The sequence below is a fragment of the Brevibacterium sp. SMBL_HHYL_HB1 genome (assembly GCF_018208375.1).
Classification (GTDB): Bacteria; Actinomycetota; Actinomycetes; order Actinomycetales; family Brevibacteriaceae; genus Brevibacterium; species Brevibacterium intestinavium.
Window position 1 is genome coordinate 1,323,336 of sequence record NZ_CP062936.1, and the last position, 57,671, is coordinate 1,381,006.

46 protein-coding genes and 1 tRNA gene (2 of these 47 cut by a window edge) are annotated in these 57,671 nt (G+C 67.3%); 43 read left to right on the plus strand and 4 right to left on the minus strand.

Annotated features, from left to right (window positions below; all coding sequences use genetic code 11):
- The 30 genes from carB to IG171_RS06240 form a co-directional block, all read left to right on the plus strand.
- Positions 1 to 1,180, plus strand: the final stretch of a protein-coding gene (gene carB / locus IG171_RS06095) for a carbamoyl-phosphate synthase large subunit (protein WP_212130606.1). The gene continues 2,096 nt to the left of window position 1, outside the view; 1,180 of the gene's 3,276 nt are visible here — the last part of the coding sequence; its start codon lies beyond the left edge, outside the window; it ends in the stop codon at positions 1,178 to 1,180.
- Entirely contained in the window at positions 1,180 to 2,037 is an 858-nt protein-coding gene (gene pyrF, locus IG171_RS06100) for an orotidine-5'-phosphate decarboxylase (RefSeq protein ID WP_212131561.1), read from the plus strand. The genes carB and pyrF overlap by 1 nt, the downstream gene beginning before the upstream one ends.
- A 189-nt stretch (positions 2,038 to 2,226) precedes the next feature.
- Complete coding sequence (gene mihF / locus IG171_RS06105; RefSeq protein ID WP_212130608.1) at positions 2,227 to 2,538, plus strand: integration host factor, actinobacterial type; 312 nt, start codon at positions 2,227 to 2,229, stop codon at positions 2,536 to 2,538.
- 19 nt (positions 2,539 to 2,557) lie between these two features.
- Positions 2,558 to 3,121, plus strand: coding sequence for a guanylate kinase (gene gmk / locus IG171_RS06110; protein WP_212130609.1), 564 nt, complete (start codon positions 2,558 to 2,560; stop codon positions 3,119 to 3,121).
- Positions 3,122 to 3,133: 12 nt separating this feature from the next.
- Positions 3,134 to 3,469, plus strand: a complete 336-nt coding sequence (gene rpoZ / locus IG171_RS06115; protein WP_249204121.1) for a DNA-directed RNA polymerase subunit omega — start codon at positions 3,134 to 3,136, stop codon at positions 3,467 to 3,469.
- Positions 3,466 to 4,740, plus strand: coding sequence for a bifunctional phosphopantothenoylcysteine decarboxylase/phosphopantothenate--cysteine ligase CoaBC (gene coaBC, locus IG171_RS06120; RefSeq protein WP_212130613.1), 1,275 nt, complete (start codon positions 3,466 to 3,468; stop codon positions 4,738 to 4,740). Before rpoZ ends, coaBC begins: the two co-directional genes overlap by 4 nt.
- Positions 4,737 to 5,942, plus strand: a complete 1,206-nt coding sequence (gene metK / locus IG171_RS06125; RefSeq protein ID WP_212130615.1) for a methionine adenosyltransferase — start codon at positions 4,737 to 4,739, stop codon at positions 5,940 to 5,942. Before coaBC ends, metK begins: the two co-directional genes overlap by 4 nt.
- Positions 5,943 to 5,956: 14 nt before the next feature.
- On the plus strand, positions 5,957 to 8,038 hold the full coding sequence (locus IG171_RS06130) for a primosomal protein N' (RefSeq protein ID WP_212130617.1): 2,082 nt from the start codon (positions 5,957 to 5,959) through the stop codon (positions 8,036 to 8,038).
- Positions 8,039 to 8,067: 29 nt separating this feature from the next.
- Entirely contained in the window at positions 8,068 to 9,000 is a 933-nt protein-coding gene (locus IG171_RS06135) for a methionyl-tRNA formyltransferase (RefSeq protein ID WP_212130619.1), read from the plus strand.
- A gap of 5 nt (positions 9,001 to 9,005) precedes the next feature.
- A complete protein-coding gene (locus tag IG171_RS06140) occupies positions 9,006 to 10,472 on the plus strand; it encodes a transcription antitermination factor NusB (RefSeq protein WP_212130621.1) in 1,467 nt (488 codons plus the stop codon).
- Between the two features lie 3 nt (positions 10,473 to 10,475).
- A complete protein-coding gene (gene rpe / locus IG171_RS06145) occupies positions 10,476 to 11,138 on the plus strand; it encodes a ribulose-phosphate 3-epimerase (protein WP_212130623.1) in 663 nt (220 codons plus the stop codon).
- Between the two features lie 43 nt (positions 11,139 to 11,181).
- Positions 11,182 to 11,847 carry a nicotinamide mononucleotide transporter family protein gene (locus IG171_RS06150; RefSeq protein ID WP_212130625.1) on the plus strand — a complete coding sequence of 222 codons (666 nt, stop codon included), beginning with the start codon at positions 11,182 to 11,184 and terminating at the stop codon, positions 11,845 to 11,847.
- Between the two features lie 82 nt (positions 11,848 to 11,929).
- Complete coding sequence (locus tag IG171_RS06155; protein ID WP_212130627.1) at positions 11,930 to 12,193, plus strand: phosphoribosyl-ATP diphosphatase; 264 nt, start codon at positions 11,930 to 11,932, stop codon at positions 12,191 to 12,193.
- Positions 12,194 to 12,246: 53 nt separating this feature from the next.
- Positions 12,247 to 13,086: an ATP phosphoribosyltransferase gene (hisG, locus tag IG171_RS06160; RefSeq protein ID WP_212130629.1), complete on the plus strand. Its 840-nt coding sequence runs from the start codon at positions 12,247 to 12,249 to the stop codon at positions 13,084 to 13,086.
- Positions 13,087 to 13,111: 25 nt separating this feature from the next.
- Complete coding sequence (locus IG171_RS06165; RefSeq protein ID WP_249204123.1) at positions 13,112 to 13,528, plus strand: PH domain-containing protein; 417 nt, start codon at positions 13,112 to 13,114, stop codon at positions 13,526 to 13,528.
- Positions 13,529 to 13,530: 2 nt separating this feature from the next.
- Complete coding sequence (locus tag IG171_RS06170) at positions 13,531 to 14,727, plus strand: CaiB/BaiF CoA-transferase family protein (RefSeq protein WP_212130632.1); 1,197 nt, start codon at positions 13,531 to 13,533, stop codon at positions 14,725 to 14,727.
- A gap of 10 nt (positions 14,728 to 14,737) precedes the next feature.
- Positions 14,738 to 16,240: a carboxyl transferase domain-containing protein gene (locus IG171_RS06175; RefSeq protein ID WP_212130633.1), complete on the plus strand. Its 1,503-nt coding sequence runs from the start codon at positions 14,738 to 14,740 to the stop codon at positions 16,238 to 16,240.
- Positions 16,241 to 16,249: 9 nt separating this feature from the next.
- Positions 16,250 to 17,014 (plus strand): imidazole glycerol phosphate synthase subunit HisF, encoded by a 765-nt coding sequence (gene hisF, locus IG171_RS06180; RefSeq protein WP_212130635.1) that lies wholly within the window; start codon positions 16,250 to 16,252, stop codon positions 17,012 to 17,014.
- Positions 17,011 to 17,373 carry a phosphoribosyl-AMP cyclohydrolase gene (gene hisI / locus IG171_RS06185; RefSeq protein ID WP_212130637.1) on the plus strand — a complete coding sequence of 121 codons (363 nt, stop codon included), beginning with the start codon at positions 17,011 to 17,013 and terminating at the stop codon, positions 17,371 to 17,373. The genes hisF and hisI overlap by 4 nt, the downstream gene beginning before the upstream one ends.
- Positions 17,363 to 18,922 (plus strand): anthranilate synthase component I, encoded by a 1,560-nt coding sequence (gene trpE, locus IG171_RS06190; RefSeq protein WP_249204125.1) that lies wholly within the window; start codon positions 17,363 to 17,365, stop codon positions 18,920 to 18,922. Before hisI ends, trpE begins: the two co-directional genes overlap by 11 nt.
- 6 nt (positions 18,923 to 18,928) lie before the next feature.
- Positions 18,929 to 19,540, plus strand: coding sequence for a Trp biosynthesis-associated membrane protein (locus tag IG171_RS06195; RefSeq protein WP_212130639.1), 612 nt, complete (start codon positions 18,929 to 18,931; stop codon positions 19,538 to 19,540).
- A 97-nt stretch (positions 19,541 to 19,637) separates the two neighbouring features.
- A complete protein-coding gene (locus IG171_RS06200; protein ID WP_212130641.1) occupies positions 19,638 to 19,907 on the plus strand; it encodes an HGxxPAAW family protein in 270 nt (89 codons plus the stop codon).
- Positions 19,904 to 20,698, plus strand: a complete 795-nt coding sequence (trpC, locus tag IG171_RS06205) for an indole-3-glycerol phosphate synthase TrpC (protein WP_212130643.1) — start codon at positions 19,904 to 19,906, stop codon at positions 20,696 to 20,698. Before IG171_RS06200 ends, trpC begins: the two co-directional genes overlap by 4 nt.
- Positions 20,699 to 20,824: 126 nt before the next feature.
- Positions 20,825 to 22,039 (plus strand): tryptophan synthase subunit beta, encoded by a 1,215-nt coding sequence (trpB, locus tag IG171_RS06210; protein WP_212130645.1) that lies wholly within the window; start codon positions 20,825 to 20,827, stop codon positions 22,037 to 22,039.
- Positions 22,036 to 22,827 (plus strand): tryptophan synthase subunit alpha, encoded by a 792-nt coding sequence (trpA, locus tag IG171_RS06215; RefSeq protein WP_212130647.1) that lies wholly within the window; start codon positions 22,036 to 22,038, stop codon positions 22,825 to 22,827. Before trpB ends, trpA begins: the two co-directional genes overlap by 4 nt.
- Positions 22,824 to 23,855, plus strand: coding sequence for a prolipoprotein diacylglyceryl transferase family protein (locus IG171_RS06220; RefSeq protein ID WP_212130649.1), 1,032 nt, complete (start codon positions 22,824 to 22,826; stop codon positions 23,853 to 23,855). The genes trpA and IG171_RS06220 overlap by 4 nt, the downstream gene beginning before the upstream one ends.
- A 189-nt stretch (positions 23,856 to 24,044) precedes the next feature.
- Entirely contained in the window at positions 24,045 to 28,739 is a 4,695-nt protein-coding gene (gltB, locus tag IG171_RS06225; protein WP_212130651.1) for a glutamate synthase large subunit, read from the plus strand.
- A complete protein-coding gene (locus IG171_RS06230) occupies positions 28,732 to 30,177 on the plus strand; it encodes a glutamate synthase subunit beta (protein ID WP_212130653.1) in 1,446 nt (481 codons plus the stop codon). Before gltB ends, IG171_RS06230 begins: the two co-directional genes overlap by 8 nt.
- A gap of 115 nt (positions 30,178 to 30,292) precedes the next feature.
- Complete coding sequence (gene pyk / locus IG171_RS06235) at positions 30,293 to 31,840, plus strand: pyruvate kinase (protein WP_212130654.1); 1,548 nt, start codon at positions 30,293 to 30,295, stop codon at positions 31,838 to 31,840.
- A 183-nt stretch (positions 31,841 to 32,023) separates the two neighbouring features.
- Positions 32,024 to 33,502, plus strand: a complete 1,479-nt coding sequence (locus tag IG171_RS06240; RefSeq protein WP_212130656.1) for a dicarboxylate/amino acid:cation symporter — start codon at positions 32,024 to 32,026, stop codon at positions 33,500 to 33,502.
- Positions 33,503 to 33,995: 493 nt separating this feature from the next.
- Here IG171_RS06240 and IG171_RS06245 read toward each other — a convergent pair.
- Positions 33,996 to 34,077, minus strand: a tRNA-Leu gene (locus tag IG171_RS06245).
- A 232-nt stretch (positions 34,078 to 34,309) separates the two neighbouring features.
- Between IG171_RS06245 and IG171_RS06250 the strand changes: the two genes are divergently transcribed.
- Complete coding sequence (locus tag IG171_RS06250) at positions 34,310 to 34,891, plus strand: response regulator (RefSeq protein ID WP_212131563.1); 582 nt, start codon at positions 34,310 to 34,312, stop codon at positions 34,889 to 34,891.
- A 168-nt stretch (positions 34,892 to 35,059) separates the two neighbouring features.
- On the opposite strand, the gene IG171_RS06255 is transcribed toward IG171_RS06250, so the two are convergent.
- Positions 35,060 to 35,518 (minus strand): PaaI family thioesterase, encoded by a 459-nt coding sequence (locus IG171_RS06255; RefSeq protein WP_212130658.1) that lies wholly within the window; start codon positions 35,516 to 35,518, stop codon positions 35,060 to 35,062.
- A 42-nt stretch (positions 35,519 to 35,560) separates the two neighbouring features.
- Between IG171_RS06255 and polA the strand changes: the two genes are divergently transcribed.
- Positions 35,561 to 38,221, plus strand: coding sequence for a DNA polymerase I (polA, locus tag IG171_RS06260; RefSeq protein ID WP_212130660.1), 2,661 nt, complete (start codon positions 35,561 to 35,563; stop codon positions 38,219 to 38,221).
- Between the two features lie 108 nt (positions 38,222 to 38,329).
- Here polA and IG171_RS06265 read toward each other — a convergent pair whose 3' ends face one another.
- Positions 38,330 to 39,169 carry a class I SAM-dependent methyltransferase gene (locus IG171_RS06265; RefSeq protein ID WP_212130661.1) on the minus strand — a complete coding sequence of 280 codons (840 nt, stop codon included), beginning with the start codon at positions 39,167 to 39,169 and terminating at the stop codon, positions 38,330 to 38,332.
- A 207-nt stretch (positions 39,170 to 39,376) separates the two neighbouring features.
- Here IG171_RS06265 and rpsA point away from each other — a divergent pair, with 207 nt between their 5' ends.
- From rpsA to IG171_RS06290, 5 genes are all read left to right on the plus strand, one after another.
- Positions 39,377 to 40,861, plus strand: coding sequence for a 30S ribosomal protein S1 (gene rpsA / locus IG171_RS06270; RefSeq protein WP_212130663.1), 1,485 nt, complete (start codon positions 39,377 to 39,379; stop codon positions 40,859 to 40,861).
- Positions 40,862 to 40,907: 46 nt separating this feature from the next.
- Positions 40,908 to 42,800: a hypothetical protein gene (locus IG171_RS06275; protein WP_249204127.1), complete on the plus strand. Its 1,893-nt coding sequence runs from the start codon at positions 40,908 to 40,910 to the stop codon at positions 42,798 to 42,800.
- Between the two features lie 9 nt (positions 42,801 to 42,809).
- Positions 42,810 to 44,000 carry a dephospho-CoA kinase gene (gene coaE / locus IG171_RS06280; RefSeq protein ID WP_212130665.1) on the plus strand — a complete coding sequence of 397 codons (1,191 nt, stop codon included), beginning with the start codon at positions 42,810 to 42,812 and terminating at the stop codon, positions 43,998 to 44,000.
- Positions 44,001 to 44,063: 63 nt separating this feature from the next.
- Positions 44,064 to 46,196, plus strand: coding sequence for an excinuclease ABC subunit UvrB (uvrB, locus tag IG171_RS06285; protein ID WP_249204129.1), 2,133 nt, complete (start codon positions 44,064 to 44,066; stop codon positions 46,194 to 46,196).
- Positions 46,197 to 46,419: 223 nt separating this feature from the next.
- Complete coding sequence (locus IG171_RS06290) at positions 46,420 to 47,478, plus strand: TerC family protein (protein WP_212130667.1); 1,059 nt, start codon at positions 46,420 to 46,422, stop codon at positions 47,476 to 47,478.
- A gap of 64 nt (positions 47,479 to 47,542) precedes the next feature.
- Here the strand turns inward: IG171_RS06290 and IG171_RS06295 are convergent, their stop codons facing one another.
- Positions 47,543 to 47,833: a YciI family protein gene (locus tag IG171_RS06295; protein WP_212130669.1), complete on the minus strand. Its 291-nt coding sequence runs from the start codon at positions 47,831 to 47,833 to the stop codon at positions 47,543 to 47,545.
- A gap of 65 nt (positions 47,834 to 47,898) precedes the next feature.
- Here IG171_RS06295 and IG171_RS06300 point away from each other — a divergent pair, with 65 nt between their 5' ends.
- From IG171_RS06300 to whiA, 6 genes are all read left to right on the plus strand, one after another.
- Positions 47,899 to 50,403, plus strand: coding sequence for a DEAD/DEAH box helicase (locus IG171_RS06300; RefSeq protein ID WP_212130671.1), 2,505 nt, complete (start codon positions 47,899 to 47,901; stop codon positions 50,401 to 50,403).
- Between the two features lie 73 nt (positions 50,404 to 50,476).
- Positions 50,477 to 53,347, plus strand: a complete 2,871-nt coding sequence (gene uvrA / locus IG171_RS06305) for an excinuclease ABC subunit UvrA (protein ID WP_212131566.1) — start codon at positions 50,477 to 50,479, stop codon at positions 53,345 to 53,347.
- Positions 53,348 to 53,352: 5 nt separating this feature from the next.
- Positions 53,353 to 55,212 carry an excinuclease ABC subunit UvrC gene (gene uvrC / locus IG171_RS06310; protein WP_212130673.1) on the plus strand — a complete coding sequence of 620 codons (1,860 nt, stop codon included), beginning with the start codon at positions 53,353 to 53,355 and terminating at the stop codon, positions 55,210 to 55,212.
- 140 nt (positions 55,213 to 55,352) lie between these two features.
- Positions 55,353 to 56,186 carry an RNase adapter RapZ gene (gene rapZ / locus IG171_RS06315; protein WP_212131567.1) on the plus strand — a complete coding sequence of 278 codons (834 nt, stop codon included), beginning with the start codon at positions 55,353 to 55,355 and terminating at the stop codon, positions 56,184 to 56,186.
- Position 56,187: 1 nt separating this feature from the next.
- Positions 56,188 to 57,183 (plus strand): uridine diphosphate-N-acetylglucosamine-binding protein YvcK, encoded by a 996-nt coding sequence (gene yvcK, locus IG171_RS06320; RefSeq protein WP_212130675.1) that lies wholly within the window; start codon positions 56,188 to 56,190, stop codon positions 57,181 to 57,183.
- Positions 57,184 to 57,208: 25 nt separating this feature from the next.
- Positions 57,209 to 57,671, plus strand: the 5' end (the start) of a protein-coding gene (whiA, locus tag IG171_RS06325; protein WP_212130677.1) for a DNA-binding protein WhiA. The gene runs 521 nt beyond the window's last position; 463 of the gene's 984 nt are visible here — the first part of the coding sequence; its start codon is at positions 57,209 to 57,211; its stop codon lies off the right edge, out of view.

Consider the following 57,671-nt stretch of genomic DNA (forward strand, 5'->3'; position numbering starts at 1 on the left):
CTATAAGGAAGCCGCGGACATCGCCGAGGAGATCGGGTACCCGGTGCTCGTGCGTCCCTCCTACGTCCTCGGCGGCCGCGGGATGCAGATCGTCTACGACCGCACCCAGCTGCTCGACTACATGGCCACGGCCACGGAGGTCTCCGTCGACCGTCCCGTGCTCGTCGACCGCTTCCTCGAAGACGCCATCGAGATCGACGTCGATGCGCTCTACGACGGTGAGGAGGTCTTCATCGGCGGCATCATGGAGCACATCGAGGAGGCCGGCATCCACTCCGGCGACTCGGCCTGCGTCCTGCCCTCGCTGACCCTGGGCGAGGACGTGCTCGAACGCGTCCGTCAGGCGACGCTGGCGATCGCCGAGGGAGTCAGCGTGCGCGGCCTGCTCAACATCCAGTTCGCCATGGCCGCCGACGTCCTCCACGTCATCGAGGCCAATCCGCGAGCCTCCCGCACGGTGCCCTTCGTGTCGAAGGCCACCTCGACCCAGCTGGCCAAGGCCGCGGCGCTGATCGCCGTGGGCCGGACCATCGGTCAGCTGCGCGGGGACCTGCTGCCTGCCACCGGCGACGGATCGACCCTGGCGCTGGACCACCCGATCGCCGTCAAGGAGGCGGTCCTGCCCTTCCGCCGGTTCCGCACCGTCGAGGGCAAGGTCGTCGATTCGGTCCTCGGCCCCGAGATGCGCTCGACCGGTGAGGTCATGGGCATCGACCGCGACTTCCCGACCGCCTTCGCCAAGGGACTGCTCGGCGCCTCGGTGAAGCTGCCGAGAACGGGGACCGTGTTCGTGTCCGTGGCCGATCGGGACAAGCGGGCCATGGTGCTGCCGGTCAAGGAGCTCGTCGACATGGGCTTCGACGTCGTGGCCACCACGGGCACCGCTGCGGTGCTCTCCCGCTACGGGATCCCGACCTCGCAGGTGCACAAGCACTTCGAAGCCGATGCCGAGGACCGCACGGTGCTCGATTACCTGGCTGCCGGCACCATCGACATGGTCATCAACGTGCCCTCCGGCCGCCAGGAACGCGCCGACGGCTACGAGATCCGGGCCGCGGCGACGGCGAACTCCGTGCCGCTGATCACCACCCTGGCCGAGTTCGCGGCCGCTGTGACCTCCCTCGAGGTCGTCCGCGACTCGACCTTCGACGTCCGCAGCCTGCAGGACTGGAGCGCGTGATGTTCGGCACCCGGCTGGCCGAGGCCATGGCCGAGCACGGACCGCTGTGCGTGGGCATCGACCCGCACGAACACCTCCTGCGCTCCTGGGGCCTGCCATGCAGCGCCGAGGGCGTGCGCGAGTTCGCCCTCCGCACGGTCGCCGAGCTCAAGGGTTCGGTGGCCGCGGTCAAACCCCAGTCGGCCTTCTTCGAGCAGCACGGTTCGGCCGGAGTCGCCGCGCTCGAGGAGACGCTGGCCGCGGCCCGGGACGCCGGGATCCTCAGCGTCCTGGACGTCAAACGCGGAGACATCGGCTCGACCATGGGCGCCTATGCCACGGCCTACCTCGACCCCGCCTCGGCGCTGACCGCCGATTCGATCACGGTCTCGCCCTACCTCGGGTTCGGGGCGCTGGAACCGGCGTTCGAACTCGCCGCCGCCCACGGCAAGGGCGTGTTCGTCCTCGCCCTGACCTCGAACCCCGAGGGCGCCGAGGTCCAGCATGCCCGCGGCAGCCACGGTTCGGTGGCCGGATCCATCGTCGACCGGGTCGCCGACCGCAACCGACAGGCCCTGACCGAGGCGGGTGGGGTGCAGGAGGGCCTCGGACCCTTCGGCCTCGTCGTCGGCGCCACCATCGGCACCGCCGCGAAGGACCTGGGAATCGATCCCAGCGACTGCCGCGGGCCGATCCTGGCCCCCGGGGTGGGAGCCCAGGGCGCGGGAGCGGCCGAACTGCGCGAGGTCTTCGGAGCCCGGTCGCTGGCCTCGCAGCAGGTGCTGGCCACCGCCTCCCGCACTGTGCTCGAAGCAGGCCCCGACGGGCTGGCTCAAGCCGCCCGCGACCTCAACCGCTCACTGGACGGGCTGAGCTGAGCGGATGCGTCCGAATCGCACCGCCCGAGGCCGACGGGTGGGTTCAGGCGGTGCGTCCGCCTCGACGAGTTGTCCGGGTTTCGGACTCGACACGACTTTTGTTGGGCTGATTGACCCCCTCCGCAGGGATTTTGTCTTAGACTGAGACAACTTCCCTACCTGCCCGTTCATGGTGACAGAGGAGATAATGTGGCACTCGAACCGTTGACCCCGCAACAGCGTTCCGCTGCTCTGGACAAGGCGTTCAAGGCACGTCAGGCGCGAGCCGAGATCAAATCGGCGCTGAAGAACGGTCAAACCGATCTCGCCGCCGTGCTCAAGCAGGCCGCAGACGACGAGGCACTGGCGAAGATGCGTGTGCTCGATCTGCTGCGGGCACTGCCTGGCGTCGGAGATCGGCGCGCCGAAGCCGCGATGGAAGAGGTCGGCATCGCCACCTCACGGCGGATCAAAGGGCTGGGCGTGCACCAGAAGTCCGCCCTGTTGGAGAAATACTCCTGAGTGTGACAACCTCGGACCTGTGAACAATCGACTCACCGTTCTCGCGGGACCGACCGCTGTCGGAAAAGGCACCATCAGCACGTACATCCGACAGAATCACCCCGAGGTCTGGTTCTCCGTGTCCGCCACCACGCGACCCAGGCGGCCCGGCGAGATCGATGGTGTCCATTATCACTTCCTGTCCGATGACGACTTCGATGCGCTCATCGCCGACGGTCAGCTGCTCGAATACGCCGTGGTCCACGGCCGTCACCGCTACGGCACCCCGGCCGGGCCGGTGCGCGAGCGACTCGAGCAGGGGATCCCGGCGCTGCTCGAGATCGACCTGCAGGGAGCCCGCCAGGTCAAGGAGAAGATGCCCGACGCCCGGTTCGTCTTCCTCGCCCCGCCCAGCTGGGACGAACTCGTCTCCCGACTGACCGGGCGCGGCACCGAATCGGCCGAGGAGCAGGAGCGGCGACTGGCCACCGCGAAGGCCGAACTGGCCGCTGAATCCGAGTTCGACGTGACCATCGTCAACGACCACGTTCGCACTGCGGCCGAAGAACTCCTATCATTGATGGGTATATCCACCTCCGAGTAGATGGGAATCTCCTTGCCCGCACAGCCAGAAGGCATCACCAATCCTCCGATCGACGATCTGCTGACCGTGACCGGTTCGAAGTACGAACTGGTCTCGATCGCTGCCAAACGCGCCCGCCAGATCAACTCCTACTACGCCCAGCTGCAGGAGGGACTGCTCGAGAACGTCGGTCCTCTGGTGACACCCGGGACGAACGAGAAGCCGCTGTCGATCGCTCTGCGCGAGGTCAACGAGTCGAAGATCGTCGCCCGTGAGGTCTCCGAGGCCGACTTCCTCCAGGCCACGACCGAACCGGAGCAGCCGATGCCGGTGAGCAACGACGGCGCGATCGACTTCAGCGACCAGTGAGAACCGTACTCGGCGTCGCCGGTGGGATCGCCGCTTACAAAGCGGGACACATCATCCGGCGACTCCGGGAACTCGACCACAGCGTCAAGGTCGTGCCCACGGCCAATGCGCTCAGCTTCGTCGGTGCGCCCACATTCGAGGCCCTGTCCGGCCAGTCCGTGACCACCGACGTCTTCGACGAGGTCGAGACGGTCAACCATGTCCGCATCGGACAGGAGGCCGAACTCGTCATCATCGCCCCGGCCACGGCGAATCTGATCGCGAAGATCGCCGCCGGAATGGCCGACGACCTGCTCACAGCCACCGTGCTCACCACGACCGCCGAGGTCGTCGTGGCCCCGGCCATGCACACGGAGATGTGGCACAATCCGGCCACCGTGGCCAATATCGCCACGCTGCGCTCGCGCGGCATCCATGTGCTCGAACCGGCCGTGGGACGGCTGACCGGACCCGATTCCGGACCCGGCCGCCTGCCCGAACCCGAGGACATCGTCGCCTTCGCCCTGGCCGCGAAAGAGGGCCACAGCGGACACGGCGAGACAGCCGACGAGGACTCGGGCGCGAGGGCCGGGTCATTGGCCGGCCGCCGCATCGTCATCAGTGCCGGAGGCACCCGCGAAGCCCTCGACCCCGTGCGCTTCCTCGGCAACCGCTCCTCGGGCAAACAGGGCATCGCCCTGGCCCGGGCCGCCCGAGCCGCCGGCGCTGAGGTCCGGCTCGTCGCCGCCAACATCGACTCGGGTCTGCTGAGGGCCCTGCCCGAGGCGGTCACGGTCGACGAGGTCGAATCCACTCTCGAACTGCAGACGGCGATGCATGCCGCCCAACCGGGCGCCGACGCCCTCATCATGGCCGCCGCCGTCGCCGATTACCGGCCGGCGTCGACGACCGAATCGAAGATGAAGAAGACCGGCGACCAAGGGCTGAGCCTGGAACTGGTGCAGAACCCGGACATCCTCCGCGGGCTCGTCGACGACCGCGCCGAGGGTCAGATCATCGTCGGCTTCGCCGCCGAGACGGGGGATTCGGACACCGCGGCAGTCGATTACGCACGGGCGAAGTTCCTGCGCAAGGGCGTGGACCTGCTCGTGTTCAACGACGTCTCCGACGACCGCGCCTTCGGCCACGACCACACCGTCGTCCAGATCATCGGCTCCCGCTCCGGTGAGGCCGCGATCGGTGAGGAATTCCAGGGCACGAAGGACCATGTTTCACAAAAGGTCGTCGCAGCCCTGGCCGATCTGCTCACCGACGTAGAATCGACACCGTGACTCATTCAAATCTCCGTTACTTCTCATCCGAGTCCGTCACCGAGGGACATCCCGACAAGATCTGCGACCAGATCAGTGATGCGGTGCTCGACGACCTGCTGCGGCAGGACCCCAACGCCAAGGTGGCCGTGGAGACCATGGTCACCACCGGCCTCGTGCACGTCGCCGGTGAGGTCAACACCGACGCCTACGCCGATGTCGCCGGAATCGTGCGCAGCCTCATCACCGGCATCGGCTACGACTCCTCGGACACCGGGTTCGACGGTCATTCCTGCGGCGTGTCCGTGTCCATCGGCAGCCAGTCCACGGACATCCACTCCGGAGTCACGAACCCCCTGGACTTCCGCGAGGCCGTCGCCTCCGACGATCACGGCACCAGCCTCGGCGCCGGTGACCAGGGGCTGATGTTCGGCTATGCCGACAACTCCACCGATGTGCTCATGCCGCTGCCGATCCATCTGGCCTCTCGGATGGCCGAGAGGCTCTCCGAGGTCCGCAAGTCCGGTCGTCTCGACTATCTGCGGCCCGATGGGAAGACCCAGCTGACTCTCGGCTACGACGGCGACGAAGCCGTGACCATCGAGAACATCGTCGTCTCGACTCAGCACTCGGCCGATGTCAGCCAGTACCAGCTGCACACCGAGATCAAGGAAGAGGTCATCGAACCCGTCATCGCCGATTCGGGTCTCGACACCTCGGCCGCGAACATCCACATCAATCCCGCCGGCCCGTTCGTCACGGGAGGGCCGATGGGCGACGCCGGGCTGACCGGACGGAAGATCATCGTCGACACCTACGGCGGCTTCTCCCGCCACGGCGGCGGCGCGTTCTCCGGCAAGGACCCCTCGAAGGTCGACCGCTCGGCCGCCTACGCCATGCGCTGGGTCGCGAAGAACGTCGTCGCGGCCGGACTCGCCGACCGTGCCGAGGTGCAGGTGTCCTATGCGATCGGCCGGGTCGACCCGATGGGCCTGTACGTCGAGACCTTCGGCACCGAGAAAGTCGATCCGAATGCGATCTCGGCAGCCATCCGTGAGGTCTTCGACCTGCGCCCGGCCATGATCATCGCCGAACTCGACCTGCTGCGGCCCATCTACTCGCAGACGTCGACCTACGGCCACTTCGGTCGCGAACTGCCCGACTTCACCTGGGAGGCCACGGACCGCGCTGAGGATCTGCTGCGCGCCGTGTCCTCGCACTGAGCCTGCTTACCGGCGTGGACGAACCCCTCCCGATCGACACCGGCACCTCGGCCGAGGGCCGAGTGCCCCTGGCCGCCGAGGACCCGGTCGCCAGAGTGCTCATCGACCATCCGGTGCCGCACCTCGCGCGAGTCTTCGACTACGCCGTGCCCGAGAAGCTCGCCGAGGCGGCCCTGCCCGGGGTGAGGGTGCGCGTGAAGTTCGCCGGCAAGCTGCGCGACGGATACCTGCTCGAACGGGTGGTCTCCTCGGACCACCTCGGGCCCCTGGCAACGCTGCAGAGAGTGAGCGGACCCGTGCAGGTGCTCCGGCCTGCGCTCCGGGCTCTGTGCGAGGCCACCGCACGACGCTACGGCGGGACGCTGGCCGATGTGCTGCGTCTGGCCATCCCGCCCCGCCACGCCCGCGGAGAGAAGGCCGTGCTCAAGGCCGAGAAGGAGCGGACCGCACGCACAGCGGCCGCTGACCCGGCGACTGCGGTCGAGGACTCGACTGCCGTTTCCGGCGACACGGCAGACGACGCTTCGCCGTCGCTGCCGGGTGGCGACGAACGTCTGCTCGGCCGCCTCGGCCGGTGGCTGGTGGAGGCAGATCCGGAGATCACCGACGACGCTGCCGCACCCAGACGACGCGCCCTGGCCTGCACCCCGGGTCCGACGCCGGGACTGAGCTGGGTCCGGGCCGGACTCGCCGCCGCGCGCGAGACTCTCGCGGCGGGCCGGTCCGTGCTGTGGCTCGTGCCCGACCACCGTGAGCTCACGGTGCTGCACACCGGTCTCGAGGCCGCGGGTCTCACGGACGTCGCCGTGCTCAGCGCCGACCAGTCGCCCGAACAGCGCTGGCAGGCCTGGCTGCGCGGGCTGCTCGGTCACACTCGCGTGACCATCGGCACCCGGGCGGCGGCCTTCGCCCCGGTAGCGGAGCTCGGCCTCATCATCTGCACCGATGATGCGAACCGCAACTACCTCGACCAGCATGCGCCCTACCCCCACGCTCGGGAGGTCAGTCTGCTGAGGTCGACGATCGAGGACACCGAACTCCTCTTCGTCTCCACCGACCGCAGCGCCGAAGTGCAGCGACTCGTCGAGACCGGCTGGCTCGCCGATATCACCCCCACCGGCCCCGCCCGCCGCCACGCGGCACCCGTCGTCTTCGTCCCCGATGAGGACCGGGATCCCTTCGCCTGGCAGCGGATCCCCAGCCGTGCCTGGACGATCATGCGCACCGGACTGCGGCCGGGCCCCCGCGACGGAGGCGTACCGGGCCCGGTCCTCGTCCAAGTGCCCCGATCCGGGTACTATCCGGTCTTCGCCTGCGCCCGGTGCCAGGAGGTCGCTCGCTGCCCCCGCTGCGAGGCCACACTGACCACCCAGTCCGAGGTCGGCCCCTTCGCCTGCCGCGCCTGCGGCTATCATTCGGATGAATTCAGCTGCTCCCGCTGCCGCTCACACCAGGTGCGCTCCATCGTGCGGGGCCGCGGCCGCACCGTCGAAGAGCTGCGTCGCGCCATGCCCGATGTCGAGATCGTCGAGTCCGGCGGTGAGAACATCGTGACCGTCCTCGACGAAACCCCGCGGCTGGTCGTGGCCACGACCGGAGCCGAACCCTATGTGCTCGGCGGCTACTGTGCCGCGATCCTGCTCGACTCCCTGTGGCCGGGTCCGTGGATGCGGTCGATCGACGAGTCCGTGGCGCGCCGCCTGCGGGCCGCGGCACTCGTGCGCTCACGCGATCAGGGCGGGGTCGTCTACCTCGGCGATGAGGACGAACTCATCCGCAAGACGCTGACCGGCTTCGACCCTGTCACCTTCATGTCCCGCCAGCTGGCCGACCGGAAGGTGCTCGGCTTCCCGCCCTACCGGCGGATCCTCGAACTCACCGGTGCAGGTTCGGACATCGACGCGATGCTGGCCGAGCTCGATGATGTCGAGGAGCTGCTGCGCGACGAGGACGAGGACGGTCAGCGGGCCGTGGCGGCGTACCCGATCTCCGCCGGAGACCGGGTGGGAACCCGGGTGGCGGAGATGATCGCGTCCCGCTCGGCGAAGAAGCAGCCGCAGGTCCGCGTGCGCATCGACGATCCCCGGTCGCTGTGACCGGGCGGGGAACCAGTAGAATCCATGGCGTGGATATCGTCTTCGCCGGAACCCCGGATGCCGCAGTGCCCGCTCTCGAGGCCTTCGCCGAATCCGAGCACCGCATCCGTGCGGTCCTCACCCGACCCGATGCCCCCATCGGCCGCCGGCGCGTCCTCACCCCCTCACCGGTCAAGACCCGCGCCGTGGAGCTGGGCCTCGACGTGATCGAAGCCGAGCGACTGTGCGGAGAGGTCATCACCCGACTGCGGGAGAAGGAGGTCGACGCCGTGGCCGTCGTGGCCTACGGCGCCATCGCCGGACCCGCCGCCCTGTCCACCTCCCGCCTCGGCTGGTTCAACCTCCACTTCTCCCTGCTGCCGGCCTACCGCGGTGCCGCACCCGTCCAGCGCGCCCTCATCGACGGTCTCGACCGCAGCGGAGTGAGCGTATTCAGGATCGATGAGGGCATGGACACCGGCCCCGTTCTGCGCCGCCTCGAACTCCCACTCGACCACGCCGACGTCGCCGCCGCCCTCGACGACTACGCCCACCGCGGAGCCGAAGAGCTCGTAGCCGCCTTCGACGAACTCGCCGCGGGCACCGCGAAGGAAACACCGCAGACCGGACAGGCCTCCCATGCGGACAAGATCACCGTCGCCGACGCCCACCTCGACCTCACCGCCCCCGCTGAGGCCGTCATCGACCGTGCCCGCGGAACCAGCCCCAGCCCCGGCCCGTGGGTGGAACTCGACGGGAAGCGGACGAAGCTGTTCGGACTCACCCCGGCCCCCGATGCCGCCGTCAGCGGCGAGGCCGGGCAGCTGCGAAGCTGGAACGGGACCCCGGTGCTGCGCTGCGGCGACGGCTGGGTCCGCGTCGCCGAGATCCAACCCTTCGGCAAACCCCGGATGGCGGCCGCCGACTATCTGCGCGGCCACGGCGACATCCGCTTCGACCTCCGCACCGACCAGGGAGCATGAGACCAATGGCCCAATCCGACGGCAAGCGCGGCGATCGCCGAGGACGGCAGCGGACCGACCGACGCCCGGCCCGGGCGAATCGTGCGAACGCCGCACCCGGCCGGGGCGCGACGAACCTGCCGCGACGCATCGCGTGGGAAGTCCTGGTCGATGTCGCGACCAAGGACGCCTATGCAAACCTGCTGCTTCCGGCGAAGCTGACGCGCGTGCACATGAACGCTCAGGACGCCGCCTTCACCACCGAACTGACCTACGGCGCCCTGCGTCGGCAGAAGTTCTACGATGCCGTGATCGAAACCGCCGCGTCACGCAGCGTCGACGCCATCGACGCCGAACCACTGGCAGCGATGCGCCTCGGCGCCCATCAGCTGCTGTCCATGCGCGTGCCCGACCACGCGGCCCTGTCCGAAACCGTCGCCGTGGTCAAACGCACGGCGGCGAAGACCGCCGGCTTCGTCAACGCGGTGCTGCGCCGCATCAGTGAGGCCGACAGTCAGGAATGGCTCGACCGCGTCACCGCCGGAGCCTCGGAGACGACCCGAGCGGCCATCGAACACTCCCATCCGGAATGGATCGTGCGGGCGCTGAGGCAGGCGCTCAAAGGCCACGGACGCGATGCCGGAGAACTCGAGGATCTGCTGGCCGCCGACAATGCGGCGGCGAAAGTCGGCGTCAGCGCCCTGCCCGGCCTGCTCGACCGCTCTCAGCTGCCGGGAGAGCCGAGCCCGCTGTCGCCGATCGGAGCGAGCCTGGACACAGCGGTGCCGCGTGACGTCCCGGCCGTGGCCGACGGTCTGGCCCGTGTCCAGGACGAGGGCTCGGCACTCGTGGCGCTGGCCCTGGCCGAAGTCGACGCCCCCGCCGGCACCTGGGGAGATCTGTGCGCCGGCCCCGGCGGCAAGGCCGCCGTGCTCGGTGCCGCAGCCGCGCAGGAGGGTCAGACGCTTGAGGCCTTCGATTCGAGCGAGCACCGGGTCGAACTCGTCCGCGACTCCACCCGGGCTCTGAACAACGTCACCACAGCCGTACGTGACGGCCGCGCTGCCCGCGGCCCCTATGCGAAGGTGCTCGTCGACGTGCCCTGCTCCGGACTCGGCGCCCTGCGCCGACGTCCCGAGGCCCGCTATCGCCGGCAGCCCTCCGATATCACCGCACTGACCGGACTGCAGCGCGAACTGCTCACCGCCGCCCTCGACGCCTGCGCGCCCGGGGGAGTGGTCGCCTACTCGACGTGCTCACCGCACTACGCCGAGACCGTGCTCATCGTCGACGATGTGCTGCGTGAGCGGGCGAAGACGGGCCGGGACGACGTCGAGATCCTCGACGCCGCCTCCGTGCTCGCCGAGATCACCGGCACCCCGGCAGATGACTTCGCCTCGGTGTCACGAGGCGAGGGGCGCTGCGCTCAGCTGTGGCCCCACCTGCACAACACCGACGGAATGTTCCTGGCACTCCTGCGAAAGGCGAAATGACAGATGGCGATCGACATCAATCCGAGCATCCTGTCCTCGGACTTCTCGGACCTGCGGGGTGAGCTCGCGAAGATCAGCACCGCCGATATGGCCCACATCGATGTGATGGACAATCACTTCGTGCCCAACCTCACATTCGGTCCGCCCGTGGTCGAGCGGATCCACGCGATCTCCCCGATCCCGCTCGACGCCCACCTCATGATCGCCGACGCCGACCGCAACGCTCCCGTGTACGCGGAGATCGGCTGCGCCTCGGTGACCTTCCACGCCGAGGCGGCCGCAGCACCCGTGCGGCTGGCCCGCGAACTGCGCAGGCTGGGGGCGAAGGCCAGCCTCGCGCTCAAGCCCGCCACCCCGATCGAACCCTTCGTCGACTTCCTCGGCGAATTCGACCAGATCCTGATCATGACCGTCGAACCCGGGTTCGGCGGCCAGAAGTTCCTCGACGGATGCCTGCCGAAGATCGCTCGGACCCGTCAGGCGATCTCCGCCTCCGGACTCGAGATCCGCCTGCAGGTCGACGGGGGAGTCTCGGCCTCGACGATCGAACGCGTCGTCGACGCCGGCGCCGACGTCCTCGTCGCCGGATCCGCCGTCTACGGAGCCGAGGACGCGGCCGCGGCGATCAGCCGGCTGCGCAGCCTCGCCGCCGCCCACACCCACTGACCGATCCGGGCCCCTAAGACCCGCTGTCCGAAGAGAGGCGCCGATGGAACTGCTCGACTGGTTGAACACCCCGGCATTCGAGCTGCTGGGCAAGCCCGTGCCCTATTCCGACCTGTTCGGCAACATCTGCGCCCTGGCCACTGTGGTGCTGGCGCTGCGACGCAACATCCTGTCGTGGCCGGTGCAGATCCTCGGGTCGGTGCTGCTGTTCTCGGCCAGCATCTCCGCCGGGCTCGGCGGCAACGCCTCCCGCCAGGTCGTCATCATCGTCGCCGCCGTCTGGGGCTGGACCCAGTGGAAGAAGTCGAAGGCCGCCGCCGGTGAGGTCATCGTCCGGTGGGCCACCTGGAAGGAGCGCGGTCTGCTGCTGGCCGCCCTGCTCGTGGGCACCGGAGTCTTCGGCTGGATCCTGGCCGCAGGCGGCTGGTCGTGGAACCCCTACCCGGACGCCTACATCTTCATCGGCTCGGTCGTGGCCATGTACGCCCAGGGCCGGGCGGTCGTCGAATTCTGGTTCGTCTGGCTGGCCGTCGACCTCGTCGGGATCCCGCTGGCGGTGGCCGGTGGGCTGGTGTTCTCCGGCGCCGTCTACCTCTTCTTCCTCGTCATGGTCGTGCTCGGACTCATCGACTGGTCGAAGCGGTCGAAGCAGACGATCTCGGCACCGCACCGCTCGGCCACGGAGATCGGCCGGGACCCGGACGACTGAGCCCCCGAGCGCCGATCCCGGCCCCGTTCGGAACATGAGACCCCTCATGCCTCGGGTGGTGCGGATGCATTAGGCTGGTCGGGTGAAGACCTTTGACTCTCTCTACGCCGAACTCCAGCAGAAATCCCTCGATCGCCCCCAGGGCTCGAAGACCGTGGCCGAACTCGATGCGGGAGTCCATGCGATCGGCAAGAAGGTCGTGGAAGAGGCCGCCGAGGTGTGGATGGCCGCCGAATACGAAACGAAGGACGAGCTCGCCGAGGAGATCTCACAGCTGCTCTACCACGTGCAGGTGATGATGATCGCCAAGGGCCTCAGCCTCGACGACGTCAACGCCCATCTCTGAGCATCTGACGAACCCGACACCGAACCGACACCATCGAACTCACAAGGGACCCCATGCTGCGTGTAGCCGTGCCCAACAAGGGCGCACTGTCCGAAGCCGCCACCGATATGCTCGGCGAAGCCGGATACTCGACTCGACGCGGATCGAAGACGCTGGTCCATCAGGACGAGGTCAACGGAGTCGAATTCTTCTACCTGCGTCCCCGCGATATCGCCATCTACGTCGGCTCGGGCATCCTCGACGCCGGAATCACCGGACGCGATCTGCTGCTGGAGTCGCAGGCGCCGGCCCAGGAAGTGCTCGGACTCGGCTTCGGCGCCTCCCGCTTCTTCTACGCCGGCACCGTCGGGTCCTTCACCTCGCCCGATGAGCTCGTCGGCGCCCGGATCGCGACGAGCTTCCCGAACCTCGTCGCCGACGATCTTCACGCCCGCGGCATCGACGCCACGACGGTGCAGCTGGACGGGGCCATCGAGGTCTCGATCCAGCTCGGCGTCGCCGACGCCGTCGCCGATGTCGTCGAGACCGGATCGACCCTGCGCGCGGCCGGCCTGGAGACCTTCGGTCCGCCTCTGCTCGAGTCCGAGGGCGTGCTCATCCAGCGCGCCGACGCCGAGGGACGCATCGATGTGCTCAAACGCCGGCTCGAATCCGTCATGGTCGCCCGCCAGTACGTGCTGGTCGACTACAACATCGAGCAGCGACTCGTTCCCGAGGCGATCTCGCTGACCCCGGGCCTCGAATCACCGACCGTCTCACCGCTGCAGGAGACCGGTTGGGTCGCCGTGCGTGTGATGGTCGAGGCGAAGGAGGTCAACAACGTGATGGACCGGCTCTACGGCGCCGGTGCTCGAGCGATCCTGGTGACGAACATTGGCGCCTGCCGAATCTGATCTCGAGATCTTCCGGCCCCGACAGGTGCGCATCATCAGCATCGTCGGCGCCATCGCCGTGACCTGCGGGTTCGCGATCCTGTCCGTGGCCCTGCTGATCGTGGACTGGGAGCCCTGGACCGTGCTGGACATGGTATGGATGAACCTGTTGGGCATACTCTTCGGCGCCGCGCTGCTGCGCATCGCCGATATCCATGCCCGACCGACGGACACGGGTCTGGTGGTCAGGAACATGGTCCGCACGCACCGTTTCGAATGGGGGCAGATCCTCGGAGTCTCGTTCTCGCCCGAGGGCGACGACCCCTGGCCGCTGCTCGACCTCGCCGACGGCACCACGTGCGCGGTGATGGCGATCCAGCACGCCGACGGTCCCCGCGCCCATGCGGACGTCGCGCGATTGCGTATGCTCATCACCAGACACACCCACTTCAAGGAGGATTAGGAATGGCGAACGAGACACCGACGGGACCGCTGACCGGCTACACCGTCATCGATCTCTCCCGCGCGTTGGCCGGACCCCATGCGGGAATGATGTTCGGCGACCTCGGCGCCCGTGTGATCAAGGTCGAGAACCCGGGCAGGGGAGACGATTCGCGTTCCTGGGGCCCTCCCTTCGTCGGGCCCGAAGACGATCCGCAGGCCACCTACTTCTTCTCCTGCAACCGCAACAAGGAATCCATCGCCCTCGATCTCAAATCCGACACCGGCAAGGACACACTGACCGGGCTGATCGCCCGGGCCGATGTGCTCATCGAGAACTTCCGCTCCGGGGTCCTCGACCGGCTCGGGTTCTCCACCACCCGGTGCATGGAGATCAACCCCCGCCTGGTCATCCTCTCGATCACCGGATTCGGCCACGACGGTCCCGAAGCCTCACGCGCCGGCTACGACCAGATCGCCCAGGGCGAGGCCGGACTGATGTCGCTGACCGGCTCCGGGCCCGATGACATGCAGCGCGTGGGAGTGCCGATCGCCGATCTGCTGGCCGGCATCTACGGCTCGTACGGCGTGCTCGCCGCGCTGCTCGAACGCGAACGCACCGGCCGCGGAAAGGTCGTGCGGACCTCGCTCATCGCCGGGATGGTCGGTGTCCACGCCTTCCAGGGAACGCGGGCGACAGTGGCCGGCCAGGAACCCCAGCCCGGCGGCAACCACCACCCTTCGCTGTCACCCTACGGTCTCTTCAACTGCCGAGACGGGGCCGTGCAGATCTCCGTGGGCAACGAGAGCCTGTGGCAGAGGTTCTGCGCGGCCTTCGACATCGACCCCGCCACCGAGGGGCTGGCCGACAACGCCTCCCGCGTGGCCAATCGACCCCGCCTGATCGAACTCATCGAAGAGAAGTTCTCCGTCTTCGACTCAGACGAACTGCTCGCCGCACTGAGCGAAGCGGGCATCCCCTCGGGCACGGTGCGCACCCTGCCCGAGGTCTACGAGTGGGATCAGGCACTCAGCCAGGGCCTCAAGGTCTCCGTCGACCACCCGGTGCTCGGCGACATCGACCTGCCCGGGCCGCCGCTGCGGTTCTTCGACGCCTCCGGCGACGGCGAGGTCGAGACCACCCGCAGCCGGCATGAGGCCCCGCCGCTGCTCGACGAGGACGCCGAATCGATCGTGGCCTGGTTGGCCGACGAGAACTGAGCGGATCGTCATGCCACGTCTGAACGCACACGAACTCGTCGACATCGTCCTCGACGAGGGATCCTTCCGATCCTGGGACGCCCCACCCATCCGACCGGCCGGCGGAATCTCCGAGACCTACGCAGCCGAGCTCGCCGCCGCTGCCGACAAGTCAGGGGTCGACGAGGCCGTCATCACCGGCGAGGGCACGATCTCCGGACGCCGCGTGGCCGTGGTCGTCGGCGAATTCCGCTTCCTCGCCGGCTCGATCGGCGTCGCCGCGGCCGAACGCCTCGTCGACGCCATCGAACGGGCCACGCTCGAAGGGCTGCCGCTGCTGGCCGGACCCGCCTCGGGCGGGACGCGGATGCAGGAGGGCACGATCGCCTTCCTGTCGATGGTCAAGATCACCAACGCCGTCGTCGCCCACAAACGGGCCGGTCTGCCCTACCTCGTCTACCTGCGCCACCCGACCACCGGCGGCGTCTTCGCCTCCTGGGGATCCTTGGGACATGTCACCGTGGCCGAACCCGGATCGCTCATCGGCTTCCTCGGGCCCCGCGTGTTCGAAGCCATCTACGGGGAGAAGTTCCCGGACAATGTGCAGACCGGGGAGAACCTGCACAAGAACGGCATCATCGACGCCGTCATCGGTCCCGAGCGGACCACGGCCACGGTCTCCCGCGTCCTCGACGTGCTGATGGGAGCCAAGGAAGTGCCCGGGCAGGTGCCGAACCCGGACACGGCACCGGACGTGGTCGACCCGGACTCCGATGCCTGGGCGGCGATCACGAGCTCGCGACGTCCCGAACGCCCCGGGGTCAGGGATCTGCTGCGCACCGCCGCGAACACCGTGCTGCCGCTCAACGGCACCGGCGAGGGGGAGAAGGACCCCGGGCTGCTGCTGGCCCTGGCGAAGTTCGGCTCCGCACCGTGCATCGTCCTCGGCCAGGACCGGTTCCGGCAGGACTCCCGAGCCCCCTTGGGACCGGCGGCGCTGCGTGAGGCCCGCCGTGGGATGCGCCTGGCCGCCGAACTGCACCTGCCGCTGGTCACCGTCATCGACACTCCCGGTGCGGCGCTGTCCCAGTCCGCCGAGGAGGGCGGAATCGCCGGCGAGATCGCCCGCAGCCTGGCCGAACTGGCCAATCTCGACGCCCCGTCGGTCTCGCTCATCCTCGGCGAGGGGTCCGGGGGAGGGGCCTTGGCGCTGATCCCGACCGACCGGGTCCTCAGCGCCGAACACGGGTGGCTGTCCCCGCTGCCGCCCGAGGGCGCCTCGGCGATCGTCCACCGCACCACCGAGAGGGCACCGGAGATGGCGCAGAGCCAGGGAGTGCACGCTCCCATGCTCAAGGCCACCGGAGTCGTCGACCGGATCATCGCCGAACACCCCGATGCCAGCGACGAACCGCTGGACTTCGTCGATCGGGTGGGCGCGACGCTCGAATTCGAACTCATCTCGCTCATGCGCGAACCGTCGGCGCGGCGTCTGGCCCGCCGGATGGATCGCTACCGGGGCCTGGGCATCTAGGAGAACTGCATGGTAGCTGTGAGAATCATCCCCTGTCTCGACGTCGACGGCGGACGCGTGGTCAAGGGTGTGAAGTTCGCCGATCTCAAGGACGCCGGCGACCCCGTCGAACTCGCCAAGCGCTACGGCGACTCCGGTGCCGACGAACTCACCTTCCTCGACGTCACCGCCAGCAGCGGCGACCGGGAGACCGTCCACGACGTCGTCCGCTCCTGCGCCGAACAGGTCTTCATCCCGCTCACGGTCGGCGGGGGAGTGCGCAGCCTCGCCGATGTCGACCGTCTGCTGCGCGATGGGGCCGACAAGGTCTCGGTCAACACCTCGGCGGTGGCGAATCCGGGACTGATCAGCGAGATCTCCCGCCACTTCGGCAACCAGGTCCTCGTCCTGTCCCTCGATGCCCGCCGCGCGCGGTCGACGACGACGGACTCGGGCTTCGAGGTCACCACCCGGGGCGGACGCGAGGGCACGGGCCGCTGCGCGATCGACTGGATCCGGGAGGCCGCCGAGCGCGGAGTCGGCGAGATCCTGCTGAACTCGATCGATGCCGACGGCACGCGCGAGGGCTTCGACCTCGAACTCATCTCCGCCGCCCGCGCCGCCGTGGACCTGCCGCTCATCGCCTCGGGCGGGGCCGGGAAGGTCGAGCACTTCGCTCCTGCCGTGGCCGCCGGAGCCGATGCGCTGCTGGCCGCCAGCGTCTTCCACTTCGGCACGCTGAGCATCGCCGAGGTCAAGACCGCACTGCGAGCCGAGGGGGTCGAGGTCCGATGAGCTCTGTCGGCGAGCTGGACGCCACACCGGAGAACTGGCGCGAACTCATCCGGCCGAACGCCGATGGGCTGGTGCCCGTCATCGTCCAGGAGGCGACGACCCGCGAGGTCCTCATGCTCGCGTGGATGGACGTCGAAGCCGTCGAACGCACCCTGGCGACCGGCAGGGCCACCTACTGGTCGCGCTCACGCGGCGAATACTGGGTCAAGGGCGAGACCTCGGGGCACGTCCAGCACGTGCGCTCACTCAGCCTCGACTGCGACGCCGACACTCTGCTGCTGCTGGTCGACCAGACCGGACCCGCCTGCCACACGAACACACCGACCTGCTTCACCGGAAGGACCATCAGTGCCGACTGACCCGGCCGAACTGCCGATCCGCCCCAGCCTCGAACAGTTCCGTTCGCTCGGGGCCGAGCATCGGCTCGTGCCCGTCCACACCCAAGTGCTCGCCGATTCCGAGACTCCGCTGAGCCTCTACCGCAAACTCACCGACGGCGGACCCGGCAGCTTCCTCTTCGAATCGGCCGTGGCCGGTTCCTGGGCCCGGTACTCCTTCATCGGTTCGGCGCCCGTGGCCACCCTCGTCTCGACCGCCGAGGGCTTCCGCTGGTCGGGGACCCCGCCCGTGGGCATCCCCACCGACGGCGACGTCCTCGAGGCCATCACCGCCGCGCTCGACCTCCTCGCCGTCGATGCAGACGAATCGGACCTGCCGCCCATGGTCTCGAGCCTCGTCGGCTATTTCGGCTGGGACATCATCCGCCGCTTCGAACGCCTCGGCCCGCCTCTGCCCGATGAGCACCACCTGCCCACCGTGCAGCTGATGATCCCCGGCGACATCGCCGTCTACGACCACTACACGAGCATGGTCACCCTGGTGGCCAATGTGTTCAACGTCAACGGCGCCGACACCGGCATCGATGAGGCCCACGCCGCGGGCGTGCGGCGGATCGGCGAGATGCTCGAACGACTCCGCCGCCCGAGCCCGGCCGATATCATCGACATCCGCCCGACCGACCCCGAGGTGGCCACGCGGACACCGCGACAGGTCTACCTCGACGGCGTGGCGCAGGCGAAGCAGGAGATCGTCGACGGGGAGATCTTCCAGGTCGTGCTCGGGCAGAGATTCGACACCCCGTGTGCGGCGGACCCGCTGAGCGTCTACCGGATGCTGCGCCATTCGAACCCGAGCCCCTTCATGTACCTGCTCAACCTCCATGACGATGCGGGGCAGCCGGCGAGCATCATCGGCTCCTCGCCCGAGGCCCTCGTCACCGTCCGCTCCGGCGAGGTCGTGACCCACCCGATCGCAGGCTCCCGTCCGCGCGGGGCCACCCCGGAGGCCGACGACTCCCTGGCCCGTGAGCTGCTGGCCGACGAGAAGGAGCGCGCCGAACACCTCATGCTCGTCGATCTGGCCCGCAACGACCTGGCGAAGGTGTGCACCGCCGGGACGATCGACGTCAGCGAGTTCATGGACATCGTCCGCTACAGCCACATCATGCACATCAGCTCGACCGTCCGCGGTGAGCTCGAGCCCGGGACCACGGCCATCGACGTTCTGCGCGCGGCCTTCCCGGCCGGAACGCTGTCCGGTGCGCCCAAACCCCGGGCGCTGCAGATCATCGACGAGCTCGAACCCGTCGGTCGCGGGGTCTACGGGGGAGTGGTCGGCTATATGTCGTTCACCGGAGACCTCGATCTGGCCATCGCCATCCGCACCGGTGTGCTCCGGCAGGGGACCATGAGCGTCTACGCCGGCGGGGGCATCGTCGCCGATTCCGTGCCCGAGACCGAATACCAGGAATCCGAGAACAAGGCCGCCGCCGTGCTGCGCGCCGCAGCGGCCGCGAACGCCGTGTCTGCGGCACCGGCCGAGTCGACGGCGGACGGAAGACAGGAGTGAGCTGAGATGTCGAAGTCACGCGGAGTCCTCATCGTCCTCGTCATCGCCGCCGGCCTGTGGGCGCTGACGATCTCGTCCTGGCAGGCCGGCGCCGTCGGTGACGCGCTGGGACCCACCGGTGTGGCCTCGGTGACCGAGGATCCGAACGCACAGGCCTCGCCCGTGGCCACCGCGTGCGTGGCCATCATCGCCGTGACCGGCCTGCTCGCCGCGATGCTGGGGCGGGCCGGCCGCCTCGTCGTCCTCGGATTCGCCGCGGTCGCGGCTCTCGGCTACGGCATCACCGCGCTTTTCGCCGCCACGGCGCCCGGAGCCACCGGTTGGCCGATCATCGCGGCCGTGGCCGCGGGCATCTCGGTCATCGGCATCATCTGGGTCGCGACCGCCTCGGCGGGGTGGACGAACTCCAACCGATACGCCCGCACCGCCGAGGCGGCAGAGGGCGAATTCGACTCGGCCGCGACCTGGGACGCACTCTCCCGCGGAGAGGACATCGTCGACGATGCCGGTTCGGACCCCGGCGACGGCGACGAGGGAGCCGACGGCGAAACGGGCGCGGACGCCGATGCGGACCCGGACGCGGACCCGGACGCCGATGCCGACCCGGATTCGAAATGACCTTGTGACCGGGTCGGTGTCCGGTCAGGATCGGAAGCGTGACACAATGGAGGAAAGTTTCCACACGCGTGCCACGCCTATCACACGAAGGAGCACCATGTCGCAGTCCCTCGCCCGCAACGGGGCCACAGATCTCGACAAGTCCACGATCGACTACGCAGCGATCGCCGATCCCGGTCACGGCAATTCCGTGGCGGGATGGACCGGTGTGATCATCATGCTCATCGGCGTCTCCGTCGGATGCGTGGGCTTCACCATCCACAATCCGACGATCACCTATGTCGCCATCGGCATCGTCGCGCTCGGCATCATCGTCGGCCTGATCCTGCGGGCAGTCGGACTGGGCAACAAGCCGAAAACGCAATGACGGTACTGTCCGAGATCGTCTCCGGGGTGCGTGAGGACCTGCAGGCACGCCGGAACGCGATCCCCCTGTCGGAGATCGAGGACCGAGCCCGTGCGGCCGCACCCGCGAGGGAGTTCGACCTCAACGCCGACTTCGGCGTCATCGCCGAGGTCAAGCGGAAGTCGCCGTCCCGCGGCGATCTGTCCCAGATTCCCGACCCCGGCACACTCGCCGGCCTCTATGCCGCCGGCGGTGCCCGAGCCGTGAGCGTGCTCACCGAAGCCCGCCGCTTCTCCGGCAGCCTCGACGACCTCGACGCCGTGCGCGCCGCCGTGGACATCCCGGTCCTGCGCAAGGACTTCATGGTCGACGAATACCAGTTCCACGAGGCCCGGGCGCACGGGGCCGACATCGTCCTGCTCATCGTCGCCGCCCTCGATCCGGTGCAGCTGCGCGAGTTCTACGCTCTCGCCGGGGAACTGGGCATGACGGCGCTCGTCGAGGCCCACAACCGGGAAGAACTGGAACTCGCCGCCGACATCGGTGCCGAACTCATCGGCGTCAACTCCCGCAACCTCAAAGACCTCAGCGTCGACACCGACCGGTTCGAGCCCTTGGCCGGACTCGTCCCGGCCGGGGCCACCCTCGTGGCCGAATCGGGTGTCGCCGGGGCCCGGGAGGTCGCGAAGTACGCCGACGCCGGAGCCGACCTCGTTCTGGTCGGCGAAGCCCTCGTCACGGGAGGCCGACCGCAGGCCGCGGTCGAGGAGTACACCGCCATCGGCCGGGACCGTCGCCTGTCCGCATCCTGAACCCCGACCGCGCCCATCAGCCGAGTTGACCGACGATGGGCGGATACTGCACCCATCCGGCCGTCTGCCGGGCTCGAGGCCGTACCCAGCCCGCCGACGTTCACGAGGAGATCGAGAAGGACCGCAATGAACGATGTCAGTCAGGAGACCGGACCGTACTTCGGCGCATTCGGAGGCAGGTTCATCCCCGAAGCACTGATCCCGGCACTCGATGAGATCGAGGAGACCTGGCGCAAGTCCCAGGTCGATCCGACCTTCACCGATGAACTCCTCGATCTTCAGCGGAACTACATCGGCAGGCCGTCCCTGCTCACCGAGGCCACGCGCTTCGCCGAGCACTGCGGCGGGGCCCGCGTGTTCCTCAAACGTGAGGATCTCAACCACACGGGCAGCCACAAGATCAACAACGCCGTCGGCCAGGCCCTGTTGGCCAAGCGCATGGGCAAGACACGCCTGATCGCCGAGACCGGTGCCGGGCAGCACGGAGTCGCCACCGCGACCGCCGCGGCCCTGCTCGACATGGAGTGCGAGGTCTACATGGGCGAGGAGGACACGCAGCGTCAGGCCCTCAACGTCGCTCGCATGCGCCTGCTCGGGGCCGAGGTCAACGCCGTGACCAACGGCACCCGCACGCTCAAGGACGCGATGAACGAGGCCATGCGCGACTGGGTGGCCCATGTGGGCGACACCCACTACGTCATCGGGACCGTGGCCGGTCCGCACCCGTTTCCGGCAATGGTGCGCTCGTTCCAGAACGTCATCGGTCTCGAGGCTCGCGAACAGTTCCTCGACCAGCTCGGCCGGCTGCCCGACGCCGTCTGCGCGTGCGTCGGAGGAGGCTCGAACGCGATGGGTCTGTTCGCCGCGTTCCTCGGCGACACTGAGGTCGAGATCTTCGGCTTCGAGGCCGGCGGCGAGGGCATCGAATCCGGTCACCACGCTGCCCGCTTCTCCGGGGGCAGACCCGGAGTCCTCCACGGTTCGGCCACCTACATCCTCCAAGACTCCGACGGGCAGACCCGGCCCTCGCATTCGGTCTCGGCCGGTCTCGACTACCCCTCGGTCGGGCCCGAGCACTCCCACCTCCACGACAGCGGACGAGTGACCTACGAACCAGTCGTCGACGACGAGGCGATGGAGGCCATGCGGCTGCTGTCGCGCACCGAAGGCATCATCCCGGCCATCGAATCCGCTCATGCTCTGGCCGGAGCCATGCGGATCGGACGCAGACTCGGACCGGAGGCAGCTCTTCTGGTCAATCTCTCCGGCCGCGGCGACAAGGACATGACGACGGCCGCGAAATGGTTCGACTACCTCGACGAAGGGGCGGTGCAGGTATGACGCACGCAGGTCCACGCACAGGCACAACGCTGTCAGCCGTGACCGAGGCCGGTCGCAAGGCGGCGCTCATCGGCTACCTGCCGATCGGGTTCCCCAGCGTGCCCGGCTCCATCGAGGCGATGGTCGAACTCGTCCGCAGCGGCGTCGACATCGTCGAGGTCGGGGTGCCCTATTCGGATCCCGGCATGGACGGTCCCGTCATCCAGCGTGCCGCCGAGGCGGCTCTCGAGTCAGGGGTGCGCACGAAGGACGTGTTCACCGCCGTCGAGGCCATCGCTTCAGCCGGCGGCACCGCCGTGGTCATGAGCTACTGGAACCTCGTGCTCCAGTACGGCGTGACCGACTTCGCCCGGGACCTCGACGCGGCCGGCGGGGGAGGAATCATCACCCCCGACCTCATCCCGGACGAGGCGCACGACTGGCTGGCCGCCTCCGACCGCTACGATCTCGACCGGATCTTCCTGGCCGCGCCGTCGTCGACGCCCGAACGTCTGGCCCGCATCGTCGAAGGCAGCCGCGGCTTCGTCTACGCCGCCTCGACCATGGGCGTGACCGGAGTCCGCTCCGAGGTCGACGTCCACGCCCGCGACCTCGTCGCCCGGCTCAGGGAGGCCGGGGCCGAGCACGCCTGCGTCGGCCTCGGCGTGTCCAACCGGGACCAGGCCGCCGAGGTCGCCGAGTACGCCGACGGCGTCATCGTCGGTTCCGCCCTCGTCCGCGCCCTGGACTCCGAGGGAGTGCCCGGGCTCGGCCGCCTCGCCTCCGAGCTCGCAGAAGGGTGTGCATGAGCTTCAGCCCGGCATGGGTCGGCCTCACCGTCCTCGGGATCGGTCTCACGGTATGGATGACCGCACTGCAGTGGCACACGCGCCGCGGACACAAGGGTGATCTGTGGGCGATCGCGATCATCACGATCCCCGCGACCGTCATCGGCGGCCGGATCAGTCACCTCATCACCTCCCCGGGGCCGTACTTCGGCCCGGACGGCAACCCGCTGGCAGCCTTGGCGATCTGGGACGGCGGCTTCGGATTCTGGGGCGGATTCGTCATCGGCTTCCTCGCCGCCTGGGCGATCACCCGCTTCCAAGGCATCAGATTCCTGCCGTTCCTCGATTCCGTGGCCCCCGGGCTCCTGCTCGGCCGAGTCGCCGGGGCCTGGGCCGATTTCGCAGAGGCACGTCTGTCGCTGGCGACGGTTGTCGTCGAATCCGTGTGGAACCTCATCGGCTGCGTCCTGGCCATCGTCCTGGCCCGTCGTCTGCGACTGGGACACGGTCAGGTGTTCGCCCTCTACCTCTGCCTGTTCGGCCTCGGGCGGGTGTGGCTGCACCTCCTGCGGCTGGGCAGCCCCGCCGCCGAATCCGCTCACCTCATCGCCGGTGTGCCCGTGAACGTGTGGACGGCGGCCCTGACGCTCATCGGCGGCCTCGTCTGGTTCACGGCCTCCCGGATCCGCCACCGCGAACCGGAGACCGTGCTCTACCTCCGCCAGTCCCGGGCGATCCACCGGCGGCGCGGCCGCGGCAAGCACATCTATGCCGCCCTCGACCCCGATCCCGCGGACTCCCATCGGATTCAGACGTCACCGGGGTCCGCGACACAGGCGAGCGCCGACGGCAGCGCCGGAGTCCGAGGTCCCGGCGATCAGGGCATCGGCGAACTCGACGAGGACGGTCGGCACAGTTTCGGATTCTTCGGCGCGGTCACCTCGGCGATCTCCATCGTCCCGGATGTTCGCGGCCGGACAGAGAGCGGTCAGAACCCTGACTCACCCGGGAATACGCGATCCTCTGGATCCGGTGGGTCCGTCCACTGAGACTTTTTGGTCCGGTGAACGGTCCTTTCTCGAATTCCTCAATGTGCGCAGTTGGGTGTAAGTTGTACTCCCGACCGTGAGAACCACGTCACACCACCGTGTCCGAGGACGATCTCCTTGAGGACACAGAACAGCCGTTTCAGACAGCGTCGTCTTTTCGGACCGCACACGAGACCGTGAAGGCATCGCATGAGACAAGAGACTCCTCCGACCCAGAAAGCTCCGGCACCGCCAGGCCGTGTCGGCCTCTACGACCCGGCTCTCGAGCACGACGCCTGCGGGCTCGCGCTCATCGTCCGCTACCGCGGGCCGGCCGACCACGAGGTCGTCGACCAGGCCCTGACTGCGCTGCGCAAGCTCGAACACCGCGGCGGCATCGGCTCGGACGAGGGCACCGGCGACGGAGCGGGCATCACACTCCAGATCCCGCACGACTACTTCTCGCAGGCGCTGTCCGATCAGGGCGTCGATCTTCCCGCCCCGGGCGAATACGCCGTCGGCATCGGCTTCTTCTCCCAGGACTACCGTCAGGACCTCATCGGCTCCAAGGCCGCCGTGAACACCGAGACCACCAGCGGACTGCCTCAGCCGGGCACCGACGGGGCCGAAGCCGACACCGTGGCTCGCATCGCCGCCGAAGAGGGGCTGCGCGTGCTCGCCGTCCGCGATGTGCCCCATGATGAGAGCGTACTCGGCGAGATCGCGCGAACGACGCAGCCGCGGATGCGACAGGTGTTCTTCGACCTCGACCCCGATCACCCGGCCAGAGACACTGAGGACCTGCGCCGGCGCGCCTATATCGTGCGCAAGCGCCTCGACACCGAGGGCATCTACTTCCCCTCTCTGTCCCCGGCGACGATCACCTACAAGGGGATGCTGTCGACCGGACAGCTGGCCAGCTACTTCACCGAACTCAGCGATGAACGTCTGACCTCGCGGATCGCTCTGGTCCACTCGCGGTTCTCGACGAACACCTTTCCCTCCTGGCAGCTCGCTCAGCCCTTCGGCACGATCGCCCACAACGGCGAGATCAACACGGTGCGCGGCAACCGGAACTGGATGCAGGCCAGGGAATCCCAACTCGACTCCGAGCTGCTCGCCTCGCCGGTGCCGACGACCTCCGACAGCCTCGACCGGCTGTGTCCGATCGTGCCGCCGGGCGCGTCCGACTCGGCCTCGTTCAACGCCGTGCTCGAGCTCATGGTCGCCTCCGGCCGATCCCTGCCGCAGGCGATGCTGATGATGATCCCGGAAGCCTGGGAGAACAATCCGGGCATGGGCGAATCCCGCAAGGCGTTCTACGAATACCACTCCCTGCTCATGGAGCCCTGGGACGGACCCGCCTGCGTGGCCTTCACCGACGGTCGCCTCGCCGGTGCCGTGCTCGACCGCAACGGCCTGCGCCCCGCCCGCTATGTGATGACCGACGACACCGTCGTCCTGGCCAGCGAGATCGGCGTGGTCGACCTCGACGAATCCGCGGTCATCGCCCGCGGACGCCTCACCCCGGGCCGGATGTTCCTCGTTGACACCGAGACCGAGCGGATCATCTCCGACACCGAGATCAAGAACCAGCTCGCCACCGAGCACCCCTACCAGGACTGGGTGAAGCGCAGTTCGAAGCGTCTCGAAGAACTGCCCACCCGTGTCCACGTCACGCACCCGCAGGCCTCGGTGCGTCGCCGACAGCGGACCTTCGGCTACACCGAGGAGGAGCTGCGCGTGCTCATCTCGCCGATGGCCGAGACCGGCGCCGAGCCGCTCGGAGCGATGGGCACCGACACCGCGATCGCGGGCCTGTCGACGCGTCCGCGCCTGCTGTTCGACTACTTCCACCAGAACTTCGCGCAGGTGACGAACCCGCCGCTCGACTCGATCCGCGAACAGATCGTGACGTCCATGGCCGCCGGGATCGGACGGGAGGGCAACCTCCTCGAACACGACCGGCCGGACTCCGCGCACATCATGCTGGACCGCCCGGTCATCGACAATGACGAGCTCGCCGCGATCGCCCACATCCGCGGTGAGCACCTCGGTGCGGACAATCCGCGACCGGCAGTGACCCTGTCCGGGCTGTACTCGGTCAATGCGGGACCCGATGCCATGGCCCGCAGCATCGAGGCTCTGTGCGCCGAGGCGAGCGCCGCCGTGGAATCGGGCGTGATCTTCATCGTCCTCAGCGATCGGGAATCCACGGCCGATCTCGCGCCGATCCCCTCGCTCCTGCTGACCTCCGCGCTGCACCACCACCTCGTGCGAGAACGAACGCGGACCCGGGTGAGCATCGTCGTCGAGGCCGGCGACGTCCGTGAGGTCCACCATGCGGCCACGCTCGTGTCCTTCGGCGCTTCCGCGGTCAACCCGTACCTGCTCATGGAGTCGGCTGAGGATCTCGTCCGAGCCGACCGCATCCGCGGTGTCAGCGAGACCGCTGCGGTGGCCAACGTCCTGTCCGCGCTCAACAAGGGTCTGCTCAAGATCATGTCGAAGATGGGCATCTCGACCGTGCAGTCCTACCACGGTGCGCAGACGTTCGAGGCCGTCGGCCTGGCCGCGGACTTCATCGACCGCTACTTCACCTCGACCCCGCACCAGCTCGGGGGCAAGACCATCGCAGACATCGCCGCGGACACCACCGCCCGTCACGCCGATGCCTACCGCGACGATCATCCGAAGCCGTCCCACCGTCCCCTGCGGATCGGCGGGGAGTACCAGTGGCGCCGCGAAGGCCCCGGTCACCTGTTCAGCCCGGAGACGATCTTCAAGCTCCAGCACGCCACGGCGACGAAGCGCTTCGACATCTTCTCCGAGTACACGGCAGCCATCGACGAGCAGTCGCGGGAGCTGATGACCCTGCGCGGACTGTTCGATCTCGCACCCGGTGCTGCCGGACCGATCGACATCTCCGAGGTCGAACCGGCCGAGGCGATCATGCGCCGGTTCTCGACCGGGGCGATGAGCTACGGCTCGATCTCGAAAGAGGCCCACGAGACCCTGGCGATCGCGATGAACCGCATCGGCGGGAAGTCCAACACCGGTGAGGGCGGTGAGGACACCGACCGGCTGGTCGACCCCGAGCGGCGGTCGGCGATCAAGCAGATCGCCTCGGGACGGTTCGGGGTGACCAGCCATTACCTGACCGAAGCCGACGACCTGCAGATCAAGATGGCGCAGGGGGCCAAGCCCGGTGAGGGCGGACAGCTGCCGGGTGAGAAGGTCTACCCGTGGATCGCGAAGACCCGCCACGCCACACCGGGGGTGGGGCTGATCTCTCCGCCGCCGCACCACGACATCTATTCCATCGAGGACCTCGCACAGCTCATCCACGATCTCGGCCGGGCCAACGCCCGCGCCCGCGTCCACGTCAAGCTCGTCTCCGCGATCGGTGTGGGCACCGTGGCCGCGGGAGTGGCGAAGGCCGGAGCCGACGTCGTCCTCATCTCCGGCCACGACGGCGGCACGGGTGCGAGTCCGCTCAACTCTCTCAAGCATGCCGGCACTCCGTGGGAGCTGGGATTGGCCGAGGCGCAGCAGACGCTGGTCCTCAACGGGCTGCGCGAACGCGTCAGCGTCCAGGTCGACGGTCAGCTCAAGACGGGCCGGGACGTGATCATCGCCGCCCTGCTCGGGGCCGAGGAGTTCGGCTTCGCGACCACCGCGCTCGTCGTCTCCGGCTGCATCATGATGCGCGTGTGCCACAAGGACACGTGCCCCGTCGGGGTGGCCACGCAGAACCCGGTGCTGCGCGAGCGCTACCACGGTCAGGCCGATCACGTGGTCAACTTCTTCACCTTCATCGCCGAGGAGGTGCGCGGCTACCTCGCCCAGCTCGGCTTCCGCTCCCTCGACGAGGCCATCGGCGCCGTCGAGAGGCTGCGCATCGACGAGGACAGGGCCGCCGCCTCCGGGCTCGACCTCGATCTCGAGTCGATCCTCACCGTGCCCACCGACCTGTCGGGATCGACCACCGGTGCGCGCAAGTGCGCGGGACCGGTGAACCGGGACTTCGCCGGCGAGCTCGATCTGCGTCTGCTCGAGGCCGCCGAGGACGCGATCGTCGGCGGCCGACCGGTGAGGATCGGCTCGAGGATCGAGAACACCGACCGGTCGGCCGGCACCCTGCTCGGCCACCACATCACCCGGACCCACGGTGAGCGCGGGCTGCCCGAGGGCACGATCGTGCTCGAACTGGACGGCACGGCCGGCCAGTCGCTGGGCGCCTACCTGCCGGCCGGGGTGAGCATCGACCTGTCCGGAGACGCCAACGACTACGTCGGCAAGGGGCTGTCCGGCGGCACCATCAGCGTCCATCCCGGGCCGGACAGCCGCACCCGTCCCGAGCACAACATCATCGCCGGAAATGTGCTCGGCTACGGAGCCACCTCGGGCCGGCTCTTCGTCTCCGGTCAGGTGGGGGAGCGGTTCATGGTCCGCAATTCCGGCGCCGAGGCGGTCGTCGAAGGCATCGGCGACCACGGGCTGGAGTACATGACCGGGGGCGTGGCCGTCATCCTCGGCGGGACCGGCCGAAACTTCGCGGCCGGTATGTCCGGCGGCACCGCCTACGTGCTCGACTTCAACCCCGCCCGGCTCAACCCCGATGAGCGCGGCGCCGGCGTCTTCCGGTTCACCGGAGTCGGCGTCGAGGACATGACGGTCCTCGAACGCCTGCTGGACGACCATGTCGAGTGGACCGGTTCGCCCCTGGCCGCCGAGCTCCTCGGCGGACTCCGCCGCGGGGAGGACGTCATGTCCCGCTTCACGAAGATCATTCCCGTCGCGTACCAAGCCGTCCGCGACATCCAGGCCGAATTCGCCGCCGCCGGGCATGCCCCGGACTCCGATGCCGCCTGGAACACCATTCTGGAGGTCACCCATGGCTGATCCGCACGGATTCCTCACTGTCACCGACCGTGAGCTGCCGAAGCGCCGGCCCGTTCCGATCCGGCTGATGGACTACCGCGAGGTCTATGAGGCCGGAGACCCCGAGCAGCTGCGCCGCCAGGCCTCGCGCTGCATGGACTGCGGTGTGCCCTTCTGCCACCAGGGCTGCCCGCTGGGCAACCTCATCCCCGAGTTCAACGACGCGATGTACCGCGGAGAGCTGGCCCGCGCCGTCGAACTGCTCCACGCGACGAACAACTTCCCCGAATTCACCGGTCGGGCCTGCCCGGCGCCGTGTGAGAACGCGTGTGTGCTCGGCATCAACCAGCCGGCGGTGACGATCAAGCAGGTCGAGGTCAGCATCGTCGACCAGGGATTCGCCGCGGGCCTGATCACCCCCGAGGTCCCGGAGCGGATCACCGGACACACAGTGGCCGTCATCGGCTCGGGACCGGCCGGTCTGGCCTGCGCCCAGCAGCTGACCCGGGCCGGGCACACGGTCGTCGTCTACGAACGCGATGACCGCCTCGGCGGGCTGCTGCGCTACGGGATCCCCGACTTCAAGCTCGAGAAGCATCACATCGACCGGCGCATCGAGCAGATGAGGGCCGAGGGCACTCGTTTCGAGACCTCGGTCGAGATCGGCTCCGGCACCGGTCTGGAGGATCTGCAGGCGCGTTTCGACGCGGTCGTCGTGTGCACGGGAGCGACGGTGCCGCGGGACATGCCGGTGACCGGGCGCGAACTGGACGGCATCGAATTCGCCATGGACTACCTCGTGCCCTCGAACCGGGTGCAGGCGGGGGAGGAGACCGTCCCGGGCATCGACGCCGCCGGCAAGCACGTGATCATCATCGGCGGTGGGGACACCGGCGCCGACTGCCTCGGCACGGCCCTGCGCCAGCAGGCCGCCTCGGTGACGGCCCTGGCGATCGGGGCGAAACCGCCGACCGAGCGCGGCGAGAACGATCCCTGGCCGACGGTGCCGCGGATCTTCGAGGTCCAGAGTTCGCATGAGGAGGGCGGCGTCCGACGCTACCTGGCCTCGACCACGGGCTTCGTCAGCGACGGGAACGGAGCCGTGCGCGGGATCGAGGTCTCCGAGACGCAGTTCCTCGACGGCAGGCGTGTCCCGACCCCGGGCACCGAGCACGTCCTCGAAGCCGATCTCGTCCTCCTGGCGCTCGGCTTCTCCGGGCCCGAGGCCGAGGGGCTCGGCCTCGAACTCGATGCCCGTGGGGCGTTCTCCCGCGACGGCTCCTACCGGAGCGGGACCGACGGCGTCTTCGTCGCCGGCGACGCCGGCCGGGGACAGTCGCTGATCGTATGGGGCATCGCCGAGGGGCGGGCCGCGGCCGCGGAGGTCGACCGGTACCTGACCGGATCGACGCGGCTGCCCGCACCGGTCGGCCCCCGTGACACAGGTTTCAAGTGTTAGGATCTTCTGTATCGAACAATGAGACGTCGGCGCATCGACGCGCTGACAGCCGAACAACAGCGCACCGCGACGGGCGGGTCGAGCCCGTCGTCGCGGTGCAGGTAGGGTGGAGTGCATGAGGCGTGCAAAGATAGTCGCAACACTAGGTCCGAATCAGAACTCCTACGAAGAGATCCGTGCACTCGTCGATGAAGGCGTCGATGTCGCGCGATTCAATCTCAGCCACGGAACACGTGACGAACACGAAGAGAAGTTCGCCTGGGTCCGCCAGGCGGCACTCGACACCGGACGGGCGGTCGCCGTGCTGCTCGACCTCCAGGGTCCGAAGATCCGAGTGGGCACCTTCGCCAACGGCGAGGAGGAGCTCGTCGAAGGAGCCTCCTTCACGATCACCAGCCGCGACGTCGACGGCACCTCCGAAATCGTGAGCACGACGCTGCCGACCCTGGCCGAGGACGTCTCCGTGGGCGATCCGCTGCTCATCGACGACGGGCGGCTGCGCCTGCGGGCCACCGAGGTCACCGCGACCGAGGTCGTGACCGAGGTCGAGATCGGCGGAACCATCTCCAACCACAAGGGCATCAACCTGCCCGGTGTGCCCGTGTCCGTCCCGGCCCTGTCGGAGAAGGACGTCGAAGACCTCAAATGGGGCCTGCAGCTCGGCTTCGACTGGGTGGCACTGTCCTTCGTCCGCAGTCCCGAGGACATGGACGCAGTGCGGGCGGTCATGGACGAGGTCGGGATCACCGCCCCGGTGATCGCGAAGCTCGAGAAGCCGCAGGCCGTCGAGCTGCTCGATGAGATCATCGACGCCTTCGACGGGATCATGGTCGCCCGCGGCGACCTCGGCGTCGAACTGCCGCTGGAGCAGGTCCCGATCGTGCAGAAGCGCGCCGTCGAGATCTCCCGCCAGCAGGCCAAGCCGGTCATCGTGGCCACCCAGATGCTCGAGACCATGATCGACGCCCCGCGCCCGACCCGCGCCGAGGCCAGCGACTGCGCCAACGCCGTCCTCGACGGTGCCGATGCGCTCATGCTCTCCGGTGAGACCTCCGTCGGTGCCCACTGGGTGGAGGCGATCCGGACGATGAGCCGGATCATCGGCTCCACCGAGGAGCACGGACTCGAACGGATTCCGCCTCTGGGCACCGTGCCGCATACGAAGGGCGGCGCCGTGACGGCCGCGGCCGTGCAGATTGCTCATCAGCTCGACATCGATCTGCTGTGCACCTTCTCCCAGACCGGTGACTCGGTGCGTCGGATGTCGCGTCTGCGCCCGGACTGGCCGATCCTCGGCTTCACCCCCGATCCGCAGGTGCGCCATCAGCTGGCCCTGACCTGGGGAGTCCGGGCGTACCTGGTCAAGGAGGTGCGCCACACCGATCAGATGGCCCGACAGGTCGACGCGGTGCTGCTCGCCGACAACACTGCCGCTGAGGGCGACCAGTCGATCCTCGTGGCCGGTTCGCCTCCCGGAATCCCGGGGTCGACGAACGCCCTGCGCATCCACACCATCGGTGATGCCGCCAAGGGCGTCGCGGCCGCCTACCAGGACTCCGAGGACTCCGAGGAGGATCCGCTGGCCGGTTACGGCGTGGTGGCCGAGGCTCCGATCACCCGCGAGGTCCCGATCGTCGACGAGGGGCAGTCGCCCCGCCACTGAGGCACCGGAACCCGACCGCACCGGCGGCGTACGACCCGAATCCGGGTCGTACGCCGCCGGTTCTGTCTGTGCGGCGCAGCTCACACCGACTTGCGGAATTTCCAGAATTGCTCAACAGTTGTCCTCTGTGTTGTCTTCCCCTCCTTCGGCACACCGAGGAGGTCCAGCTACGAGAGGAAATCAATGAGACTGCCCGCCTGGAGCAAGTCCTTCGGAGTGCAGGTGACCATCGCACTCATCGCCGGCGTCATCCTGGGCCTGATCGCCCGGTCGTGGGGACCGATCAGCCAAGCGCAGGACAACTGGCTCGGAACGACCCTGGACACCATCGGTTCGTCCTATGTCACCCTGCTCAAGGCGGCCGTCGTGCCGTTGGTCATCACCGCGATCATCGCCAGCATCGGCAACCTGCGTAAGGTCACCAACGCCGCCAGACTCGCCGTGTCGACCCTGCTGTGGTTCGCCCTGACCGCTCTCATCGCCGTGCTCATCGGACTCGTCCTCGGTGTGGTCATCCAGCCGGGCAACCATGCCGACGCCGCCTCGCTGAGCACTTCGGCTCCGGACTCGCAGGGCAGCTGGATCGGGTTCCTCACCGGACTGGTGCCGGTGAACTTCCTCGGCCTGGAAGTGAGCACCGCCGCCGATGAGGCGGGCGGCCTGAGCTCCGAGGTCGACTTCAACATCCTCCAGCTCATCATCGTCTCCGGAGCCATCGGCATCGCCGCGGTCAAGGTCGGCAAGGCCGCCGAGCCCTTCCTCGAGTTCACCGAGGCGGCCCTGACCGTGGTCCAGAAGGTCGTGTGGTGGATCGTGCGCATCGCTCCGATCGGGACCCTGGGCCTGATCGGCAACGCCGTGAACTCCTACGGCTGGTCGACGATGGGCTCGCTGCTGTGGTTCGTCGTGGCCGTCTACCTCGGTCTCGCGATCGTGTTCTTCGGCGTCTACCCGGCGCTGGCCAGGGTCAACGGGCTGTCCATCCGGCAGTACTTCTCCGGTGTCTGGCCCGCCGCGCAGATGGGCTTCGTCTCCCGTTCGTCGATCGGGACGATGCCGGTGACCCAGAAGGTCGCGACCGACAACTTCGGAGTCCCGCAGAGCTATGCGGCCTTCGCCGTGCCCTTCGGTGCGACCACGAAGATGGACGGCTGCGCCGCGATCTATCCGGCCATCGCCGCCGTGTTCGTCGCCCAGTTCTTCGGCGTCGATCTCTCGCTCATCCAGTACCTGCTCATCGTCTTCGTCGCCGTCATCGGATCGGCTGCGACGGCGGGCACCACCGGGGCGACCGTGATGCTCACGCTCACGCTGTCGACCCTGGGCCTGCCGCTCGAGGGCGTCGGCCTGCTGCTGGCGATCGAACCGATCGTCGATATGGGCCGCACCGCGCTCAACGTCTCCGGACAGGCGCTCATCCCGGCCATCGTGGCCAAGCGGCACGACATCCTCGACGTCGAACGCTATGACGGGCAGCGCGTCCTCGGCTACGTCCCCGTCGCCGAGGACGCTGATGCCGATGAAACCCCCGCTGAGGACGCCGGTGCCGACGCGCCTCGTGCCGAGGGGACCGCGGCTGACGCGCCTCGTGCCGAGGGGACCGCGGCTGACGCGCCTCGTGCAGCGGGCGCTGGCGTCGGTGCGGGTCGCGACTCGCACTGATGGTGTCGACGCGCACAGGCGTCCGGTTCAGGGCGCCGATGCCGACGCATCTGCGCTGTGAACGTCGGCTCTCTCACAGCCGTCAGCGAGGCGGCCGCAGGACCGATCCGCGACCGAGTCGGACAAGCCGAGCCAGGTCGGACTGGGCCGGACGGACCGGACTCGCTCGGACAGGTCGGCAGCGGCGGTCGCCCACCTGCTGAGCACCGTTTGTGGTCAGAGCACCGAGGCAATGCCGTTGAATTCGGGAAAACGCCTCGGTTCCATGACCACAAACGGTGCGGCCGGGTGTGTCCGCGAGGCCGTATCGAGCGACTATGAGTCTCGGTGGCCGTGCTTCGGGCGAGTTGTGAGCCTCCGAGGCTCACAGGCGGGCAGCTGAAGGCCGAGGACATGCTACCGCGTGGCCGGGGACATGCGACCGCGGACGACTGAGCCGCAACCTGGAAGATGACTGAGCCGCGACCTCGATGAGGCCGCGGCTCAGGGTTCGTACCGGATGCGGGACTCGAACCCGCACGTCTTTCGACAATGCATTTTGAGTGCACCGCGTCTACCGATTCCGCCAATCCGGCTCGCAACGGCGTCCCGTGTCCGGGCCGCGTCGATGATGGGGACGATTCTACTTCGACAGCCCAGCGATTGCACAATCGCGTCCGCCGGGGCGTCGTCCCCGGTGGCCATCGTCACCGGGGGGTGGTCACCCTCACAGAAGAAACTTGCCCACCCGTTGCCGTGCATCCGGCGCGCCTGGTCTAGACTGGGACCGTGCTTTCAAACAGCGAACAGTCAACTGCAGATGAGTCCGTGCCGGTCCGCCGCGTAGTCGTGGCCGAAGACGAGGCAGTGATTCGTCTCGATATCGTAGAAATGCTGCGCGAGGTCGGCTATGACGTCGTCGGTGAGGCTGCGGACGGCGAATCCGCCATTCGCCTGGCCGAGGAGCTCCGCCCCGATCTCGTCGTCATGGACATCAAGATGCCCATTCTCGACGGCATCTCGGCGGCCGAGCGCATCGCCCGCGCCCGCATCGCTCCGGTGGTTCTGCTCACCGCCTTCTCGCAGAAGGAACTCGTCGAGCGCGCCCGCGATGCCGGTGCCATGGCGTACGTGGTCAAGCCCTTCACCTCGGCCGACCTCGTTCCGGCACTCGAGATCGCACTCTCGCGCCATGCGGAGATCAGCTCCTTGGAATCCGAGATCTCCGACCTCACCGAGCGCTTCGAGACCCGCAAGCTCGTCGAACGGGCCAAGAGCCTGCTCCAGACCTCGATGGGTCTGAGCGAGCCCGAAGCCTTCCGCTGGATCCAGAAGACCTCGATGGATCGTCGCCTGACGATGCGCGAGGTCGCCGAGACCGTGCTCAAGCAGATCGGCTCGAAGAAGTAACTCACCACCAAGTCCATCGATGATCGAGGGGCCCGACTGCTCTGCAGTCGGGACCCTCACTTCTCGGTCGCAGCGAACGGCTTTATGCCGTCGCAAGCGGCTTCTATGCCGCCGCGAGCCGCCTCTGTGCCGTTGCGAGCCCCTGCTCGGCCGCAGAGGAGCAACGGCTCATTTCGGTTCGGCCCTGAGGATCATGTTCGTGATCCGCACGATCGAGAGCAGACGCCCGGTCGCATCGGTCATCTTCACCTCGTGCGAGACGATCGTGCGTCCCTGATGCAGCACCTCGGCGCGGCCGGTGACGACGCCCTCGCGAGCCGCACGCAGATGCGTGGCATTGAGGTCGACGCCGACGACGGACTTCCCACCGGCGAGCAGATACGAGTGCATCGAGGCCAGGGACTCGGCGAGGACGACGTGTCCACCGCCGTGGAAGAGGCCCATCGGCTGCGTATTGCCTGCGACAGGGACGGTGCCGACGAGATGATCATGACCGAGCTCGACGAATTCGATCCCCATCTTCTCTGCCAGGGCGCCGCCGGCCTCCGGTGAGCGCAGCTGCTCGAGCAATCGGTCGACCCGGTCGGCCGGTGTGTCAGAGGTCAGGGAAATATCGGGACGCAGCATCGGTTCTCCTTCAAGTCAGCTTCGAACGCTAGGCTATGACATGTGAGTCACTCAAACGAATTCCTCCTGCTCATCGACGGACACTCCCTGGCCTATCGGGCATTCCACGCGCTGCCCGTGGAGAACTTCTCCACCAGCACCGGCCAGACGACGAACGCCATCTACGGCTTCATCTCGATGCTCATCAACGTCCTCCGCGACGAAGCACCGAGCCATGTGGCCGTGGCCTTCGACCTCGGCCGGCAGACCTTCCGGCTCGAGGAATACGCCGAATACAAGGCCGGACGCGCGAAGACCCCACCGGAATTCCACTCCCAGATCGACCTCATCAAGGACATCGTCACCGCGATGGGCATCACGGTCGTGACCAAAGAGGGCTTCGAAGCCGATGACGCACTGGCCACGATGACCCGGATCGGCACCGAGGCAGGGGCACCGGTCGAGGTGATGACCGGGGACAAGGACTCCTTCCAGCTGGCTTCGGAGACGGTGACGATCCTCTACCCCAAACGCGGGGTCAGCGACCTCAACCGGATGACGCCCGAGGCCATCGAGGACAAGTACGGCGTCACCCCCGTCAACTACCGCGGACTGGCCGCGCTCGTCGGTGAGAAGGCCGACAATCTGCCCGGCGTGCCCGGCGTCGGCGACAAGACCGCCGCGAAGTGGCTCACCGCCCACGGCGACCTGCCGGGAGTGTTGGAGAACGCCGCGTCGATCGGCGGCAAGGTCGGTGAGAAGCTGCGCGACCACATCACGGAAGTGGAACGGAACTTCCGTCTCAATCGCCTCCTCGACGACGTCGACCTGGGACTGAGCTTCGACGACCTCACATGGGGCGAAGGAGACCCGGCCGAGCTGTCCAGCCTGTTCGACCAGCTCGAATTCCAGGCCCTGGGCAAGCGGCTGGCCGCGATCTTCCCCGATGCCGGCGCAACCGAAACCGCCGCCGTCCGTGAGACCGCGATCGAGACCGTCGATGTCGACACGCTGTTGGAGAGCATCGCCGAACACGACGTGCTGGCGCTCGACTCGGATGCGCGGTTCGAACTCGGCCACGGAGACGCGCGGATCCTCGCCGTCTCCGCCGAACCCGCCCACGCCTGGGTCGTCGACCTCGCCGAGGCGGGTGAGACCGCGATCGCCCGGCTGAACTCGGCCCTGGCCGCACGCTCACTGATCCTCCACAGCGCGAAGCTGCAGATCAAGGCCTGGGAGTCGATCGGGCTGTCGGTGAGCGACGTCGGCGGGGACACGGCGCTGGCGGCCTACCTCCTGGTGCCCGACGCCCGATCCTACGAACTCGGGCAGATCGCGTCCGAGCGGACCGGAATCGACCTCAGCGAACCCGAGGCCGATTCGGGCCAACTCGCGCTCGACCTCGACTCGGACGCGACCGTGACCACCCACGGACAGCGGGCCGCTGCCCTGCTCGAAGTCCACGCGGAGCTGACGAAGGCCCTCGAGGACGCGAATATGACCCAGGTCTACCGCGAGATCGAGCTGCCGCTCGTGCCGGTGCTCGCCCGGATGGAGCTGACCGGAATCGCCGTGGACGAGGAGGGGCTGTCCCGACTCATCGAGGAATTCACCCAGCAGGCCGAGGCCAGCGCACAGGAGGCCTATGCGGCGATCGGACATGAGGTCAACCTCGGATCGCCGAAACAGCTGCAGACCGTTCTCTTCGACGAACTCGACATGCCGAAGACGAAGCGGACGAAGACCGGCTACACGACCGATGCCGACGCCCTGGCCGAGCTCTTCGTCAAGACCGAGCATCCGTTCCTGCAGCATCTGCTGGCCTACCGGGACTCGACGAAGCTCAAGCAGACCGTCGTCGGGCTGCTCAAAACGGTCGCCGACGACGGCCGCATCCATACGACCTACCAGCAGACAGTGGCTGCCACCGGCCGCCTGTCCTCACTCGACCCGAACCTGCAGAACATTCCCGTGCGCACCGAATCCGGTCGACGCATCCGGCAGATCTTCATCTCCGACCCCGAGCTCGACGGCAGCTGCCTGCTCACTGCCGACTACTCCCAGATCGAGATGCGCATCATGGCGCACCTGTCCGGGGACGCCGCACTCATCCAGGCGTTCAAGGACGGTGAGGACCTGCACTCCTATGTCGGTTCGAAGGTCTTCGGCGTCGGCATCGACGAAGTCGACCCCGAGATGCGCTCGAAGGTCAAGGCTATGTCCTACGGACTCGTCTACGGACTCTCCGCCTACGGGCTCTCGCGTCAGCTGGCGATCGGCGTGGACGAGGCCAAGGGCCTGATGGAGCAGTACTTCGAACGGTTCGGCGCAGTCAAGGACTACCTCGACGACATCGTCGATCAGGCCCGGGCCAATGGATACACGGAGACCATCATGGGCCGCCGTCGGTACCTGCCGGCCCTGCACAGCGACCGCCGGCAGCTGCGGGACATGGCCGAACGGGCGGCGCTCAACGCACCGATCCAGGGATCGGCCGCGGACATCATGAAGATCGCCATGCTCAAGGTCGCCTCCCGCCTCGATGAGCTGCATTCGCCGATGCTCCTGCAGGTCCATGACGAGATCATCGTCGACGTCCATCCGGGAGAGGTCGACGAGGTGACAAGGATCGTGACCGAGGAGATGGGCTCGGCGTTCGAACTCGACGTGCCGCTCGACGTCAACGTCGGCACTGGAGGCTCCTGGCACGCCGCCGCGCACTGAGCCCCTGCGCTCGTTCAAGCGGTGTCGCAGAAAGGAACCCGTGCACGGGTTGTTCTCAGCGGCCTCGCTTGAACGAGAGGAACCATCGCCGCGGCGACCGGCGCGTCCTCAGTCCTCGCGCAGAGTGGTCGAGAAGATCACGGTGCCGGGCATGAGAGCACCGCGCAGAGGAGACCATCCTCCCCAAGCGGTGTGATTGGACTCCGGCCATTCGGGTTCGGTCACCGATTCGATCGTGAAGCCGGCGCTGACCAGCAGGCCGACCCAGTCGCTCATCGTCCGGTGATGTTCGGCGTAGACCGGCTGCCCGGCCGAGGACAGCTCGACATAGGGCGTGCGGTCGAAGTACGAGTACTCCACCGTTAGACCGGCCTCGCCGGGCACATCGGGGAACATCCACCGCATCGGATGGGTGGTGGAGAAGACCCACTGTCCTCCGGGGCGAACGACGCGGGCGACCTCGGCGAAGACGACCTCGGCGTCCTTGACGAAGGGCAGCGCGCCATAGGAGGAGAAGGCGACATCGAAGCTGTTCGAGGCGAAGGGCAGCTGGCGGGCATCGGCGAGCAGGAACGTCGGGGGAGTGGCCTCGGCGCTCAGCGGGTGCTCTCTCTGCAGGCGCGAGGCCTGCTCGAGCATTCCGGCCGAGACATCGACACCGGTGGTGATGGCGCCCTGCTCGGCCAGCCACCGCGAGCACTGGCCGGCACCGCAGCCGACCTCGAGGGCCTGCTTGCGGGCGACATCGCCGAGGAGGTGGATGTCCGATTCGTGAATTCCCTCCGGACACCAGATGAAATCCGATGCGCCGAGGAAAGTGCCGTGCTCGGCCAGATACTCCTCGGCGGAATTGTCCCAATAGCTGCGATTGGCCCGGACAGAAGCCTCTTCGTCGATCGGCAGATAACCGCCGCTGATGACCTCGGCTCCGTCAGTTCCCTCACTCATCGTTCCTCCGTAGCCGCAGGTGCGCAAAAATCGAATCCTCGGCGTGCATTCACGCCCAGGTTGGTGCTAGCATTGACAACCGTATGCGCCTGTGCATACAAGTCCAAATTCGCAATCGAGACCGGATCCGTCAACTGCGGCAAGACTATCGGACCTGCCGACACAGTACCGGATCTGGACCAATAATCCATCGGAGTCCCTACCTATATGACCACAACCACGCCGGAATCGGTGCAGCCGAAGCAGGTCGCTGTCAACGACATCGGAACCGCTGAGGACTTTCTCGCCGCCGTCGACGAGACCATCAAGTACTTCAACGATGGTGACATCGTCGAAGGAACCGTCGTCAAGGTTGACCGCGACGAGGTCCTCGTTGACATCGGATACAAGACCGAAGGCGTCATCCTCGCCCGCGAGCTGTCCATCAAGCACGATGTCGATCCCGGCGAAGTCGTCGAGGTCGGGGACGAGATCGAGGCCCTCGTCCTCCAGAAGGAGGACAAGGAAGGCCGTCTCATGCTCTCGAAGAAGCGCGCTCAGTACGAGCGCGCCTGGGGCGACATCGAGAAGATCAAGGAAGACGACGGCGTTGTCACCGGCACCGTCATCGAGGTCGTCAAGGGCGGCCTGATCGTCGACATCGGACTGCGCGGCTTCCTGCCCGCGTCCCTGGTCGAGATGCGTCGCGTCCGCGACCTCGCCCCCTACATCGGCCAGCAGGTCGAGGCCAAGATCATCGAGCTCGACAAGAACCGCAACAATGTGGTCCTGTCGCGCCGTGCCTGGCTCGAGCAGACCCAGTCGGCGGTCCGTCACGACTTCCTGCAGACCCTGCAGAAGGGCCAGGTCCGCCCCGGCGTCGTGTCCTCCATCGTCAACTTCGGCGCCTTCGTCGATCTCGGTGGTGTCGACGGTCTCGTCCACGTCTCCGAACTGTCCTGGAAGCACATCGATCACCCGGGTGAGGTCGTCACCGTCGGCGACGAGGTCACCGTGGAGGTCCTCGACGTCGATATGGACCGTGAGCGCGTTTCGCTGTCGCTCAAGGCCACCCAGGAAGATCCGTGGCAGCACTTCGCCCGCACCCACGTCATCGGACAGATCGTGCCGGGCAAGGTCACCAAGCTCGTTCCCTTCGGTGCGTTCGTGCGCGTCGAGGACGGCATCGAGGGCCTCGTCCACATCTCCGAGCTGGCTGTGCGCCACGTGGATCTGCCCGAGCAGGTCGTCTCCGTCGACGAGACCATCTACGTCAAGGTCATCGACATCGACCTCGAGCGTCGCCGCATCTCGCTGTCGCTGAAGCAGGCGAACGAGGGCGTCGATCCCGAGGCCGAGGAGTTCCTCGACCCCGCTCTCTACGGCATGCCGCAGGAGTACGACGAGGACGGCAACTACAAGTACCCCGAGGGCTTCGACCCCGAGACCAACGAATGGGTCGAGGGCTACGAGGCTCAGCGCGAGGCCTGGGAGCAGCAGTACGCCGCCGCTCAGGAACGCTGGGAAGAGCACAAGAAGCAGGTCGCCAAGGCCATCGCAGCGGACGCCGAAGCCAGCGCCGCCGATGCCGTGGGCTCTGCCGATGCCGCTCCGGCCACCGGTTCGTTCTCCTCGGAAGAGGCAGGCGACGAAGGCACGCTGGCCAGCGACGAAGCTCTTGCAGCCCTGCGTGAGAAGCTTGCAGGCAGCTGACAGCAGCCACCACATGGGCTCCCGGTCGAAAGATCGGGAGCCTTTTGTGTATGGGCCCACGACCACCGGGCGGCTGCGGCCCTGGCTGTGGTTCGCCCTGCTGCTGTCCCTGGCCAGCTTCACCGTCTTCGGCAGCGTCGCAGCCGATCCGGGCGGAGTCGTCGTTGCCGACAACGACGACACGTCCCTGTTCATCTGGTGGCTGGGACACGGCGCCCAGGTCATCGCCGACCGTCTCGGCTTCGGGCACGGCCAGACGGGCGGGTTCCTGTTCACCGACTCGATGAACGCCCTCGGTGGGGGAGTCAACGGTGCCTGGAACACCTCGCTGCTCGGCATCGCGATCCTGCTTGCGCCCCTGACCTGGGTGGCGGGACCGATCATCAGCTACAACCTGCTCATCCTCGCGATCCCGGTGGTCAACAGCCTCGCCACCGCGGTGCTGTTCCGTCGCTTCCTCCATCGTCTGCCGGCCTTCATCGCCGCCGGCGGAGTCGGTTTCTCCAGCTACGTCATCGCCCAGCTCGGCGGACACCCGAACCTGGCCATGGCGATCACCCCGCCCCTGACCGCGGTCGCGATCCTCGCTCTCCTCGGTCTCGGGGGCCGCGAACGCGGGACGGGGGACCCCGAACGCGGGAGAGGGGACCCCGAACACGGGGCAGGGGGTGCCGACGTCGCTTTCCCGCGAGCCTCTGGGCCGTGGCACAACCGGCGTGTGCGGCGGATCGGTCTCGGTTTCGGTCTGCTGCTCGGCTTCCAGTTCTACATCTCCACCGAGGTGCTGGCGGGCACGTTCCTCGCCGCCCTGTGCTTCCTCATCTGCCTCGCCGTGTTCGCGCACCGGTCGCTGACCGTGCACGCGTGGATGAGACTCGGCTTCGGCTCCCTCATCGCCGGGGCACTGGCGCTGTTGTGCGCGGTGCCGCTGCTGGTGACCATGGCGGGAGCGAACGCCCCCGCAGGGACGATCCGCCCGCACGGTGTGTGGAACACCGATCTGCTCGACCCCATCGTCCCCGCGGCTCCCGCCTGGCTCAGCAGCGGAGTGTCCCCGCTGCCGCGCGTGATGGACATCGATCCGGCCGAGCTCGGCGCCTATGTCGGCGTGCCCGCTCTGCTGGCCGCGCTCGTCATCCTCATCGGGCTGGCGCGCCGGTCGCGCTTCCGTCTGCCCCTGCGCATCGCGACCGCGACCGGACTGCTCGTCTTCACCCTCGCCCTGGGGTCACCGATCCTGCTCAACGGACGGGTGCTCGCCGAGGCGGGTCCGTACGCCCTCGTCGAGGCCGTCCCCGTGCTCAACAACATCCTGCCCATGCGGCTCGTGCTCCACTCGACGATCGCCCTCTTCGCCGTCCTCGGCATCGGACTCGAATGGTCCTTGGCCCACCTCCGCCACCGCCGCGCCCGCCTCCTGACCGGACTTCTCGTCGTCTCGGCCGTGTGCGTGGTTCCCGGCCCCCAGACCGCCCATGAGGTGACGGTGCCCGATTTCTACACCGAATCTCTCGCCGAGGTGATCCCCACCGGGTCGGTCGTCAAGACCCTGCCCCGCCCGCTGGCGTGGGCGCAGCCCCATGCCGACGAGGCGATGGTGTGGCAGGCAGTCAGCGGTTTCCGCTACCGGGAGACCGGCGGCTACTTCATCGGCTCGAGCCCGAACTCGCCGGTGATCTACTCCGCCCCCGAGGACGAGCTCGACGCCCTGCTCCACGCTTCCGTGTTCGAAGGCGCCGATATGCCCGACCCGACCGGACCGGACGTGCTGGCGGCGATCGCGAGCCTGCGTGCGGCGGGCGTCGACTACATCGTGCTCGCACCCGAGGCCCCGTTGCTGCCCGGCGACGACGGCGACTATGAGGACTTCCTCGACACGGCCGTCGGCGCACCGGAATTCGCCGGCGAGGGCGTGCGGGTCTATCGCCTCGATCAGTAGGATGAGCACATGCTGAGAATCGGTCTCACCGGCGGAATCGGTGCCGGGAAGTCAACGGTGTCCCAGATGCTCGTCGACCACGGGGCAGTCCTCATCGATGCCGACAGCATCGCCCGCGAGGTCGTCGCCCCCGGCCAGCCCCTGCTCACCCGGCTCGCCGAGACCTTCGGCGAACAGATCCTCGACGACGACGGCGGACTCGATCGGGCCGGGCTCGCGGCCGCCGCGTTCGTCGATGCCGAGCACACGGAGAAGCTCAACGGGCTCATGCACCCTGCCATCCGGGACCGCACCGCCGAGCACTTCGCCCGGCACGCCGATGCCGAGATCGTCGTCCACGACGTGCCGCTGCTGGTCGAGAACTCCATGACGCCCGCGTACCATCTCAACCTGCTGGTCGATGTGCCCGCCGAGGTGCGGCTGCGCAGGCTGATGGACTCCCGCGGCATGGCCCGGGACGACGCCGCCGCCCGGATCTCCCGGCAGGCCGACGACGACACCAGACGAGGCGCCTGTGATGTCATCATCGACAATTCGGGTCCGGTCGAGCAGACCCGGGACACGGTCGGCCAGCTCATCGCCGACCGGATCCGCCCCTTCGCCGCGAACTTGGCCCAGCACCGGCGCGCCCCGCTGCCGCGACTCGAACTCATCGACCCCGCCGACAGGGACTGGGCCGGCGAGGCCGAGCGAGTGATCGCGAAGCTCAACTACGGCACCGAGGCGCGATTCCCCGTCGAACACATCGGCTCCACCTCGGTGCCGGGCCTGCCGGCCAAGGACGTCGTCGACCTCCAGCTGCTCGTCCCGGACCTCGCCGCCGCCGAGGAGCTCGCCCCTGTGCTGGCCGAACTCGGATACCCCGGACGGCGACTGGCCGACCACCTCGGCGAGGACGGCACGGAGGAGAAATGGTTCCACGCGAACGCGGACCCGGGGCGCGCGGTCAACCTGCACGTGCGCGTCGAGGACTCCGTCGCCGCACGCTTCGCCCGGGCCTTCCGGGACCTGCTGCGCACCGACGACGGTCAGAGGCAGCACTACCTCGAGCTCAAACGCGAACTCATCGCACGGACGCACCGGCCGGCTCAGGGGCTCGATCCGGACGCGAACCACGCGGCGACGAACACCTACGCCGAGGCGAAGGAACCGTACTTTCTCACGATGCGGCGACGACTGGTGCCCGACAGCTTCGCCTGAGCGGGGCAGCGGGAATCCGTCTGCCGTATTCTCTATGTCAGGGGCCGGCGTTAGTCTGGGACCATGAGCTCAGCACGCCCCCTGCCCGCGATCGGCCACCGTCCCGACGTCACCCGAGAGGTGGCGCCCTTCGAGGTCGTCTCCGAGTACTCGCCCTCCGGTGACCAACCGACGGCGATCCAGGAGATCTCCGACCGGCTCGACGCGGGGGAGAGGGACATCGTCCTGCTCGGTGCCACCGGCACCGGCAAGTCCGCGACGACCGCCTGGCTGATCGAGCAGGTCCAGCGCCCCACCCTGATCATGGCGCCGAACAAGACCCTGGCCGCCCAGCTGGCCAACGAGTTCCGTCAGCTGCTGCCGCACAACGCGGTCGAGTACTTCGTGTCCTACTACGACTACTACCAGCCCGAAGCGTACGTGCCGCAGACGGACACGTTCATCGAGAAGGACTCCTCGATCAACGACGAAGTCGAGCGGCTCCGCCATTCGGCCACGAACTCGCTGCTGACCCGGCGAGACGTGGTCGTCGTCTCGACGGTCTCGTGCATCTACGGACTCGGCACGCCCGAGGAATACGTCGACCGCATGGTGACCCTGCACACGGGAGACGAGATCGACCGCGACGAGCTGCTCAAGCGGTTCGTGTCCATGCAGTACGCCCGCAACGACATGGCCTTCACCCGCGGGACGTTCCGGGTCCGCGGCGACACCGTCGAGATCATCCCGCAGTACGAGGAGTTGGCTCTGCGGATCGAATTCTTCGGCGACGAGATCGAAAGCCTCCAGACCCTGCACCCGCTGACGGGGGAGATCGTGCGCGACGAGGACACCATCCATGTGTTCCCGGCCAGCCACTACGTCGCCGGTGAGAACCGGATGGCCACGGCCATCAGCGGCATCGAAGACGAGCTCCAGCACCGGCTGAGCGAATTCGAGGCCCAGAACAAGCTCCTCGAGGCCCAGAGGCTGAAGATGCGCACGAGCTATGACCTCGAGATGATGGAATCGATGGGGTTCACCTCGGGTATCGAGAACTACTCGCGCCACATCGATGGCCGTGAACCCGGGTCGGCACCGAACTGTCTGCTCGACTACTTCCCCGAGGACTTCCTGCTCGTCGTCGACGAGTCCCATGTCACCGTGCCGCAGATCGGAGGCATGTACGAAGGCGACATGTCGCGCAAACGCACGCTCGTCGAACACGGGTTCCGCCTGCCCAGCGCCATGGACAACCGACCGCTGAAATTCGACGAGTTCCGTGAACGCGTCGGCCAGACCGTGTACCTCTCGGCGACCCCGGGCAGCTTCGAACTCGGCAACTCCAACGGCTTCGTCCAGCAGATCATCCGTCCCACCGGGCTCGTCGACCCGGAGATCAGGGTCAAACCGACGAAGGGACAGATCGACGACCTGCTCGACGAGATCAACACCCGGGTCGAGGCGAACGAACGCGTGCTCGTGACCACTCTGACGAAGAAGATGGCCGAGGACCTCACCGACTATCTGCTCGAACACGACATCCGCGTCCAGTACCTCCACTCGGACGTCGACACGCTGCGCCGCGTCGAGCTGCTCACCGAGCTGCGTGCCGGAGAGTTCGACGTCCTCGTCGGAATCAACCTGCTGCGCGAGGGACTCGACCTGCCGGAGGTGTCCTTGGTGGCGATCCTCGACGCCGACAAGGAGGGCTTCCTGCGGTCCTCGACCTCCCTGATCCAGACGATCGGACGTGCGGCCCGCAACCTGCACGGTCAGGTGCACATGTATGCCGACACCATCACGGACTCCATGCGCACGGCCATCGACGAAACCGACCGCAGGCGGACGATCCAGATGGACTACAACAAGGAGCACGACATCGATCCGGCACCGCTGGTCAAGCGGATCGCCGACATCACCGAGCGCCTGCAGCGCGAAGACGAGGACACGCGCGAGCTGCTGACCGAATTCGACTACGGCAAGGGCAAGCGCGGCTACAACTCGACGCTGACCGACGAACAGCGCGAAGCCGCGAACAAGGCCGGGTCGCTGCGCCCGCCGGCGGCCGATCTCACCGAGCTCATCGAATCGCTGACCTCCCAGATGCATTCGGCGGCCGCCGAACTGCAGTTCGAACTCGCCGCTCGTCTGCGCGATGAGCTCTCCGAGCTCAAACAGGAGCTGCGGCAGATGAAGGAGGCCGGCCACGCCTGAACACACCCGCGGCGGGGCCCGCCGACGACGGTCGGTGAGCCCCGCCGGCGCGCCGGCATGTTTATACTGGTGTGCTGGCGAAAGGGAGTATCCCGTCCATCTGTGATCGTCACCACGACTCCTGCGGGGGTCCGGGCACGGAGCGCACGCCGCCACTGCGAGTGGTTACAGCGTGGGAGAGACTTTCGGCACGGAGACATCTCCTTCACCACGAAAGGCACCCATGGATATCCTGTCCTCCATCCTGGCCGCAGGCGGCGGTGCGGCGAGCGAATCGCCGATCCCACTGTGGTTCATGATCAGTTCGAGCATCGCGGTGGTCGCGATCCTCCTGTTCGATCTGCTCCTCGTCGTCAAGCGCCCGCACGTGCCCTCAATGCGAGAGGCCGGCATCTGGGTGGGCTTCTACGTCGCGCTGGCGCTGGTCTTCGCAGCCTCCCTGTTCGCGATCGGCGACGCGCAGCACGGCAGCGAGTTCCTCACTGGCTGGCTGCTCGAGTACTCGCTGAGCATCGACAATCTCTTCGTCTTCATCATCATCATGGGAAGCTTCTCGGTGCCGCGCAAGTACCAGCAGGAAGTGCTCATGGTGGGCATCATCATCGCCATCATCTTCCGCGGCCTCTTCATCCTCGCCGGTGCGGCGATCATCAGCGCCTTCGTCGAGGTCTTCTTCATCTTCGGCATCTTCCTCCTCGTCGTCGCCTACCGACAGGCATTCAGCGATGAGGACGAGGGAGACGGCGAGAACGGCCTCATCCGCTTCCTCCGCAAGCGGATCAACGTCGTCGACGAATACCACGGCAACAGCCTGCGGGTCACCCTCGACGACGGCAAGAAGTACTGGACTCCGATGTTCATCGTCTTCCTCGCGATCGGCTCGACCGACGTCATGTTCGCGCTCGACTCGATCCCCGCGATCTTCGGTGTCACACAGAGTGCGTTCCTCGTCTTCACAGCGAACGTCTTCGCCCTCATGGGACTGCGTCAGCTCTACTTCCTCCTGGGCGGACTCGTCGACAAACTCGTCTACCTCCACTACGGAATCGCGGCGATCCTCGCATTCATCGGCATCAAGCTCTTCGTCCACGCTCTCCACGAGTCGGACTGGGAATTCCTCGCCTGGGGACACTCGATCCCCGAGGTGCCGACCTGGCTGTCGCTGTCCTTCATCGTCGTGGCCATGGCGGTCGCGACGATCGCGTCGCTGATCAAGATGAACCGGGACGGCATCCCGTTCCGCGAGGCCGGACCCGAATCGTCCGAGACCGAAGAATCCTGATCCCACACCCGACGACCGGAGCCCTCTCGAGTGGACGAGAGGGCTCCGGTCGTGTCGCGGAGATTCAGTCCTGAGCGAAGGGACCGAACACCGGGGTCCACTGCCGGATCGCCGTGTCCTCGATGACGCCGACCGAGGCATAGGGGTCACCCGTGAGCAGCCGCTCGATCTCAGCCCGGTCAGCAGCCTGCATGAGCAGCAGACCGCCCGGCTGCGGCTCATCGTCCAACGGGCCCGAGGCGAGGATGGTCCCGGCCTCGTGCATCTGCGACTGCCACTGACGATGCGCCGGGCGATGCTCCATGCGCGAATCGGTGTCGGGACCATAGGTGTAAGTGACGGCGAAGACCGGCATATGTGACTCCTGGGTGTCGGGCAATAGGATGGAACCAGTCTAATCGGAAAGGTCTGTGCATCAGCGTGGCCAGATTGCAGGAGATCCCAGCGGAATTCGCTGACGACGACACCATCTACGAATCCTTCGGCGAGTACTGCGCCGAGATCGGTGTCGAACCCTACCCGGCCCAGGATGAGGCCTTCCTGACCATCCTCGCCGGCGACAACACGATCATGGCCACCCCGACCGGGTCCGGCAAATCGCTGGTCGCCCTCTTCGCCCTCTACCAGTCGTTCACCCGCGGCATCCGGGCCTACTACACGGCTCCGCTGAAGGCGCTGGTCAGCGAGAAGTTCTTCTCACTCATCGAGGCCTTCGGGGCCGAGAACGTCGGCATGATCACCGGCGACTCGACGGTCAACGGCGAAGCTCCCGTCATCTGCGCCACCGCGGAGATCCTGGCCAACCAGGCCCTGCGCGAGGGAGGGACGCTCGATGCGGGAATGGTCGTCATGGACGAATTCCACTATGTCGCCGACCCCGCACGAGGATGGGCCTGGCAGGTGCCGCTGCTCGAGATGCCGCAGGCGCAGTTCGTGCTCATGTCCGCGACCCTCGGCGACACCAGCGACATCTGCCGGACCATGGAGGACACGACCGGACGCGATTCGTCCGTGGTCACCTCGGCGACCAGGCCGGTCCCGCTCGAATACGAATACTCCACCGATACGCTCTCGGACACCCTGCGCAGACTCGTCCGCCACGACAAGGCCCCGGTCTACGTCGTCTCCTACTCGCAGAACGGCGCGGTCGATCTGGCCACGAATCTCCTGTCGGTCGATCTGGCCTCGAAAGAGCAGAAGGCCGCTGTCGCCGCAGCCATCAAGGGCTTCACCTTCGGCAAGGGGTTCGGACAGAGCCTGCGCAAACTGCTCCTCCACGGAGTCGGCGTCCACCACGCGGGCATGCTGCCGAAGTACCGACGGCTCATCGAACAGCTCGCACTCAAGGGCCTGCTGCTGGTCATCTCCGGCACCGACACCCTCGGCGTCGGCATCAACGTGCCCATCCGCTCCGTGCTGCTGACCGGACTGACGAAGTTCGACGGCCGCCGGATGCGCAGGCTCAGCGTCCGCGAATTCCAGCAGCTGGCCGGACGGGCCGGGCGGGCCGGATTCGACACCCGCGGCTACGTCATCGCCCAGGCGCCCGAACACGTCATCGACAACCTCAAGGCCGAAGCGAAGGCCGCGAACGATGACAAGAAGAAGAGGAAGAAGGTCAAGAAGAAGGCCGCCCCGGCCGGATTCGTCGGCTGGTCGGAGGAGACCTTCACGAAACTCATCGAAGGCGAATCCGAGACTCTGCGCCCGCGGATGAAGATCGACCATTCGACGGTGCTCAACCTCGTCGCCCGCCCCGGCTGCGATGTGTCGACCATCAGCGACTTCATCGACAAGACCCACGAGAGCCGGGAACGCCGACTCGACCTCAAACTCACGGCGATCAGCATCGGACGCTCGCTCATCGATGCGGGCCTGATCGAGGTCAGGGGCGACGAACTCGTGCCCACCGAGGACCTCGGACCCCAATTCGCCCTCAACCAGCCCTTGGCCCCATTCGTGCTCGCGGCCCTCGAGCTGATCAGCGAAGACGACGAGACCTACGCCCTCGACGTGGTCTCCATCGTCGAATCGACCACATCGGTGCCGTTCCAGGTGCTCAAGGGCCAGCTCGATCGGATCAAGTCCGACACCCTCGCGGAGCTCAAGGCCGAAGGCGTCGACTACACCGAACGCATGGCCATCCTCGACGAGATCGAAGGCCCCGCGCCCCTGGCCGAGGTCCTCGAACCGGCCTTCGAGCACTTCGTCGAGACCCATCCGTGGCTGCGCGGCGGCGGCTTCGAACCGAAGTCGATCGTCCGCGACATGCTGGAACAGGCCATGGGCTTCACCCAGTTCGTCGGCTACTACCGCCTCACCCGGGCCGAGGGCAGCCTGCTGCGCTACCTCACCGACGTCTACCGGGCGCTTCTGCACAATGTGCCATTCGATGACCGGACGGAGGAACTCTCGACCATCATCGAATGGCTGGGAGAGACCATCGCCCGCACGGACTCCTCCCTGCTCGACGAATGGCGGACCCTGCAGGGACTCGATCCGACGGAGTTCGCCGACGAGGAGCTGCCCGATCTCGATCGCCGCTTCTCCGAAAACACGAAGGTGTTCACCGCCGAGATCCGCAATGCGCTGTTCCACCGCGTGCTCCTGGCCGAACGCGCCGACTACGCGGAGCTGGGCCGGCTCGACGCCGACTCCGGTTTCGACGCCCGCGCCTGGGAGGACGCGATCGAGGACTTCTACGACGAGTACGGTGACCTGCGAACGGACTCAGAGGCGCGGGGACGGGAATATATCGACATCGAACCCGGTTCCCACACGTGGAACGTCCGGCAGATCCTGGCCGATCCCGAGGACAACCGCGACTGGGCCATCGACGCTGAGGTGGACGTGGACGCCAGCGACGAAGCCGGAGACATCGTGCTGCGCATCGTGTCCGTGGCAGAGATCGGCGTCGGTCGGTGAGCACCGGGTCAAGGAGCTGGGCTCGCACCCGCGAATCCGCAATGTCAGTGCCGAGTAATACAGTGGTCAGGTGATGAAAACCAATAACGGTGAGCAAGTGACAGGCGTCTCCCATCTCGACACCCTGTGGGTCAAGGGTGCCAGGGCGCACAATCTCAAGAACGTCGAGATCGCCCTGCCGCGCGACTCCATGGTCGTGTTCACCGGCCTGTCCGGATCCGGCAAGTCATCCCTGGCCTTCGACACGATCTTCGCCGAGGGGCAGCGGCGCTATGTCGAATCCCTGTCCTCCTATGCCCGCATGTTCCTCGGTCAGGTGGACAAACCCGATGTCGACTTCATCGAAGGGCTGTCTCCGGCGGTGTCGATCGACCAGAAGTCGACGTCGCGCAATCCGCGCTCGACCGTCGGCACGATCACCGAGGTCTACGACTTCCTGCGCCTGCTGTGGGCGCGCATCGGCATCCCCCACTGCCCCGTGTGCGGTAAGGTGATCACGAAGCAGACCCCGCAGCAGATCGTCGACCAGCTGCTCGAGCTCGAAGAGCGCACGAAGTTCCTCGTCCTCGCCCCCGTCGTGCGCTCACGCAAAGGCGAATTCGTCGACCTGTTCACGGATCTGCAGACCAAGGGCTTCTCCCGCGCCATCGTCGACGGCGAGCAGATCAGCCTGACCGAACCGCCCACCCTGGAGAAGCAGTACAAGCACACGATCTCCGTCGTCGTCGACCGGCTCGTGGCGAAGCCGGGCATGCGCCCGCGACTGACCGACTCCGTCGAGACCGCGCTGGGCCTGGCCGAGGGCCGCATCGACATCGACCTCGTCGACGAGGGCAGGACCCGCACCTTCTCCGAGCACATGTCGTGCCCGAACGAGCATCCGCTGACGATCGACGAGATCGAACCGCGCTCGTTCTCCTTCAACTCTCCCTTCGGCGCCTGTCCCACCTGTGACGGCATCGGCACCCGCCTGCAGGTCGACGAGAGCCTCGTCGTGCCCGATGAGGATCTCAGCCTCGGTGCCGGTGCCATCGCCCCCTGGTCGGGCGGCAAACAGGCCTCGAAGTACTTCAACCGTCTGCTCAAGGGGCTCGGGGACGAGCTCGGCTTCGATATGAAGACGCCGTGGAAGAAGCTGCCGAAAGCGGCGAAGACCGCGATCCTGACCGGCAAGGACTACAAGGTCCACGTCAAGTACCGAAACCGCTTCGGACGGGAACGCACCTATTCGACCGGGTTCGAAGGGGTCTACCAGTACATCCAGCGCAAACACGAGGAGACCGAATCGGACTGGTCGCGGGAACGCTATGAGTCCTATATGCGCGAGATCCCCTGCGCCAGCTGCCAAGGCAGCCGTCTCAAACCCGAGATCCTCGCGGTCAGAGTCGGTGGCCGCTCCATCGCCGAGGTGTGTGAACTGGCGCTCGACGAGGCCGCCGAATTCCTCGGCTCGCTCGAACTCAGCGACCGGGACGCCGCCGTGGCCGCCCAGGTGATGAAGGAGATCAATGCCCGGCTCGGGTTCCTCCTCGACGTCGGTCTCGACTACCTCAGCCTCAATCGCGCCGCCGGCACACTCTCCGGCGGTGAGGCCCAGCGCATCCGTCTGGCCACTCAGATCGGCTCGGGACTGGTCGGTGTCCTCTACGTCCTCGACGAGCCCTCGATCGGTCTGCACCAACGCGACAACCGTCGGCTGATCGAAACGCTCAACAAGCTCAAGGACCTCGGCAACACCCTCATCGTGGTCGAGCACGACGAGGACACCATCGAATCCGCCGACTGGATCGTCGACATCGGTCCCGGCGCCGGCGAACACGGGGGAGAGGTCGTCTATGCCGGCCCCGTGTCCGGGCTCAAGGACGCGGCGGGCTCGATCACCGGCGACTACCTGGCCGGTCGCCGTGAGATCCAGATCCCGCCGGCCCGCCGTCCCGTCGACAGGGACCGGATGGTCACCGTCGAGAAGGCGGTGGAGAACAATCTGCGCGATGTCACCGTCTCCGTCCCGCTCGGACTCCTCACCGTCGTCACCGGCGTCTCGGGTTCGGGCAAGTCCACCCTGATCAACGAGATCCTCTACACCCAGATGGCCAATGTCCTCAACGGCGCCTCGCGGGTGCCCGGACGCCACAAACGGGTGACCGGTCTGGAGAACCTCGACAAGGTCGTCCACGTCGACCAGTCGCCGATCGGGCGCACTCCGCGGTCGAACCCTGCCACCTACACGGGAGTCTTCGACCATGTGCGCCGCCTGTTCGCCGAGACCGAGTCGGCGAAGGTCCGCGGCTATCTGCCGGGACGCTTCTCCTTCAACGTCAAGGGCGGACGCTGCGAGAACTGCAGCGGCGACGGCACGATCAAGATCGAGATGAACTTCCTGCCCGATGTCTACGTGCCCTGCGAGGTCTGCCACGGGGCCCGCTACAACCGGGAGACCCTCGAAGTCACGTTCAAGGGCAAGAACATCGCCGAGGTCCTCGATATGCCCATCGAGGAGGCCAGTGACTTCTTCGCCGCGATCCCTGCGATCTCCAGGCACCTGAAGACCCTCGTCGAGGTCGGGCTCGGCTACGTCCGCCTCGGACAGCCGGCCACGACCCTGTCCGGTGGTGAGGCGCAGCGGGTGAAGCTCGCCGCCGAACTGCAGAAGCGCTCCCGAGGACGGACCGTCTACGTGCTCGACGAGCCGACGACGGGTCTGCACTTCGAGGACATCTCGAAGCTGCTGAAGGTCCTCCAGGGGCTCGTCGACAAGGGCAACACGGTCATCGTCATCGAACACAACCTCGATGTCATCGGCAACGCCGACCACATCATCGACCTCGGTCCCGAAGGCGGTCGCGGCGGCGGCCAGGTCGTCGCCCAGGGCACACCCGAGGAGGTCGCCGAGGTGGCCGCATCGCACACCGGTCGATTCCTCAAACCGATGCTCCAATCCTGATCCGAATGCCAGAACCCTCCAGCTACCGTCCGGCCACGGGGTCGATCCCCACCTCGGCCGGGGTCTACAAGTTCCGGGACCCCGACCGGCGGGTGATCTACGTCGGGAAGGCGAAGAACCTCCGCAATCGGCTCAACTCGTACTTCTCGAATCCCGCCCAGCTGCATCCGCGGACCTCGACGATGGTCCATACCGCGAACTCCGTGGAGTGGACCGTCGTCGACACCGAGGTCGAAGCCCTCCAGCTCGAGTGGACGTGGATCAACGAATACAAACCGCGGTTCAACGTCATGTTCCGCGACGACAAGTCCTACCCCTACCTTGCGATCACGATGAACGAGGAGGTTCCGCGGGCCTATATAACCCGCGGGAAGCGTCGCAAGGGCATCAAGTACTTCGGCCCCTTCGCCCAGGTGTGGGCCATCAAGGATACGCTGGACCTGCTGCTCAAGGCCTTCCCGATGCGCACCTGCACCCCCGGCGTCTACCGTCGTGCCGAACGCAGCGGTCGCCCCTGCCTGCTCGGCTACATCGACAAATGCGCGGCTCCCTGCGTCGGTCACATCGGCAAGGAGGAGCACCGGGAACTGGCCCGCAGCATCTCGGACTTCATGTCCGGAAACACCGGCCGATTCATCAGCTACCGGCAGAAGGAGATGGCGGCCGCCGCGGCCGACCTCGACTACGAACGCGCCGCTCGTCTGCGCGACGAGATCACCGCTCTGCAGAAGGTCCTCGACAAATCCGCCGTTGTCCTGTCCGTCAGCGCCGACTGCGACGTCTTCGCCCTCGTGACCGAAGAACTCGAGGCCTCCGTGCAGGTCTTCCACGTCCGGCAGGGACGCATCCGCGGCCAACGCGGATGGATCATCGAACGCTCAGACGATCACACCCCGGCGGAACTGACCACCGACTACCTGCGCCAGGCGTATTCCGGCCTCGACCCCGAAGCGATCCCGAAGGAGATCCTCGTCGACACCCTGCCGGCGGATCTCGACTCCCTGGAGAGCTGGCTGCGACAGCTGCGCGGTTCCCGAGTGACGGTGCGCGTGCCCGAGCGGGGAGAGAAGAAGGCCGTGCTGGAGACCGTGACGAAGAACGCGAAGGAAGCGCTCGTCCAGCACAAGCTCAAACGCTCCTCGGACCTGACCACCCGCAGCCAGGCGCTCAAGGAGATCCAGGAACACCTCGGCCTGCCCGAGGCTCCGCTGCGCATCGAGTGCATCGACATCTCGCACACGCAGGGGTCGAACGTCGTCGCCTCCCTCGTCGTGTTCGAGGACGGGATGGCCAAGAAGCGCGACTACCGGCACTTCGCCATCCACGGGGAAGCCGCCGCCGACGACACGGCCTCGATGTACGACGTCGTCTCCCGCCGGTTCAGCCGCTACCTCGAACAGATGGGTGCCGATGAGCCCGATGAGCGATTCGGCTACCGGCCCAGCCTCCTCGTCGTCGATGGTGCCGGCCCCCAGGTCGCAGCCGCCACGAAGGCACTGACCGACCTCGGCGTCGTCGACGTCTCCGTGGTCGGTTTGGCCAAGCGCCTGGAGGAGATCTGGATGCCCGAGGATCCGTTCCCGGTCATCCTGCCCCGCAACTCAGAGGGACTGTTCCTCATGCAGCGGCTGCGCGATGAGGCCCACCGCTTCGCCATCACCTACCACCGGTCCAAACGGGCGAAGGCGATGACGAGCTCGGTCCTCGATGACATCCCCGGTCTGGGAGAGTCCAAACGCACCGCTCTGCTCCGGCACTTCGGCTCCGTGAAGAAGGTCCGGGCCGCCACGGCCGAGGAGATCTGCGAGGTCAAGGGGATCGGTCCCGCCCTGGCCGCGAAGATCGTTGAGGCGATGGCCGACTGAGAGGTTCGAATCTGGCTTAGAGTAGTGCTGAAAGATGCAGTGCCCGGCACCCGACGGGCACGGACAGAGGAGGACGAGTGACGACACAGGCCCAGCCGGACGGTTCCGACCACCCCATCGAGGTGGTGCTCGTCACCGGCATGTCCGGTGCCGGCCGGACAACCGTGGCCAATGTGCTCGAAGACATGGACTGGTACGTCGTGGACAATCTGCCGCCGCAGATGATGCGACCACTGGTCGAACTCGTCGCCCGGGCCGATGGCGCCCTGCCGAAGATCGCCATCGTCATCGACGCCAAGGGACGCACGAAGTACACGGAGCTGCAGGAGACGATCTCGGACTTCCTCGACCAGGGACTGTCGCTGCGGATCGTCTATCTCGAAGCCTCCGATGAGGTCCTCGTCCGCCGATTCGAATCGACCAGGCGGCCCCACCCGCTGCAGGGAGAGGGCACCCTCCTCGACGGCATCGAAGCCGAACGGGCACAGCTCGAGCCCCTCAAGCATCGGGCCGACATCATCGTCGACACCTCGGATCTCAACGTCCATCAGCTCTCGGCCGAGGTGCGCAAGCGCTTCAGCGATGACGACACCCCGCCGCTGAGGCTGACCGTGATGAGCTTCGGCTTCAAATACGGCCTGCCCAAGGACGCCGACCACATCGCCGATGTCCGCTTCCTGCCCAATCCGTACTGGATCCCGCACCTGCGCGGCCACAATGGACTCGACTCCGATGTCGCGAGCTTCGTGCTCGAGCAGAACGGCGCCGAGGAATTCATCGACCGCTATGCGGCGACCCTGTCCACCGTCGCCGAAGGCTACCTGCACGAAGGACGCGGCTATGCGATGATCGGCATCGGCTGCACCGGCGGCAAGCACCGTTCGGTGGCGATCAGCGAACGCGTGGGCCAGCTGCTCTCCGCACAGACCGGCATCCCCGTGACGGTGCGCCACCGCGATCTGGGACGAGAATGATATGGAGACCGAAGACCTCCCCGTCATCACACCGGGGACACAGAACGAAGGACCGAACATCGTCTCCTTCGGCGGCGGACACGGCCTCTATGCCGCACTGCGCGCCTTCCGCCTGCTGACCGAGGAGCTCACCGCCGTCGTCACCGTCGCCGATGACGGCGGATCGTCGGGCCGACTGCGCGACGAGCTCGGCGGACTTCCGCCCGGTGACCTGCGGATGGCGCTGGCGGCACTGTGCGATGACGGCACCTGGGGACAGACCTGGCGCGATGTCATCCAGCACCGCTTCGAATCCGAGGGCGAACTGTCCGGCCACGCCGTCGGCAATCTGCTCATCGCCGCGCTGTGGCAGATCCACGGCGACCACGTGGCCGGGCTCGACTGGATGGCTCGCCTGCTGCGCGCACACGGACGCGTGCTGCCGATGTCGTCGGTGCCGCTGACGATCGAAGCCGATGTGAAGTTCCCCGGCTCCTTCCAGGTCGTTCGCGGGCAGTCCGTGCTCGCCTCCACCCTGGGACATGTGGAGACCGTGCGCCTCGACCCGGCCGCCCCGCCGGCCCGGTACGAGACCGTCGAAGCGGTCCAGGAGGCCGAGGTGCTCAACCTCGGGCCCGGATCCTGGTACACCTCGGTCATGCCCCACCTGCTCGTGCCCTCACTGGCCGAGGCCATCGTCGACTCGGGCGCGGTGAAATCCCTCACCCTCAACCTCAGTTCCAGCGACGGCGAGACCCGGGACCTCAGCCTCGGCGAGCATCTCGTGTCCCTGCACCGCCACGCTCCGTCCCTGAGGCTCGACTACGTCCTCGTCGACGAGGCGGCCACCGCACTCGAACCGGATCTGGCTCAGCGGGCAGTGGACATGTTCAATGCCAAACTCTGGCAACGTCCCTTGCGCTCTCGGAGGCAGGGACAGCATGACAGCCTCAAACTCGCGGCATGCTACCGTGACATGTTGTTGGACGCCGGGATCGGCGTCGCCGAGCAGTGGTAGGAATTCAGGTGCAGGAGGACGAGCTATGGCACTGACCGCTCAGGTCAAGGACGAATTGGCGCGCGTGAAGATCACCCGCACCTCCGCGCGCAAGGCCGAGGTGTCCTCGATCTTCCGGTTCTCCTCCGCGCTGCACCTGGTCAACGGCTCGATCGTGCTCGAAGCCGAACTCGACACCGCTCAGGCAGCGAAGCGGCTGCGGTCCGAGATCAAGGAACTCTACGGCCAGCATGCCGATATCGTCGTCATCAATGCCGCCGGCATCCGCCGCTCGAACCGCTACCTGCTGCGCGTGACCCGCGACGGCGGGGCCCTGGCCCGCCAGACCGGGCTCGTCGACAACCGGGGCAGACCCGTGCGCGGTCTGCCCTCGGCCATCGTCAACGGATCCGTCGCCGACGCCGAGGCCGCCTGGCGGGGAGCCTTCCTCGCCCACGGTTCGCTGACCGAGCCCGGCCGCTCCTCGGCCCTCGAAGTCACCTGTCCCG

What these genes read in the sequence shown, in the direction of transcription:
- pyrF (WP_212131561.1), top strand. Translation starts at nt 1,180, where the DNA reads ATGTTCGGCACCCGGCTGGCCGAGGCCATGGCCGAGCACGGACCGCTG.
- IG171_RS06140 (WP_212130621.1), top strand. Translation starts at nt 9,006, where the DNA reads ATGGCCCAATCCGACGGCAAGCGCGGCGATCGCCGAGGACGGCAGCGG.
- rpe (WP_212130623.1), top strand. Translation starts at nt 10,476, where the DNA reads ATGGCGATCGACATCAATCCGAGCATCCTGTCCTCGGACTTCTCGGAC.
- IG171_RS06150 (WP_212130625.1), top strand. Translation starts at nt 11,182, where the DNA reads ATGGAACTGCTCGACTGGTTGAACACCCCGGCATTCGAGCTGCTGGGC.
- hisG (WP_212130629.1), top strand. Translation starts at nt 12,247, where the DNA reads ATGCTGCGTGTAGCCGTGCCCAACAAGGGCGCACTGTCCGAAGCCGCC.
- IG171_RS06170 (WP_212130632.1), top strand. Translation starts at nt 13,531, where the DNA reads ATGGCGAACGAGACACCGACGGGACCGCTGACCGGCTACACCGTCATC.
- IG171_RS06175 (WP_212130633.1), top strand. Translation starts at nt 14,738, where the DNA reads ATGCCACGTCTGAACGCACACGAACTCGTCGACATCGTCCTCGACGAG.
- hisF (WP_212130635.1), top strand. Translation starts at nt 16,250, where the DNA reads ATGGTAGCTGTGAGAATCATCCCCTGTCTCGACGTCGACGGCGGACGC.
- hisI (WP_212130637.1), top strand. Translation starts at nt 17,011, where the DNA reads ATGAGCTCTGTCGGCGAGCTGGACGCCACACCGGAGAACTGGCGCGAA.
- IG171_RS06195 (WP_212130639.1), top strand. Translation starts at nt 18,929, where the DNA reads ATGTCGAAGTCACGCGGAGTCCTCATCGTCCTCGTCATCGCCGCCGGC.
- IG171_RS06200 (WP_212130641.1), top strand. Translation starts at nt 19,638, where the DNA reads ATGTCGCAGTCCCTCGCCCGCAACGGGGCCACAGATCTCGACAAGTCC.
- trpC (WP_212130643.1), top strand. Translation starts at nt 19,904, where the DNA reads ATGACGGTACTGTCCGAGATCGTCTCCGGGGTGCGTGAGGACCTGCAG.
- trpB (WP_212130645.1), top strand. Translation starts at nt 20,825, where the DNA reads ATGAACGATGTCAGTCAGGAGACCGGACCGTACTTCGGCGCATTCGGA.
- trpA (WP_212130647.1), top strand. Translation starts at nt 22,036, where the DNA reads ATGACGCACGCAGGTCCACGCACAGGCACAACGCTGTCAGCCGTGACC.
- IG171_RS06220 (WP_212130649.1), top strand. Translation starts at nt 22,824, where the DNA reads ATGAGCTTCAGCCCGGCATGGGTCGGCCTCACCGTCCTCGGGATCGGT.
- gltB (WP_212130651.1), top strand. Translation starts at nt 24,045, where the DNA reads ATGAGACAAGAGACTCCTCCGACCCAGAAAGCTCCGGCACCGCCAGGC.
- IG171_RS06230 (WP_212130653.1), top strand. Translation starts at nt 28,732, where the DNA reads ATGGCTGATCCGCACGGATTCCTCACTGTCACCGACCGTGAGCTGCCG.
- pyk (WP_212130654.1), top strand. Translation starts at nt 30,293, where the DNA reads ATGAGGCGTGCAAAGATAGTCGCAACACTAGGTCCGAATCAGAACTCC.
- IG171_RS06240 (WP_212130656.1), top strand. Translation starts at nt 32,024, where the DNA reads ATGAGACTGCCCGCCTGGAGCAAGTCCTTCGGAGTGCAGGTGACCATC.
- IG171_RS06255 (WP_212130658.1), bottom strand. Translation starts at nt 35,518, where the DNA reads ATGCTGCGTCCCGATATTTCCCTGACCTCTGACACACCGGCCGACCGG.
- IG171_RS06265 (WP_212130661.1), bottom strand. Translation starts at nt 39,169, where the DNA reads ATGAGTGAGGGAACTGACGGAGCCGAGGTCATCAGCGGCGGTTATCTG.
- rpsA (WP_212130663.1), top strand. Translation starts at nt 39,377, where the DNA reads ATGACCACAACCACGCCGGAATCGGTGCAGCCGAAGCAGGTCGCTGTC.
- coaE (WP_212130665.1), top strand. Translation starts at nt 42,810, where the DNA reads ATGCTGAGAATCGGTCTCACCGGCGGAATCGGTGCCGGGAAGTCAACG.
- uvrB (WP_249204129.1), top strand. Translation starts at nt 44,064, where the DNA reads ATGAGCTCAGCACGCCCCCTGCCCGCGATCGGCCACCGTCCCGACGTC.
- IG171_RS06290 (WP_212130667.1), top strand. Translation starts at nt 46,420, where the DNA reads ATGGATATCCTGTCCTCCATCCTGGCCGCAGGCGGCGGTGCGGCGAGC.
- IG171_RS06295 (WP_212130669.1), bottom strand. Translation starts at nt 47,833, where the DNA reads ATGCCGGTCTTCGCCGTCACTTACACCTATGGTCCCGACACCGATTCG.
- uvrA (WP_212131566.1), top strand. Translation starts at nt 50,477, where the DNA reads ATGAAAACCAATAACGGTGAGCAAGTGACAGGCGTCTCCCATCTCGAC.
- uvrC (WP_212130673.1), top strand. Translation starts at nt 53,353, where the DNA reads ATGCCAGAACCCTCCAGCTACCGTCCGGCCACGGGGTCGATCCCCACC.
- rapZ (WP_212131567.1), top strand. Translation starts at nt 55,353, where the DNA reads ATGTCCGGTGCCGGCCGGACAACCGTGGCCAATGTGCTCGAAGACATG.
- yvcK (WP_212130675.1), top strand. Translation starts at nt 56,188, where the DNA reads ATGGAGACCGAAGACCTCCCCGTCATCACACCGGGGACACAGAACGAA.